The sequence below is a fragment of the Streptomyces sp. NPDC090798 genome (genome assembly GCF_044768965.1).
Classification (GTDB): Bacteria; Actinomycetota; Actinomycetes; order Streptomycetales; family Streptomycetaceae; genus Streptomyces.
The window spans coordinates 1-57,671 of the sequence record NZ_JBIVXA010000023.1 but is presented as its reverse complement, the minus strand read 5'-3'; the positions used below and the strand labels follow the sequence as shown (position 1 = coordinate 57,671).

At 70.4% G+C, this 57,671-nt stretch carries 40 protein-coding genes and 5 pseudogenes; 28 read left to right on the top strand and 17 right to left on the bottom strand.

The features are described from left to right. Nucleotides 1–408: 408 nt before the first annotated feature. Nucleotides 409–888, bottom strand: a complete 480-nt coding sequence (locus tag ACIQTP_RS36715; RefSeq protein WP_403408133.1) for a hypothetical protein — start codon at nt 886–888, stop codon at nt 409–411. Between the two features lie 225 nt (nt 889–1,113). Here ACIQTP_RS36715 and ACIQTP_RS36710 point away from each other — a divergent pair, with 225 nt between their 5' ends. Further along, the gene (locus ACIQTP_RS36710; protein WP_403408131.1) at nt 1,114–1,971 is read left to right on the top strand and encodes an endonuclease/exonuclease/phosphatase family protein; all 858 of its coding nucleotides are present in this window, start codon (nt 1,114–1,116) and stop codon (nt 1,969–1,971) included. Nucleotides 1,972–2,474: 503 nt separating this feature from the next. On the opposite strand, the gene ACIQTP_RS36705 is transcribed toward ACIQTP_RS36710, so the two are convergent. Further along, entirely contained in the window at nt 2,475–3,032 is a 558-nt protein-coding gene (locus ACIQTP_RS36705; protein WP_403408129.1) for a DinB family protein, read from the bottom strand. 224 nt (nt 3,033–3,256) lie between these two features. Here ACIQTP_RS36705 and ACIQTP_RS36700 point away from each other — a divergent pair, with 224 nt between their 5' ends. Next, a complete protein-coding gene (locus ACIQTP_RS36700) occupies nt 3,257–3,727 on the top strand; it encodes a hypothetical protein (RefSeq protein ID WP_403408127.1) in 471 nt (156 codons plus the stop codon). Between the two features lie 38 nt (nt 3,728–3,765). On the opposite strand, the gene ACIQTP_RS36695 is transcribed toward ACIQTP_RS36700, so the two are convergent. From ACIQTP_RS36695 to kstD, 3 genes are all read right to left on the bottom strand, one after another. Then, nucleotides 3,766–4,359 (bottom strand): DinB family protein, encoded by a 594-nt coding sequence (locus tag ACIQTP_RS36695; protein ID WP_403408125.1) that lies wholly within the window; start codon nt 4,357–4,359, stop codon nt 3,766–3,768. Nucleotides 4,360–4,464: 105 nt separating this feature from the next. Continuing rightward, nucleotides 4,465–6,135, bottom strand: a complete 1,671-nt coding sequence (locus tag ACIQTP_RS36690; protein WP_403408123.1) for an alkaline phosphatase family protein — start codon at nt 6,133–6,135, stop codon at nt 4,465–4,467. 155 nt (nt 6,136–6,290) lie between these two features. Beyond that, nucleotides 6,291–8,117 carry a 3-oxosteroid 1-dehydrogenase gene (kstD, locus tag ACIQTP_RS36685; protein WP_403408121.1) on the bottom strand — a complete coding sequence of 609 codons (1,827 nt, stop codon included), beginning with the start codon at nt 8,115–8,117 and terminating at the stop codon, nt 6,291–6,293. Between the two features lie 428 nt (nt 8,118–8,545). Between kstD and ACIQTP_RS36680 the strand changes: the two genes are divergently transcribed. The 5 genes and pseudogenes from ACIQTP_RS36680 to ACIQTP_RS36660 all read left to right on the top strand — a co-directional run bounded on the left by ACIQTP_RS36680 (nt 8,546) and on the right by ACIQTP_RS36660 (nt 12,573). After that, a complete protein-coding gene (locus ACIQTP_RS36680; protein ID WP_403408318.1) occupies nt 8,546–9,421 on the top strand; it encodes a carbohydrate kinase family protein in 876 nt (291 codons plus the stop codon). Then, nucleotides 9,418–9,693 (top strand): hypothetical protein, encoded by a 276-nt coding sequence (locus ACIQTP_RS36675; RefSeq protein ID WP_403408119.1) that lies wholly within the window; start codon nt 9,418–9,420, stop codon nt 9,691–9,693. The genes ACIQTP_RS36680 and ACIQTP_RS36675 overlap by 4 nt, the downstream gene beginning before the upstream one ends. Nucleotides 9,694–9,931: 238 nt before the next feature. After that, nucleotides 9,932–11,833 (top strand): AMP-dependent synthetase/ligase, encoded by a 1,902-nt coding sequence (locus tag ACIQTP_RS36670; RefSeq protein ID WP_403408117.1) that lies wholly within the window; start codon nt 9,932–9,934, stop codon nt 11,831–11,833. A gap of 64 nt (nt 11,834–11,897) precedes the next feature. Beyond that, nucleotides 11,898–12,158 (top strand): annotated as a pseudogene (locus ACIQTP_RS36665) (hypothetical protein); the annotation flags it as partial. 49 nt (nt 12,159–12,207) lie between these two features. Beyond that, the gene (locus tag ACIQTP_RS36660; RefSeq protein WP_403408321.1) at nt 12,208–12,573 is read left to right on the top strand and encodes a hypothetical protein; all 366 of its coding nucleotides are present in this window, start codon (nt 12,208–12,210) and stop codon (nt 12,571–12,573) included. 204 nt (nt 12,574–12,777) lie between these two features. Here ACIQTP_RS36660 and ACIQTP_RS36655 read toward each other — a convergent pair. Beyond that, a pseudogene (locus ACIQTP_RS36655) lies at nt 12,778–14,600 on the bottom strand (sensor histidine kinase). 41 nt (nt 14,601–14,641) lie between these two features. Continuing rightward, the gene (locus ACIQTP_RS36650; protein ID WP_403408115.1) at nt 14,642–15,334 is read right to left on the bottom strand and encodes a response regulator transcription factor; all 693 of its coding nucleotides are present in this window, start codon (nt 15,332–15,334) and stop codon (nt 14,642–14,644) included. A gap of 250 nt (nt 15,335–15,584) precedes the next feature. On the opposite strand from ACIQTP_RS36650, the gene ACIQTP_RS36645 reads away from it, so the two are divergent. From ACIQTP_RS36645 to ACIQTP_RS36610, 8 genes and pseudogenes are all read left to right on the top strand, one after another. Continuing rightward, on the top strand, nt 15,585–18,578 hold the full coding sequence (locus ACIQTP_RS36645) for a glycosyl hydrolase (RefSeq protein ID WP_403408114.1): 2,994 nt from the start codon (nt 15,585–15,587) through the stop codon (nt 18,576–18,578). Nucleotides 18,579–18,914: 336 nt separating this feature from the next. Then, nucleotides 18,915–19,220, top strand: a pseudogene (locus ACIQTP_RS36640) (CbrC family protein); the annotation flags it as partial. Between the two features lie 306 nt (nt 19,221–19,526). Next, complete coding sequence (locus ACIQTP_RS36635; protein WP_403408112.1) at nt 19,527–20,183, top strand: RNA polymerase sigma factor; 657 nt, start codon at nt 19,527–19,529, stop codon at nt 20,181–20,183. Continuing rightward, on the top strand, nt 20,176–21,117 hold the full coding sequence (locus ACIQTP_RS36630) for a CU044_5270 family protein (RefSeq protein ID WP_403408110.1): 942 nt from the start codon (nt 20,176–20,178) through the stop codon (nt 21,115–21,117). Before ACIQTP_RS36635 ends, ACIQTP_RS36630 begins: the two co-directional genes overlap by 8 nt. A 219-nt stretch (nt 21,118–21,336) precedes the next feature. Beyond that, nucleotides 21,337–22,185 (top strand): class I SAM-dependent methyltransferase, encoded by an 849-nt coding sequence (locus ACIQTP_RS36625; protein WP_403408316.1) that lies wholly within the window; start codon nt 21,337–21,339, stop codon nt 22,183–22,185. Between the two features lie 186 nt (nt 22,186–22,371). Further along, nucleotides 22,372–23,985: an FAD-dependent oxidoreductase gene (locus tag ACIQTP_RS36620; protein ID WP_403408108.1), complete on the top strand. Its 1,614-nt coding sequence runs from the start codon at nt 22,372–22,374 to the stop codon at nt 23,983–23,985. 55 nt (nt 23,986–24,040) lie between these two features. Further along, nucleotides 24,041–25,321: a cytochrome P450 gene (locus ACIQTP_RS36615; RefSeq protein ID WP_403408106.1), complete on the top strand. Its 1,281-nt coding sequence runs from the start codon at nt 24,041–24,043 to the stop codon at nt 25,319–25,321. A gap of 99 nt (nt 25,322–25,420) precedes the next feature. Then, on the top strand, nt 25,421–25,984 hold the full coding sequence (locus tag ACIQTP_RS36610; RefSeq protein WP_402032488.1) for a cysteine hydrolase family protein: 564 nt from the start codon (nt 25,421–25,423) through the stop codon (nt 25,982–25,984). A 265-nt stretch (nt 25,985–26,249) separates the two neighbouring features. On the opposite strand, the gene ACIQTP_RS36605 is transcribed toward ACIQTP_RS36610, so the two are convergent. Continuing rightward, a complete protein-coding gene (locus ACIQTP_RS36605) occupies nt 26,250–27,242 on the bottom strand; it encodes a LacI family DNA-binding transcriptional regulator (RefSeq protein ID WP_168501554.1) in 993 nt (330 codons plus the stop codon). A gap of 283 nt (nt 27,243–27,525) precedes the next feature. Between ACIQTP_RS36605 and ACIQTP_RS36600 the strand changes: the two genes are divergently transcribed. From ACIQTP_RS36600 to ACIQTP_RS36580, 5 genes are all read left to right on the top strand, one after another. Next, complete coding sequence (locus ACIQTP_RS36600; RefSeq protein ID WP_403408103.1) at nt 27,526–28,449, top strand: carbohydrate ABC transporter permease; 924 nt, start codon at nt 27,526–27,528, stop codon at nt 28,447–28,449. Nucleotides 28,450–28,453: 4 nt separating this feature from the next. Continuing rightward, entirely contained in the window at nt 28,454–29,407 is a 954-nt protein-coding gene (locus tag ACIQTP_RS36595) for a carbohydrate ABC transporter permease (protein WP_403408101.1), read from the top strand. A 100-nt stretch (nt 29,408–29,507) separates the two neighbouring features. Then, nucleotides 29,508–30,848: an ABC transporter substrate-binding protein gene (locus ACIQTP_RS36590; RefSeq protein WP_403408099.1), complete on the top strand. Its 1,341-nt coding sequence runs from the start codon at nt 29,508–29,510 to the stop codon at nt 30,846–30,848. Nucleotides 30,849–30,955: 107 nt separating this feature from the next. Continuing rightward, nucleotides 30,956–33,016 carry a beta-galactosidase gene (locus tag ACIQTP_RS36585; protein WP_403408097.1) on the top strand — a complete coding sequence of 687 codons (2,061 nt, stop codon included), beginning with the start codon at nt 30,956–30,958 and terminating at the stop codon, nt 33,014–33,016. 109 nt (nt 33,017–33,125) lie between these two features. Further along, nucleotides 33,126–35,192 carry an RICIN domain-containing protein gene (locus tag ACIQTP_RS36580; protein WP_403408095.1) on the top strand — a complete coding sequence of 689 codons (2,067 nt, stop codon included), beginning with the start codon at nt 33,126–33,128 and terminating at the stop codon, nt 35,190–35,192. Between the two features lie 211 nt (nt 35,193–35,403). On the opposite strand, the gene ACIQTP_RS36575 is transcribed toward ACIQTP_RS36580, so the two are convergent. The 3 genes from ACIQTP_RS36575 to ACIQTP_RS36565 all read right to left on the bottom strand — a co-directional run bounded on the left by ACIQTP_RS36575 (nt 35,404) and on the right by ACIQTP_RS36565 (nt 39,682). Beyond that, nucleotides 35,404–36,033, bottom strand: a complete 630-nt coding sequence (locus ACIQTP_RS36575; RefSeq protein WP_403408093.1) for a DUF6629 family protein — start codon at nt 36,031–36,033, stop codon at nt 35,404–35,406. 131 nt (nt 36,034–36,164) lie between these two features. Further along, nucleotides 36,165–38,555, bottom strand: coding sequence for an ATP-binding cassette domain-containing protein (locus tag ACIQTP_RS36570; RefSeq protein WP_403408091.1), 2,391 nt, complete (start codon nt 38,553–38,555; stop codon nt 36,165–36,167). Nucleotides 38,556–38,764: 209 nt separating this feature from the next. Next, entirely contained in the window at nt 38,765–39,682 is a 918-nt protein-coding gene (locus tag ACIQTP_RS36565) for a LysR family transcriptional regulator (protein ID WP_403408089.1), read from the bottom strand. A gap of 56 nt (nt 39,683–39,738) precedes the next feature. Here ACIQTP_RS36565 and ACIQTP_RS36560 point away from each other — a divergent pair, with 56 nt between their 5' ends. From ACIQTP_RS36560 to ACIQTP_RS36540, 5 genes and pseudogenes are all read left to right on the top strand, one after another. After that, nucleotides 39,739–40,689, top strand: coding sequence for a DMT family transporter (locus tag ACIQTP_RS36560; protein ID WP_403408087.1), 951 nt, complete (start codon nt 39,739–39,741; stop codon nt 40,687–40,689). Next, the gene (locus ACIQTP_RS36555; protein ID WP_403408085.1) at nt 40,659–41,156 is read left to right on the top strand and encodes a YbaK/EbsC family protein; all 498 of its coding nucleotides are present in this window, start codon (nt 40,659–40,661) and stop codon (nt 41,154–41,156) included. Before ACIQTP_RS36560 ends, ACIQTP_RS36555 begins: the two co-directional genes overlap by 31 nt. Before the next feature lie 146 nt (nt 41,157–41,302). Next, a pseudogene (locus tag ACIQTP_RS36550) lies at nt 41,303–42,412 on the top strand (long-chain fatty acid--CoA ligase); the annotation flags it as partial. Between the two features lie 98 nt (nt 42,413–42,510). Next, on the top strand, nt 42,511–46,044 hold the full coding sequence (locus ACIQTP_RS36545) for a type I polyketide synthase (protein WP_403408083.1): 3,534 nt from the start codon (nt 42,511–42,513) through the stop codon (nt 46,042–46,044). Nucleotides 46,045–46,154: 110 nt separating this feature from the next. After that, nucleotides 46,155–47,255: a M23 family metallopeptidase gene (locus ACIQTP_RS36540; RefSeq protein ID WP_403408314.1), complete on the top strand. Its 1,101-nt coding sequence runs from the start codon at nt 46,155–46,157 to the stop codon at nt 47,253–47,255. 60 nt (nt 47,256–47,315) lie between these two features. Here ACIQTP_RS36540 and ACIQTP_RS36535 read toward each other — a convergent pair whose 3' ends face one another. From ACIQTP_RS36535 to ACIQTP_RS36515, 5 genes are all read right to left on the bottom strand, one after another. Continuing rightward, nucleotides 47,316–48,713 carry an FAD-dependent oxidoreductase gene (locus tag ACIQTP_RS36535; protein WP_403408081.1) on the bottom strand — a complete coding sequence of 466 codons (1,398 nt, stop codon included), beginning with the start codon at nt 48,711–48,713 and terminating at the stop codon, nt 47,316–47,318. Nucleotides 48,714–48,749: 36 nt separating this feature from the next. Then, nucleotides 48,750–49,955: a DUF6545 domain-containing protein gene (locus ACIQTP_RS36530; RefSeq protein WP_403408079.1), complete on the bottom strand. Its 1,206-nt coding sequence runs from the start codon at nt 49,953–49,955 to the stop codon at nt 48,750–48,752. A gap of 124 nt (nt 49,956–50,079) precedes the next feature. Further along, nucleotides 50,080–51,273, bottom strand: a complete 1,194-nt coding sequence (locus ACIQTP_RS36525) for an MAB_1171c family putative transporter (protein ID WP_403408077.1) — start codon at nt 51,271–51,273, stop codon at nt 50,080–50,082. Between the two features lie 3 nt (nt 51,274–51,276). Next, entirely contained in the window at nt 51,277–51,831 is a 555-nt protein-coding gene (locus ACIQTP_RS36520; protein WP_403408075.1) for a toxin-antitoxin system, toxin component, read from the bottom strand. A 347-nt stretch (nt 51,832–52,178) separates the two neighbouring features. Next, entirely contained in the window at nt 52,179–52,907 is a 729-nt protein-coding gene (locus ACIQTP_RS36515) for a hypothetical protein (RefSeq protein ID WP_403408073.1), read from the bottom strand. A 500-nt stretch (nt 52,908–53,407) separates the two neighbouring features. Between ACIQTP_RS36515 and ACIQTP_RS36510 the strand changes: the two genes are divergently transcribed. Then, entirely contained in the window at nt 53,408–55,108 is a 1,701-nt protein-coding gene (locus ACIQTP_RS36510; RefSeq protein ID WP_403408071.1) for an ATP-binding cassette domain-containing protein, read from the top strand. A 97-nt stretch (nt 55,109–55,205) separates the two neighbouring features. On the opposite strand, the gene ACIQTP_RS36505 is transcribed toward ACIQTP_RS36510, so the two are convergent. Beyond that, a complete protein-coding gene (locus ACIQTP_RS36505) occupies nt 55,206–56,729 on the bottom strand; it encodes an aminotransferase class V-fold PLP-dependent enzyme (protein WP_403408069.1) in 1,524 nt (507 codons plus the stop codon). A gap of 164 nt (nt 56,730–56,893) precedes the next feature. On the opposite strand from ACIQTP_RS36505, the gene ACIQTP_RS36500 reads away from it, so the two are divergent. Then, nucleotides 56,894–57,109 (top strand): DUF4177 domain-containing protein, encoded by a 216-nt coding sequence (locus tag ACIQTP_RS36500; RefSeq protein WP_381949859.1) that lies wholly within the window; start codon nt 56,894–56,896, stop codon nt 57,107–57,109. A gap of 229 nt (nt 57,110–57,338) precedes the next feature. Further along, nucleotides 57,339–57,671, top strand: a pseudogene (locus tag ACIQTP_RS36495) (VOC family protein); the annotation flags it as partial.

Sequence of the window (57,671 nt, the reverse complement as noted above, 5' to 3'; positions counted from 1 at the left end):
ATCATCGACGTACAGAATCAGATGGCGCCCGGTTCGAACACGGTCACCACACACCGGGTAGCCGCCCTCATCGGCCGTTCCGCAAGCCGACCCCACAGTTTCGAGAATCTTACTCTACTATCCGAGAATGGCATTTCCGGCGCGAGTGCGATGACGTCGCCTCGTCACCGAGAGCGTCTTCCGCTGGAACGGGCGAGCGTAGTGGTGGTTGCTCACATGGTCGTAGATCCTGCGCAGCCACGGCCGGCGGACGGCGGGCAGCCGTGCCAGCGTGTCGAGGAACGCTCTCGCGTCAGGCCGGAACGGCCCCCATGGATGCATCGGCAGCGGATCGTCACGGAAGACACCATCGGGCATCCCGCCCGTCACGGGGACGGGCAACCGGTCGTGCTGGAAGGCCAGATTTCCTCACCGGTGGCCCCGGCGGCAGCAGCGCGTCGAGCGCGCGGCCGAACGTGTCGGCAAGGAGGCCGTGAGGGACGGCCACGGGCGTGCCCGCCGAGACCGCCAACAGGTGGGCCAGCGCAGCCCCGACCGCTCCGCCCACCTTGGGCTCCACACTCCGGGCGGCTCGACCGGTGGCGTGCCCTGCCGCTCCTCGGCCAACGTCTCCCAGTCGACCTTCCGGTGCACGCGGCCTTCGATGGGAATGCGGCGCACGGCCTGCGGGTCGAGCCACACCGCCTGCCAAAAGGAGCAGTCGTCGATGCCCGTTGCCACGCCCCGCCCGCGGTGCGCGCCGGCCAGGTTGGGGCCGTCCCTCCCGTCCAGCCCCATGCAGTAGCCGTCGCATCGCTCGGGGATCAGGACGGTGCCGCGGGTGTCACCCGGTGCGACGACGATCGCTCCCGGCGCACCGAAGGACAGGGCGTGAACCGGCGCGAACACGCCCCGGGCTTCCGCTTCGTCCGCCCCGATCCCGCTCCACGGCCGCCCTGGCTGCCCCGAGGGTTCCGGGTCCAGTCGAGAGCCAACACCTTTTGTCCACCGCCGCGATCACCGGTGGCGGTTGACCGCGGCTCACCTTTGGAGTCGCATCCCTCTCGGGAATTCCCAGTGCAGTACGGTCGGTCCCCGACACTCTCGGGGCGGGCTCAATGGGGGAGGTGCCGCATGGACGGCGGACCGGCGACGATCGGACTGACGTCGATGAATGTCTGCTGTGGGTTTTCGTCGACGTTGCCTCCGCCGAAGGATCGCGCGCTCGAGTTCTGCCGGAGAATCGAGGAATCGGGCGTCGACGTGGTCAACTTCCAGGAGGTCTGGACGGCCACGCTGTTCAGAACCATCCGCACGCACCTGCCCTCGTATCCCTTCGTCGCCCGCGTCACCGGAGTGGTCGGTCAGCCGGCCGGGGGGCTGGCCTCCTTTTCGCGGCTCCCGTTGCGGTCGGTGTCGTACGAGTCGTTCCGTGGTTCCCGGCCCGAGGAATCCAGCCCGCTGTTCCGCGGATCCAGGGCCCTGTGGGGACGTCTACAGGGCGTGCTGACCTTCGAGTTGGCGGAGCGCCGCACTCTGGTGGGAAACGTCCACCTGAGTGCGAACAAGGACGGCGACTGGTCGGTGGACAACCGCCACCACCGCTTTCAGCAGAGGCAGTTGGCCATGTTCCATCAGGCCCTTCGCAGAGCCCGCCGGAGCGATACCGAACTGGTGATCGTCGGCGGTGATCTCAACATCCCGGACAGCAGCCCCCTTTACCCATCGGTCGTGGACGCAGGAGCGTGGCGGGACCCGTTCCACGCGGTCGGTCGCCCCACGTTCCATACCGAGCTGCTGCCGCCGGACGCCTCGGCGCACCGCGTCGACTATCTCCTGGTCGCGGGCGATGCCGAACGCTACCCGGTGACCGAACCCCGCCTGCTGTTCACGGACCCGGTACAACTCGGCGGCGGGAAGCAGTCGTTCCTCTCCGACCATATGGCGCTGACGGCGCGCATCGCCCTGCCGACCGCATCGCCGGTGTCGTAGTCCGCGCGCGGGGACCCGTGCGGTCGAGCCGCGGCCCCGAATACGTGGTGGCATACGTGTTTTCACAGATGTGCCGGGTGCCTGGGTGCACCAAGGTCGTGGCGGCCCCGGTGCTTGCGCCGCATGTGTCCCGCCGGGCGTGGCAGGCAAGAGAGGCGCGTGGATGGCGAGGCGAGCGGTCAGCGAGCCAGTGGCGTGGACGGCAGCGTTCGGGACGTTCTCCACGCCGCTCGGACCTGCTGTCCCGCACCGGGCTGACGGCGGATCGAGCCGAGCTGGGAGCGGTCAGAGTGAGCGTTCCGGACGCGGTGGGAGCGCCGAGCGCCGCGGCAAGGAGCCGCGTGGACCCGCCTTCTCCGCACCCCCAGCGTGTGGTCCTGCTCGTCCACTCGCTCCACCATCTCTCCCGCGGCGGACGCGCTGTCACAGAACCCGCGCGGCTGACGACACGCACAGTTCAACGGCCGACTTGGTGTGGTGGCCCAAGCTCCGGGATCACCTCCTCAGACGCCGATCGCCCCATCGATACGTTCACGGAGGAGATCCGCGTGTCCGTTGTGACGGGCGTATTCCTCGATCATGTGGATCAGCACCCAGCGCAGCGACACCGTCCCACGCCATGCGTCCTGGCCCGCGATGTCGAGGTGGGGCGCGTCCCCGGTGAAGGCGTCGGCGAACGCGACCTCCCCGCGCCACGCCTGCCACGCTCCGGTCACGAGGTCGGGAGCGGAAACCGCGCCGTCGAAGTCGCCGTCGGGTTCCGCCGACGACGAGAAGCGTGGTGGCGCGTCCTGGCCGGCGAGAACCTGTCGGAACCATCGGCGCTCCACATCGGCAAGATGGCGTACGAGTCCGAGCAGCGAGAGCGTGGAGGGCTCGACGGAGCGTCGGTCCAACTTCCCTTCCACGCCCGCGCACTTCAGCTCCAGCGTCGTCCGCTGGGTCCTGAGAAATCCGGTGAGCATGGCTCGCTCTTCGCCGGTCGAGGGAGCACCGAGCCGGGGATCGTCGTCGCCGCCGACGAACATGGCGGCTCGTCTCCGTGGACTCGTCGTACTCATGCTGTCTCTCCTTCGGGGTTCGTCGGTGACGGCGGTGACAGCGGTGACGGCGGTGCGATGTGGACATCCGGCGCCTCGTCGCTGGGAGGGAGCACGCGTTACTCCGTGCGAGTGGTGCATCCTCCGGCAGCGTCGTAGCGTCAGTAATGGAGCCGACCGCCGCAAGAAGGGGCGCACCAGGCGCCTGGCCTGCTGGTCGAAAGCGATTGCGACTGGGAGCGAACATGCCAAAACGCACAGTGAGGGCAGCGGTCACGTTCTGTGCCGCTGTGTCGCTCGCAGCAATCACGGGAACGGCCTCCTCCGCCCCTGCCACGTCACCGCCGTCCACGCACGCCGTGAAGCACCAGGCGGCCGGGCAGCCCGCGATCGTCGACTGCTTCTGGCACGCGCAGGTGCGCCCCACCGACTTCATCCTCGCGTGCGGTGACGGCAACAGCCGCCTCACCTCGCTCCAGTGGTCGCATTGGCACCCGGACTCCGCGGTGGCCACGGGCTTCAACGTGGTGAACGACTGCAAGCCGTACTGCGCCGCGGGGAAATTCCACTCGTACGCGGTGATCGTGCGGCTCGAGGACCCACAGCCCTGGAAGAAGCACCCTGAGTTGTCGCACTACACCCAGATCAGTCTCGTCTACACCAAGGGGAAGCCGGACGGATTCGAGCGATGGGTCGACCTTCCCTTGTGGAACTGACTTCCGAGATCGAGGCGTTACGGCTCAGTGGAGCGGCGTCAGCCGCGGCCGGCTTCCCGCGCCACGCGCTCCAGTCGGCTTCGATGGCTGTCCCACCACGCTCGATCGCCCGAGGGCATGCTGTCGTTGCCTTCCCACATCCCGGTAGCCCCGTCGATGGACTCCCGGAGAATGTCGGCCTGGCCCGCGTGCCGGTGGGTGTCGGCGATCACGCGCACCAGGACGTGGTGCAGTGTCACCTCTCTTCGGTCCTCGGGCCACCACGCCACGCGACCGATCGTGTCGAGCGCGAAGGTCTCGATCGTGGTGTCCGAGTGCTTCCACGCCTGGCGGTAGAGTCCGACGATCTGTTCGCGCGACTCGTCCGTGTCGGCCCACATGTCCGCGTTGGGTTCGGCGTCGGCCGCGAACCAGAGCGGCGGCTCTTCGAAGAACGGCCGCCCGAAGGTGTCGCCGAAGTACCCCAGCTCCACGCCGGCGACGTGTTTGACCAGCCCCAACAGATTCGTTCCGGTCGGCGTCAGCGGACGGCGGATGTCGTACTCCGACAGCCCGTCGAGCTTCCACAGCAGGGCGTCGCGGGCGGCTTGCAGATAGCGGAGGAGATCCGCCTTCGCATTCGAATCGATCATGTCCAACAGTCTCGCAGCCACCACTGACAGTCCCATGGGCCCGCAACCCGGGTGACGGGACCGTCGTCGTGGCGACGGTCCCGTCTGTGGAGCGCCGGGTTGGGGTCAGCGCACCGGCAGGGTCGCGGTGTGCTCGACGCGTACGGCGTCCAGGGACCGGGGGTTGAGGCCGAGCAGTCGCAGGATCGTCGGGGCGATCTGCGTGGTCTCCACCGGGCCGCTGACGCGCACGCCGTGCGGGGTGGCGGCGCCCGAGACGACGAGCGGGACGTCGAGGTCGTCGGCGTGGGCGCCGCCGTGCTCGGCGATCTTGCTCTTGCCGCCGGTGTAGACGACGCCGTAGCGGGTGATGCCGAACAGGTCCGGCACGCGCGAGTCGGCCGCCTTGACGTGGAAGTACTTGGCGGCCGCCGCACCGGCGTACAGGGTCTTCAGGCCGCTCGCGGTGAAGGGCTTGGCCTTGCCGGCGATGTCGTTGCCGGTGCCGGACTGGGCGAGCAGGTACGCCTTGGCGAAGGCGGTGGCGGCCTGCGAGCGGTCGTTGAGCCACAGGAGCATGGCGTCGTCGTCCACGGAGTGGGCGACCAGGTCACCGGCGCCCGGGTGGGCCTTCTTCCACGCGGCGTTGAGGCCGTCGAGCAGGGGGCCGTCGTCAATACGGATCAGGGCCTTGGGGTCGGTCGGTGACTGGCCGTGCTTGGAGGAGAGGATGACGGTCGTGTTGCCGTCCAGGTGCTGCTTGCGCAGTTCGGTGAGGAACGCTCCGACCTCCTGGTCCACGAAGGCCAGGTTCTTGGCCAGCAGCGGACCGGGGACACCCTTCGCCGCGTAGCCGCCCGTCAGCCCCTCGGAGGCGGGCAGCTTCTGGGCGGTCGAGACGGACTGGAAGTTCATGCCGAAGACCGCCGGGGTGCCGGTCCTGTGGGTGCGGCCGTGGTCGTAGCCGTCGATCTCGTTGAGGACGGCCTTCACCTTGAAACCGTCGTACTGCTCCGTCGCCGCGTTGTCCTTCGTCCAGTCCGTGCCTGCCGGGTAGCCGATCGCCTGGCTGTTGATCTCGGGGGCGAAAAGGTCCTGGACGCCGTCGCCGGAGGGGCCGTTGAGGATCTCGTACGCGACGTGCTTGTCGGACCAGGCGGTCCGCAGTCCGGCCTTTCTGACCACGTTGAAGACCGTGTTCACCTTCAGATACGAGTGCGGGTACACGGGCTTGCAGGTCTTGGGGTCGACCGGCAGCTTCGACGGGTCGATGAGGCCGCGGGCGGCGCCGGTCATCCTGAGGATGCTGCCGGGCAGGCCGGCGAGGCCCTGGCCTGCGTCGATGGAGTCCTTGTTGCGGTCCAGGTCCTCGGTGAAGTCGACCTCGGCGCCGGGCTTGGCGCCCGCACAGTGGGTCGTTCCGGCCGGGAGGAGTGCCGAGCTGTATCCGTCGTCGTAGTAGAGGCCCGTGGTGCCCGGGTTCCCGCCGGTGAGCTGGCCCACCAGGCCGGGGAACGAGTCGGAGGGGTCGGTGGTCCTCGCGTGGGTGTACTCGACCCCACCGGTGGCGAGCCGCGCGAGAGCGGACTTCGGGTGACGCGCGACGTACCAGGCCAGGTCGGACTGGTGCAGACCGTCGATCGACAACAACAAAACATGGCGCGCGACGTGCGCGGGCGAGTGCGCGGAAGTGGATGTGGCAGCGGGTGTGGCGGCGGCCGCGGTGGCGGTGAGGCCGCCGACGGCTGCGAGCGCGGCGGCGGCCGCGGCGACGGGACGGACAGGACGTCGGAACACGGGTGGTTCTCCTCTGGCTGTGCGGAGCATGTGAAACCTGCGAACCATGCACCGACATAGGAGTCGCGCAACATGTACGGAAGCGGACTCGCGCGTCCCGTAATGCCCAAGAAACGCAACTGAGCACGCAAAGACTGCCTGGCACCCGAGTTCCTTCAGGCGCCCGCGCCGGCCGCGATGTCCAACGCCGCGATGTAGCCGAAGGTCATCGCCGGGCCGATCGTCGAACCCGCGCCCGCGTAGCTATGGCCCATGACGGCCGCGCTGGCGTTTCCGGCGGCGTACAGGCCCGGGATGACGGAACCGTCCGGACGCAGGACGCGCGCCCGGGCGTCTGTGCGCAGGCCGCCCTTCGTGCCCAGATCACCCGGGACGATCTTGAAGGCGTAGAAGGGGGCGAGCCACAGGGGCGCCAGGCAGGAGTTGGGGAGGATCGCGGGGTCGGTGTAGTAGTGGTCGTAGGCGCTGTCGCCGCGGTGGAAGTCGGGGTCGTTGCCGTTGCGGGCCAGGGTGTTGAAGCGGTTGACGGTGGTGCGGAGGGCGGCGGCGGGCATGCCGATCTGTGCCGCGAGGGCGTCGAGGGTCCAGGCCTTGTGGGCGGCGCCCGACGTGTACCACGCGTCGGGGAACGTGAAGGTCGGCAGCACGTCCTTGAAGAGGTAGCGGTCGCGGTAGTTCTGGTCGACGATGAGCCACGCCGGGATGTCGGGCGCGCTGCTGTCACGGTCGTACATGATGTGCACGACGTCGCTGTAGGGGGCCGCTTCGTTGACGAAGCGCGCGCCGGCGGCGTTGACGAGGAGCCCGCCGGGCAGGGTGCGTTCGGCGAGGCAGAAGTACGGCTGGTCGGGCAGCGGGATCGCCGGGCCCCACCAGGCGTCGTCCATCAGGTCGAGCGCCGCGCCGGCCCGCTGACCCGCCTGGATGCCGTCGCCGGTGTTCTCCTTGGCGCCGACCGTCCACTCGGTGCCGATGGGCTGTCGCTGGTACTGCTCGCGCATGGCCGCGTTGTGCTCGAAGCCGCCGGAGCCGACGATCACCCCGTGCCGGGCTCTGATCAGGCCCGGGGTGCCGTTCCTGGTGACCACGGCTCCCGTGGCGGTTCCGTTCTCCAGGTACAGGTCGCGGAGCGGCGTGTTCAGCCACACCGGAACCTCGGCCGCGAGCAGTCCGGCGCGCAGACCGGCCGCCAGCGACTGGCCCATGGTGAGGGGCTTCTGACCGAGGAGGGCCGCCTGGGTGCCGCGGGCCAGACAGGTGGTGGCGACGGCGGCGCCCTTCGCGCTGACCGCGGCGAGCGTGAGCCACTTGTAGTCGGAGCTGAAGACGACCATGCCGGTCGGTACGGTCATGTACGACGGGTTCAGATGGGCGAGTTCGGCACCGAGGATGTTGCCGTCGAGCTGGTCGGGCTCGATGGAGCGGCCGCCGGGCAGCCCGCCGGGGAGTTCGGGGTAGTAGTCGCTGTACCCCTCCATCCAGCGGAAACGGAGCGGGCTGTTCGCCATGACGAAGGAGATCATGGCGGGGCCGCTGCCGAGGAAGGCCTGCCGGCGTGCGGCGGAGACGTCGGGGCCGACCACCGCGGCGAGGTAGGCGGCGGCCTTCGCCGGGGTGTCCGGCACCCCCGCGGCGAGGATCACCGGGTTGTTGGGGATCCAGACGCCCGCCCCGGAACGCGCCGCCGATCCCCCGAACGTGGGCGCCTTCTCGACGACGACGCAGCTCAGCCCCTGTTTCGCGGCCGTCAGCGCGGCGGTCATCCCCGCCGCTCCGGAGCCGATCACCACCACGTCGTACGTGCCGAGCAGAGGCAGGTCGGCCGCGTCCGCGGCACCTGGCAGACCCGCCGCGAGCGCGAGTCCGGTTCCCGTCGCCGCGCCCAGCACCTGGCGACGCGACGGGCCAGGTCCGGAGGTGGAAGCGGTGGAGTACGCGGGGGAGGCTTCGGTACGTCTCGCAGGGTCCGCGATTGTGGACATGGCAGGGCGCTCCAGCCGGGCGAAGGAATGGGCGAGGGTGCTGGGCCCCGGGAAGCAACAGGCCTTCGGCATCCCGGTTCTGATGCGGAGTCAGGAATGTCGCGCGGTGGTCTTGTGAAGTCAAGGGCTACGCCGGTCGGTACGGGGGCGGCACTTTGATGCTGCCCCCACACACCAGAACCCGCTTGCGGTCGTCGAAGGGCAGCCGACGGTCCGCGCCTCGCCGACCATGTGCACGCGCTCGGCGACAGACTCCGGCAGAAGTGAACCGCCCCACTGTCCGCCACGTTGCGGGGCCGCCCGCCATACTGGGAACGGCGGGGAAGGAGAGGGCAGATGGATCTGTGATCCCACAGCACGCGGAAAACAGTCAAAACGGCGACCACGATCGGTACAGCGCATACGACCAGCACGGGAAATACGACGTCCTGGTGATCGGCGGCAGCGGCGTGGACACCATCGTCCGCGTCGACACCCTGCCGGTCCCGCTCGCCGACTCCTTCCATGTCGGCCCGATCGAGGAGTGGCCCGGTCACACCGGAGGGAACGTCGCCCTCGGCACCCGGGCGCTGGGCCTCAAGGTCGGGTTGCTCGACTGCATCGGTGACGACTGGATCGGCGCACAGGTGCGCGAGCGGATGGCCAAGGGCGGTGTCGAGTTCCTCCCGCTGATCTCTCCCGCGGGAACGCGGCGCGCGGTCAACCTGGTGGACGCGTCCGGCCGTCGGATGTCCTTCTACGACGGCCGCGACCCGGCGGATCTGCGGATGCCACGGGACTTCTACCTGCCGCGGCTACGGCGCGCCCGCCACGTCCACCTCTCCATCATGAACTTCGGGCGCTTCCTCTACGACGACATCGAGGACCTCGGCGTCCCCGTCTCCACCGATCTGCACGACTGGGACGGCCTCGCCGACCACCATCGGGAGTTCGCCCTCCGCTCCGATCTCGTCTTCTTCAGCGCGGCGGGCGTGGGCGACGAAACCCCCGCGCTGATGCGGAAGATCCTGCGCGCCGGGCGGGCCCGCACGGTGGTCGCCACGGCGGGCGCGGACGGCTCCTGGGTCCTCACCAAAGACGGCGGCCCCGATCCGCGGCACATTCCGGCGGCTGTCCCGTCCGCTCCGGTGGTGGACTCCAACGGCGCGGGTGACGCGTACGTCTGCGGCTTCCTGTACGGCAGGCTCGCCGGCCGGGACGTGCGGGAGTGCGCCCGGCTCGGGGCGATCGCGGGCGCCCACGCCTGTACGGCACCGGGCTCGACCGCCCTCATCTCCCGGGAGGCGCTCCTGAGCCGCGCATGACCGGAAGCCTTCCCTACTCGATGTCAGCGGCGACCGAGCAGGCGTCGACAGAAGGCGGAAGCAAAGCTGTTGGGGTTGACAGTGGCCTCGGTCGCGGCCGTCGCCATGACCCGAACGGGCGGATCACCACGCCCGCCCGGGACTTCGCGGAGCAGCAGCGCCCGCACCTCGTGGACCGCCGGTTGCTCGCCTCCTGGGCGGCCGGATCGCAGCCGCTGTGGAAGCTGCTGCGGGCGTTGCCGCCGCCCCGCAGACCGTCCGCTCCGTCCTGACCGTCCCGACCGGGGCCGGCCGCGTGCCACCGCGCGGCCACCCCCCGCCCGGCCGCGCACGGAGCTCAGCCATGCCCGACTCCCGAGCGTGGGAGGTCCCTGATCAGACCGTAACCTCATCGGTAGACGAACTGCTGCCTGAATCCGGCACAGTCGTGGTCGGACTGGGCTAGATTCGTGAATCCTCGGCACCGGAGCCCCTCGGTGAGGTCATGTCGGGGAGAATTCTGGAGCGGCGATGCACGCGTTCGAAAATCCTTCACCGGCTGCGACAGTGATGCAGGGTGGACTCGCCGACAGTCTCTTCGAAACGGCTCGCCGTGAGCCGGAGCTGCCACAGATCGCACGCCGTCTCGACGACGATCCCGGCATCTGGACGACGGTGACCGCGGTCGAGCTGTGGGACGAAGTGGTCGATCTGGCCCGGGGGTTGGTGGTGTCCGGCCTGCGTCCGGGGAACCGGGTGGCCGTCATGGTGCGTACGCGCTACGAGTGGACCGTGCTCAGCTACGCGCTGTGGGCGGTGGGCGCCGAGGTCGTGCCGATCTACCCGACCTCGTCGCACGAGCAGGTCGCGTGGATCCTCCAGGACGCGGGCTGTGTCGCCGTGGTCGTCGAGGACGAGCAGGGCGTCATGACGGTCGGCTCGGCGTGCGCGTCGCTCCCGGCGCTGCGCCACGTCTGGCAGTTGGACACCGGGGCCCTGGCAAAGCTGGTCGAGCGGGGCCGGGCGATCCCGACGACGACGGTGGACTCGTTGCGCCGCATCGTGCTGCCCGACTCGACTGCGGTCATCGCCTACACCTCCGGTACGACGGGGCACCCCAAGGGCTGTGCCCTCACCCACCGCAACCTCGCCAGCCCCTGCGACACCCTCCTCGCGGGCTGGAGACACACGACTGCTCCCCCTGGTGAGCAGCCCGCCATCCTGGCCTTCCTGCCCTTCTCGCACGTGTACGGCATCATGGTCCAGGGGCTCTGTCTGCGGGGCGGCATCCTGCTGGGGCACGAGCCCGATCTCAGTGAGGAGACGCTCTCCGCGGCGCTCCTCTCCTTCCGCCCGACCTATCTCTACGCCGTTCCGTTCGTCTTCGAGAAGATCTACAAGAACTTCCTGCGTACCGCGCAACGGACGGGCCGCGGAGTCCTGTTCGAGCGTGCCGTCCAGACAGCGAAGGACTTCGCCGCGGCCACCGAACGCCAGCGACTGGGCACCGGCCCCGGCCCCGGCTTCGACCTGCGCCTGCAGCACACGCTCTACGAGAAGACCGTCTACCGGAAGCTGCGGGCCTCCCTGGGGGGACGAGTGTGCGGCGCGGTGTCGGGCGGCTCCCCGCTCAACCGTGAACTCGCCCTCTTCTACGCGGGCATCGGGATCTTCGTCCACGACGGGTACGGGCTCACCGAGACGAGCGGCGGCGTCACGGCCCACCCCGTGGGCCGCGAGAAGTTCGGAACGGTCGGCCGCGCCCTGCCCGGTACCGACATCCGGGTGGCCGAGGACGGGGAGATCCTGGTGTGGGGGCCCTCGGTGTTCCAGGGCTACGTCAACGATCCCCCGTCGACGTACGCCGCGTTCCAGGACGGCTGGCTGGCGACGGGCGACCTCGGGCACCTCGACGCCGAGGGGTATCTGGCCATCACCGGCCGCAAGAAGGACATCATCATCACGAGCGGCGGCAAGAGCGTGGCTCCGGCGGCCCTCGAGGAGCGGTTGCGCGTCCACCCGTTGATCCATCAGGCGGTCGTCGTGGGCGACAACCGGCCGTGTGTGGGCGCCCTCATCACCCTTGACCCAGACTTCCTCGCGCACTGGCGCGGGGCCTGGTCCAAGGGGGGCACTTCGGCACGGGACGCACGGGAGGAGAACGAGCTGCGGGAGGAGGTCAGACGCGCCGTCGCCGCGGCCAACAGCACGGTGTCCCGCTCCGAGTCCATCCGGGTGTTCCGTGTTCTCTCCGAACCCTTCGACCAGACCAACGGCCTGCTGACCCCGTCGATGAAGCTGCGCCGGGACGCCGTCTCACGGCGTTTCGCCGCCGAGATCGACGCGATGTACCAGACCTCGTCGAGGGTGCCGCGGGAGTACACGCCGAGCGAGCCCTCGATCTGGGACGATTCCGACAACGTATTCCGCTGAGGAACTCCGCGTCGGCCACTTCCCACGGTCGGGAAGTGGCCGTGTCGCCTCCGTCCGGCGGCACGTGTCCGCCGTCGCGACCGTACGGACCACCCAGGCCGCCGTAGCGGCTGCGACGGTGAGGAGAGCCGACGACGGGGTCGGGGCCTTCTCCCGCGTGCGCTACAGCAGCAACTACGCCAACGCGTTCTGGGACGGACTGGACGACGGGCGTCCGCTCACCGAACTCGGCATCTCCGCGCACGAGATGACACACGGCGCCAGGTCCGCCACGGCGAACCTGGCGCACTCCAGTGAGTCCGGCGGTCTGAACGAGGCCACCGGCGACGTCATGGGCACGGCCGTGGAGTTCTTCGCCGACAGCCCCCGACGATGTGCCCGACCACCGGATCGGCGAGCTCGCCGAGGGCAGCGGGCAGCGGGCCATCAACGGCGTCGACTACGACAGCCCCACCTACGACGGTCCGCCCGGCCCCGGTCTGGGCCTGCGCAGCGCCACCCACGCCTGCCCACCGGTCTGTCGACCGACCCGGCCACCGGGGCCGATCTCCGGCACGCCGACGACGGCCGGTGCCTTCACACCGGCCGTCTCCCTCAAGAACTCCGCGGCCAAGACGCCGACGCCTCGGCACTCCCCGCCGACGGCGCCTGGAGGCACCGCGTCACGGACGACACCCGGCGTCTTCACCGTCGACCCCGGCCGCCTGGACAGCTGGAGCCTGACTTTCCGACCCTCGTGACCTCTCCGCGCCTCTTCCACTTCTTCCGCGGCGCGGGACATAGGTGCGTCCCGCGAGCGACCGCAGGGGCGTGACACGGATTCTGGCCCCCGGCATCCTGGTGGTGTTCATGTGACCACAGTGCTCCCAGGACGTCGGGGCAACCAGATCCCTCCTGTGAGGGGGAACGCGGATCCTGGTACCGCCACCACCACCCTGCGCAGGTCAGGGGTTCTCCTCCGCGTCAACCGGAGCATCGGTGCCGGGCAGCCTCAGGGTGAAGACCGAACCGGCGCCGAGTTCACTCGCCACGGCGACGGTACCGCCGTGGGCGGCCACGAGCTGGCGGACGATGGACAGGCCGAGCCCACTGCCGCCGGTACGCCGGCTGCGGGACTTCTCGGCCCGCCAGAACCGGTCGAAGACGCTGGGCAGATCCTCCGCGGCGATACCGCTGCCGGTGTCGGCCACCTCGAGGACGACCTGGCCCTGCTCCTCCCGGGCGCAGAGGGTGATCGTGCCGCCGTCCGGTGTGTGCCGGATCGCGTTGGACACCAGATTGCCGAGCGCCTGCCGCATCCGCACCGGATCCGCGTCGAGCCACGGAGTCCCGCTCCCCGCCGGCGCGGACGTCCCGTCCGTCCCCGTGCGCAGCCCGATGCCCGCCGCCTCCGCGCCCACCCGGTGCGCCGCGGCGACCTGTGCGAGCAGTTCGTCGGCGCGGACGGCCTCGGGGTGCAGCGTGAGGGTACCCGCGTCGGCCGCGGCGAGGTCCTGGAGATCGTCGATGACCCTTTGGAGGAGCACCGCCTCCTCGTGCAAGGAGGCGAGCAGTTCCGGATCGGGGTCGACGATGCCGTCGCGGGTCACCTCCAGCCAGCCACGGATGTTGGTGAGCGGGGTGCGCAGTTCATGCGCGATGTCGCTGACCATAGCCTTGCGCTGGGCCTCCATCCGTTGCCGGCGCTCGGTCAGCTCGTTGAACGCGACCGCCAGGATGCCCGTCTCGTCGCGGGTGGTGACGGGCACCCGTACATGCTGTTCCAACGGCTGCTGGGCGGCCAGCGTGAGCGCCCGCAAGGGGCGTACGAGTCGGGTGGCGACCAGCGCGGTCACGGCCACGGTGAGGGCCAGGACGAGACCGGTGACTCCGACCACCTTGGCCTTGTTGGCGTCCGACATGTCGAAGTGCGGGACGGCGCTGTCCCCCGTGCCCAGGAACAGCTCGGCGACGGGCGCGACATCGGGATCGAGCTGCTCGCGGCGCGCTTCGGCGATGCATTCGTTCCCCTTCGCCTCGAACGCCGTGGGATGTCCGCCCAAGCTCCTTCCCTCCAGGACGAACTGCGGCTGCGGGGCCTGGCTGGAGAACTCCAGCGAGATGAACCCCTTCGCGGGCAGAGCGAGGTCCACGCGCCGCAGGCATGCCTCGGCGAGGCTCGTCAGCGTGGTCAGCGCCGTCTCCTCGGTGTGGGTCAGGGTGTTGAGCTGGCCGTCCGCGCACACCTCGGGCACGGTCGAGTTCGGAAGGATCCCGTTCTCGTCCGACAGGACGGGCCGACCACTCGGCGTCCAGGTGATCGTGGTGTCGACGCCGTTGCGCGCCGCGCACTTCTGCCGCAGAGTCGCCAGCTTGCCCAGCCGTGCCCGCTCCAGGGGCGTCAGCCGGTAAGGACCGACCGCGCGCGGATCGACGCCGCTGAGCTGGGCCCCGGGCTCCGAGTAGGTGTCGGTGTGCAGGGGGTCGACAGTGGCGGCGGCCCCGGGCGGCAGGGCGGTGCGGGACTTGGCGGAGTCGGCGATCGGCGTACGGTCCGCCGTCGTCAGCGCGATCCGTCGCCCCGTGGCGGCCGACAGCCGGTGCAGGTGGCCTGGACGCCCGACCAGCTCGGGTGGGTGGCGGCGTATCCGCTGAGTTGCCGGAGGATGTCCGTGTCGTCGGCGAGGGCCTGCCCCTGCTCCTCCTGGATGGCGCGGGTCGTCGTCTGCACCGCGAGCCACGCCGTCGCTGCCACCGAGCACAGGGCGATGAGCACCGAGGTGATCATCAGCCGTACGAGCAGCCTCTTGCGCAGCGGTATGCCGGAGCTCACCCGCGCCCGCCGCTGAGCTTGTACCCGACGCCGAACACGGTGAGCAGCCGCACCGGTCTGCGGGGATCGGGCTCGATCTTCTTGCGCAGGTTCATGATGTGCACGTCGATGGCCCGTTCGGTGGAGGCCCGGTCGATACCGCGGGTGCACTGGAGCAACTGCCGCCGGGAGAAGACCCGCTCGGGCTCCGCGGTCATGGCGCGCAGGATCTCGTACTCGCCGGGGGTGCACTCCACGCGCGCGCCGTCGCAGTGCACCTCGTGCCGGACCGGGTCGACGGTGATTCCGGCGACCCGTACGGCCCGGTCCTGCTCGTCGGCCGGGCGCCCGCTGCGCCGCAGGACCGTGCGGATACGGGCCATCAGCTCGCGCGGGCTGTACGGCTTGGTCATGTAGTCGTCGGCGCCGAGCTCCAGGCCGAGCAGGACGTCTTCCTCGGCGGAGCGGGCGGTGAGCATGAGGACGGGAATGTCGTCATCCCGGCGCAGCACCCGGCACACCCCGAAGCCGTCGATCACCGGCAGCATCAGGTCGAGGACGACGAGGTCGGGCTTGTGCCTCCGTACCTCGTCGAGCGCGGCCCCGCCGTCGTGGACCACGGTCGCGGTGTGTCCCTCCTGGAGCAGTGAGCGGCGTATCAGTTCCGCCTGTTTCTCGTCATCCTCAGCGACCAGCACATGTGCGCACACGCGGCCGATAGTAAGCGCCTGCAACCCGGAAAAGGGGAGGCGAGAGGGTCTTCCCACACCCTGACAACTTCCTCATGTCCGCCTGCGAAGCTCGGGCACGCCACCAGACGCGACTGTGGTCGACGGTGTGCACGGATCTTGACGCTCTCCGATCCGGGGCCGTAGCTTCCCGGAGGATTTAAACGATTCAAAGACATGGGCCCCGAAGGGGTCCTGTCTGTGCTGCCCTCCGAGAGAGTGGACGAGATCCATGAGCAACGTCACCCCGGCCCGCCGCTCGGGGCTTCCCCGCCGCGCTCTCCTCACAGCCGCCGTCGCCACGGCCGCGGCCGGTGCGTTCGACTGGAGCCTGCCCGCGGTGGCGGGTGCCTCGACCGCCGTCGGTCCGCCCTTCGCGACGCCCGGGCGCGCCGTACGGCCGAAGTTCCGCTGGTGGTGGCCCGACGGCCTCGTGCGGCCCGACGAGATCAGACGGGAGATCGACCAGATCGCCGACGCCGGTTTCGGCGGGGCCGAGATAGCCGCGGTCCATCACAGCGTCACCGACTCCTCGGTCCTGGACACCGCGCGGCACGGCTGGGGCAGCGCCGCGTGGGTGGCGGGAGTGGAGGCGGCACTGGGCCAGGCGGCCCGGCGCGGCCTCACCGTCGATCTGACCATCGGCCCCAGCTGGCCGGCGGCGGTCCCCGGCATCACACCGGACAGCGAGGCCGCGGTCAAGGAACTCGCCTACGGAACCGCCACGTTGACGGCGGGAGCCGCCTACTCCGGTCCGGTGCCGTCCCCGGTCTACGCCGCCGCCTCGGGCGTGACCCGGCAGCAGTTGCTCCTGGTCCAGGCCGCCCGGGTGAACACCGCGAACTCCACCCGCAAGGAGACGGGGCTCGACCTGGACTCGGTCCGGGACCTCACCGGAGCCGTCACCGACGGCACGCTCACCTGGACCGCGCCCGACGACGGCAGCTGGGCGATCATCTCCTACTGGGTACGCGGTTCCGGGCAGACTCCGGAGGGCGGCCCGCACACCGCCCCGGCCGCGTACGTGGTCGACCACTTCAGCGAGGCCGGCACACGCGCGGTGACCGACTTCTGGGAGGCGCACCTCCTCTCCCCCAGCGTCCGGCGCCTGCTCAAGGTCTCCGGCGGGGCGCTGTTCGAGGACTCCATCGAGCTGGAGACCGACGGGCTCCAGTGGACGCCCGGCCTCCCGGACGCGTTCCTCGCCCACACCGGCCGCTCCCTGCTGCCGCTGCTGCCCGCCGTGATTCTCAACCACGGCAGCCAGGTCTTCGCGTTCGAAGCCGCCGTCACCCGGCAGATCCGGCACGACTTCTGGGAGACGGTGTCCGTCCTCTTCAACCGGCACCATGTGACGGCCCTGCGCACCTGGGCCCACTCCCTCGGCCTCGAACTGCGTTCCCAGCCCTACGGTCTGCAGACCGACGCGATCGCCTCGGCCGCGCTCCTGGACATCCCCGAGGGCGAGTCCCTCGGCTTCAAGAACCTGGACGACTACCGCTGTCTGGCGGGCGGCCGAGACATGGCGGGGCACACCGTGTTGTCCTGCGAGGCAGGCGCCTACGCGGGCGGCGCGTACAACACCACCTGGCAGAAGTTCCTGCGCACCATGGGCGGCGCCTACGCCGCGGGAGTCAACCAGACGGTCGTCCACGGCTTCTCCTACGCCGAGCTGCCGGGCGCGAACTGGCCCGGATACGCCGCCTTCACCCCGTACAAGGGGACGGTCGGCTATGGAGAGTCCTGGGGCCCGCGGCATCCGACCTGGCGACACGTCGCGGACGTGTCGGGGTATCTGGGCCGGGTTCACCACGTGTTGCAGACCGGCCGTCCGCGCGTCGACGTCGCGGTGTTCCGGCAGACCGGGTACACCGCCACCGGCATCGGCGCCTCCTGGTTCACCGCGACGGGCATCCCCCTGGGCTGGACCCACCAGTTCCTCAGCGGCCCGCTGCTCGACCTGCCCGCCGCCATCGTGCGCCACGGGCGCCTCGCACCCGAAGGCCCGGCGTACAAGGCCCTGTTCGTCGAAGGCGACTTCTTCTACGGCTCCACGGTCACCCTGGCCCTGGCCGACGCCCGCGCCCTGCTGCGCCTCGCCCACGCCGGACTGCCCGTCGTGCTGCTCGGCGCCTGGGACGCCGTCGTGCCGCCCGGCGTCCCCGACAGCGGCGAGAGCGACGAACTGCGTTCCGTGGTGACCGAGTTGCTGGCCCAGCCGCTGGTCCGCCAGGTCGCCGACAAGTCGGCCGTCCCCACCGCTCTCGCCGACCTCGGGGTGGTGCCGGACGTCCGCTACTCGACCTCCTCCACCCTGCTCAACGCCCATCGCGTGGCCGACGGCGTCGACTACTACTACCTGTGCAACGGCAAGCACGCCGAGACCGTCAAACCGCCGGTGGCCTCGATCGACCACGAGGTCACCCTGCGCCGCACGACCGCGGGCGCCGTGCCCTACCTCCTCGACCCGTGGACCGGAAAGGCCGAGCGCCTCGCCCGCTACACCGAGGACGGCGACACCGTCACCGCTCGCGTCGTCCTCCAGCCCGGCGAGACCCTGATGCTGGCCCTCGGCCGCCCGGGGCTCTTCGGCGACCGCACCGGCAGCCGTCCACACGCGGTCGACAGCGAGGCGGACGAGGTGCGCTTCACCGACGCCGGACTCACCGTCCGGTCGACCACGGCAGGCACGTACAGCACCGTCCTCTCCTGCGGCCGCACCGTGCGGACGACGGTCAAGAGGGTCCCCGCGCCGATGGATCTCGCCTCCTGGCAGCTGCACGTGCAGGACTGGCGGCCCGGCGACACGGCCTGCCGCACCACCGTCGTCGAGCACGACCTCACCCTCGACACGCTGCTGCCCTGGTCGCAGATCACCGAGCTCGCGGACGTCTCCGGAATCGGCCGCTACCGCACCACGGTCACCCTCGACGACGGCTGGACCGGCGGCCACGGCGCCCACCTTGAACTGGGCACCGTCACCGACACCTGCCGGGTCACCGTGAACGGTCGCCGCCTCGACCCCGTGGACCAGATCCATCCGGTGGTGGACCTGGGCGACCTGCTCAAGCGCGGGGTCAATGTCATCGAGGTGGAGGTCGCCACCCCGCTCTCCAACCGGCTGCGGGTCAGCGACCCCGCGGTCTACGGCGGTACGGCGCGTCAGGCGTACGGGCTGCTCGGGCCGGTGCGGCTGGTGCCGTACGGCGAGGCACGGATCGGCTGACGGCACCGCGGCCCCGTCACCCGGGGCGTCCTCGATGCCGGTGAAGCCGAGGACACGGAGTTGTTCCGAGCTGGTGAGCGGCCGCATCGGCGCCGTACTCGGCGTCACCGAACCCGAACCCCTCCCCGCCGGCACCCTCGGTGCGGCGGGCGGACCTGGTCAAGAACGCCGGAGCGGTTCGACCGTGGAGCATGAGGTGCTTGACCGCCGTCAGCTTGGCGATGGTCGGCGGCAGGGTGACGATCTGTCGCCGTTCCCGGGGGCTGAGTTCGACGAGCGGACGGAACAGCTGCCGGCCGCCACGAGGCCGGTTTTACGGGAGGCGCTGTCGGCGACGACGTACCGATCGAGGTATTCGTGGCGGTGGACAGCCGTACGCCGGGATTTCCCGCATGGCAGGACCCTCAGTGGTATTTCCACTGCGATGACGGCGCGGCGTTCCTCGGCGCGGTCGGGGCCGCCGAACTCGCCGCCCATCCCGACGCGATCGAGACGCTCCGAAAGGAGGCCGTCGGTTGGGGGTGGCCTCCGGACGAAGTGGAGCACCACCTCAGCACTTTGGACAAGGACGGCCGGCCCACCGCCTACCTCTTCCGATGCCGCGTCTGCGCAACTCACCTCGCGTACTCGGACTTTACGTAGGCATTCACGCCGTCCGCGTCCGGGCAGACCACGGGGCTCCGCCAACGGCTCAGTGCCACCCCCACGACGGGAGTTGGTGGCGACTTGCGCGACGCCGATTGTGATGCGCGGGGCGCCACGCCGTGCGCGATCACCGCGAGGTGCTCGACGCGATCGGCCGGCCCCGGGGCGAGCCGACCACACAGAGCCATCTCGCATGTGGCTCACGTCACATCGCGGATGTGGAACTCGTGCGAGGTCATCGGCGAACCACTGGTGTCCATGCGAACGACTTCAAGGGAAGTACATGAACCGAAGGGGCAACTGGTGACGCTGTCGCCGGGCATCGGCGCCTGGCACGGCACCCGGGACGACAACGAGCCTGCCTCCGACGCCTTGGTCGTCAAGGAGTCCTGGGAGACGCCGGACGTCTTCGCCGTACTGTTCGACCGCCACGCCGGCGACATCCACCGTTATGTGGCCAGGCGGCTGGGTGTCGATGCGGCCGATGATCTGATGGCCGAGACGTTTGTGATCGCGTTCCAGCAGCGCCGTCGCTACGACCTCTCTCAGGCCCAAGCACGTCCATGGCTGTACGGCATCGCGACCAACCTCGTCGGACGCCACCGGCGAGCCGAGGCACGGCGCTTGCGTGCCATGTCACGTGCGGCCTCCCTGGCATCCAGCGAGGAGAGCGAAGAAGGCGAGCCCATGGAGGACCGAGTCGCCGAGAGAGTCAGCGCCGAACGCTCCTCGGCAGCGCTGGCGGGCGCGCTCGCGAGGTTGCCCGCCCGTCACCGTGACGTGCTGCTCCTCGTCGCCTGGGGCGACCTCGACTACGCGGAGACCGCGGAGTCCTTGGGCATCCCCATCGGCACCGTGCGCTCACGCCTGCACCGGGCACGTGCGCAACTACGCAAGACAGCGGGCGCCCAGGATGCCCCCTCCGCGGCTGCACTCCAAAAGGAGCACGATCATGGATGACCTCACTGAGCTGCGGGAGTGGGAAGCCGACAACCTCCAGCTCACTCCGCAGGCACGCGCTGCGGCTCGGGCCCGCCTGCTCGGCGCCATCGACCATGAAACGCGTCGGAGCACGAGAAGCCGACTCTCCCGACGCCTCGTTCTGCGGGGCGCGTTCGTCGGCGCTGCCGCCACAGCCGTGGCTGGTATCGCCGTCGCGGTCACGAGAGACGGCGACCATGAGGGCACGCCGAACCTCACCATGCTCAGCGCAGCCCAGATCCTCCAGAAGGCCGCGGACGCCTCAAGAGCCGACCGCAGCCGGCTGCCCATCCCGCGCGACGACCAGTACTTCTACACCAGGACCTACATCGCACGGACACCCCGGAAGGGCGGCAGGACACGCACCTGGACGGACGAGAGCTGGATGTCGGTCGACGGCTCCAAGCCCTCTCTCCGGCACGAGTACGGAAAGGTCCACCACGACCCGCCGCTCACCAAGCATGAAGTGCGGTGGCCGCCCACCGTCTACGCCAAACTCAAGAAGTTGCCCACAGACCCTGACAAGCTCCTCGAAACGCTCCGCCACGGACAGAAGAGCACTCCGCAGACGGACCGAGACGCGTTCTTCGACGCGTGTCTGCTCATGCAGGGACCGCGGGTGATGCCGCCAGGGCTTCAGGCCGCCGCGTTCGGGGCACTCGCCGGCATCCCGCGGGTGCGCGTCGACCGCGACGAGGTGGACATCCTCGGCCGCCGGGGAGTTGGGGTGTCCTACCCGGGCATCGACTTCACTTTCCTCTTCGACCGCGACACCTACGTATATCTGGGCATGCGGCTAAAAGGCAGCACAGTCAAGCTGGTGCACGGTCATTGGCAGGAGACCAACCCGTATTTCGAAACGAAGGGCCTCCAGCAAATCGCTGTGGTCGACCGCATCGGCCAACGCCCGTAGGAGCTGCCTGGCCGATCACGGTTCACAGCGTGCACGTCCGGGGTTGATTGTCAGTGCAGTCCCATAGTCTGCGCTGACGACCACCGCTGGGTCGGGAGCTGTCGGAGTCGCAAGGTTCCCCGGCCGCTTCCGGATCAGCGGGGGCAGTCCGCGCGTTCGCTATCTTGACCGGTGCGGCGACCGCCGTCGGGCAATCCTGTGTCTCTGTGAAGGGTGGCGGTGGTGGCCGGCTGGGAGTGGGACGACACGTTGTTCTCGGGGACGGCCCCCTACTACCAGCGGGGAAGGCTCCCGTTCGCACCCGGTCTCGCGGATGTGCTCGCCGAGGTTCTGCGACTCGACGGTCGAGGGCGCCTGATCGATGTGGGATGCGGACCGGGCACCCTGGCACTGAGTCTGGCGCACCTGTTCGGTGAGATCGTCGGTGTGGACCCGGACAGCGGGATGCTCTCCGAAGCGGAGCGCGGAGCCGCCGAGGCGGGGGTGAGCGGAAAGTCGCGGTGGGTGCGGGTCCGGGCCGAGGACCTGCCCGCAAGGCTTGGGACGTTCACCGTGGCGACCTTCGGCCAGTCCTTCCACTGGATGGATCAGGATCTGGTGGCGGCGACCATCAGGGACATGCTCCTGCCCGGCGGGGCGTTCGTGCACATCTCGGATCTGAAGACGGAGCGTCGATCAGACGACGGCCTTTCATATCCCGTGGTGCCCTTTCCCGCGATGGACGAGTTGGTCAGGCACTATCTCGGACCGGTACGACGAGCCGGGCGCGGGGTGCTGCCGCAGGGCACGCCCGGCGGCGAGGCGGCGGTGCTCACGCGCGCGGGATTCTCCGGTCCTCAGCGTCATGTCGTTCCCGGCGGGCAGGCACTTGAGCGCACGTGCGATGACGTCGTCGCGGGGGTGTTCTCGATGTCGTTCTCGGCTCCGCACCTGTTCGGCGCGCGCCGTGACGATTTCGAGTCGGACCTGCGTCGCCTGCTGCGGGAGGTGTCCCCGTCGGGCCGATTCTCCGAACGCCTTCCGGGCACCGAGGTCTTCGTCTGGGGAAAGAACCCCGCCGGGCCGTGATCAGGGAGCCGCCGGCACGAGCCCACGGCGCCGGCCCGGGCCCCATGGTCTCGGTCAGTTCCCTCAGGGACTCCTGCGCGTGCGGCCCCGGGCGTGCCGTGATCCACTGAAAGAGCAGACGTGACGGCGTCCGTACGCGGGCGTGGGACGAAACGCCGATCCGCAGGGCTCGGAAGGGGCGTCCACATGAAGGTTGTCGTGGATCTCACTCGGTGCCAGGGATACGCACAGTGCGCTTTCGCCGCGCCGGATGTGTTCGTCATGCAGGGGGACGAGGCGCTGCTGTACGACACCGATCCGGACGACGCCCAGCGGGAGAAGATCGTGCGGGCCGCGGCGGCCTGCCCGGTCCAGGCCATCTTCCTCGACCGTGACGACACCCGGATCCGGGAGCCCACGCCCGAGACGCACGTGGCCGCCCCCGGCCCCGGGGAAGCGTTCAGGCGTACGGGGCGCATCGTCATAGTCGGGGCGTCCCTGGCCGGACTGCGGGCTGCTCGGACGCTGCGCCAGGAGGGCTTCACCGGCTCGCTGACCGTGATCGGGGACGAGCGTCACGCACCCTACGACCGGCCACCGTTGTCGAAGCAGGTCCTCATGGGCCAGGTTCCGGCGCGGCGGACCGGACTGCCCCGCCACCAGGAGCTCGACGTGCACTGGCGGTTCGGGGTCGCGGCCACGGGCCTCGACCTGAGCGGCAAACAGGTGCTGCTGGCCGATGGCGCGAAGGTGGGATTCGACCGGCTGCTCATCGCCACCGGAGTGCGGGCGCGCCCGTGGCCGAACGAGGCGGAGGCCGCGCTCGACGGGCTGTTCGCGCTGCACACCCCGGAAGACGCGGAAGGGTTGCGGCAACGGCTGGCGGCCGGACCCAGTCGGGTACTGGTCATCGGTGCCGGGTTCACCGGCTGTGAGGTCGCCTCCGCCTGCCGCGAGTTGGATCTGCCGGTGACCGTCCTCGAGCGCGGGCCGGCCCCGCTGGCCGGGGCGCTGGGCGCGGTGATCGGCGGGATCGCGGCGCAGATGCAGCGCGACAACGGCGTCGACCTGCGGTGCGGCGTCAGAGTCGAATCGCTGGAAGGCGATGACAGTGGGAGGCTGCGGCGCGCCCGTCTGTCCGACGGCAGCACTCTGGACGTCGACGTGGCGGTGGCCGCTCTCGGCAGCATCCGCAACGTCGAATGGCTGGAAGGCTCGGGGCTGGCGGCAGGGGGCTGGGGCGTGGCGTGCGATGCGGGGTGCCGCGCTGTCGACGTCAACGGTCTCGTGACCGACGACGTGTTCGTCGCAGGCGACGTGGCCCGCTGCCCCCACCCCGTCTACGACTACCAGTACCTCGCCCTGGAGCACTGGGGCAACGCCGTCGCCCAGGCGGGGATCGCCGCGCACAACATGATCAGCACCCAGAGTGAGCGCTGGCCGCACCTGGCGCTGCCGGAGTTCTGGTCCACCCAGTTCGGCACCGAGATCAAGTCCGTCGGCGTCCCCACCCACGCCGATCACGTCGTCATCGCCCAGGGATCGGTGGCCGAGCGCCGCTTCGTCGCCGTCTACGGCTACCGCGGGCGGATCACCGCGGCGGTCGCCTTCAACCAGGCCAAGTGGCTGGAGTTCTATGCGGGATTGATCGACCGGGCGGCGCCGTTCCCGCCGTCCTTCCGCACCGTCGACCAGCCCGCCGACGGGCGCCCGGTCGCGGCCGGGGTTCCGGAACGGCCCACCCCTCAGGCCACGGTCGTGGTGACCGGTCACGGACCCAGCGAACGGCGGGCCACATTGGTCCGCAGAACGTACCTGTGACCCCCGCCCAGCCCACCGCACGTCTCTGATCCCCGAGTTGCGGGAGATGCCCTCCATGACCCGGACCAGCACCTGGCAGCAGATCCTCGATCCCTCCCACCGCGCCGACCCTTACCCGCTCTACACCGAGCTGCGCAAGACGCCCGTGGTACGGGTGGAGGACGGGACCTACGTCGTGAGCACCTACCGGGAGATCGTCTCCCTGCTCCACGACCCACGGCTCAGCTCGGATGCGCGCAACCTCCCCGAGGTCGGCGCCGATGCCGCGGCGCACGCGGACGAAGAGGGTTTTCCCGGGCTGCCGCCCAACTTCATCCGGATCGACCCGCCCGAGCACGACCGCATCCGGCGCCTGCTGACGCGGGACTTCGGCCCACCCCACCGCCCGGGACGTATCGACGGCATGATGCCCGACCTGCTCAGGATCGTGACGAGCCTGATCGACGACTTCACAGCCAAGGACGGGTCCGGCACGGACGGGTCCGGCACGGTCCGGGTCGACATCGTCGACGACTTCGCCTATCCGTTCCCGGTCGCGGTGATCTGCGAGCTGCTGGGCGTACCCCGCGAGGACGAACCGCGATTCCAGGTGATGTCCGGCGCGGTCATCGAAACCGCCGACCCGACCACCGGCGGGCTCGCGGAGCGGCAGCGCCGACGCGCGAAGGCCGTCGCCGACCTCGGCCAGTACTTCGCCCAGCTCCTGGACGCCCGGCATGGCCGACGGGGCGACGACCTGCTCTCCGGACTCCTCAGCGGTGACAGCGACGAGGCGCCGATGTCACACGAGGAGATACTGAGCAACGCGGCCCTGCTGCTCGTCGCCGGCCACGAGACGACCGTCAACCTCGTCACCAACGGCATGCTCACGCTCCTGCGCCACCCCGAGGTACTCGACCGGCTGCGTCTCGGCGACGAACCCGATCTGGCCGCCCGGGTGGTCGAGGAGCTCCTGCGTTACGAACCACCGGTGCAGTTTCTGTCCAGCGGCCGGAACACCCTCGACGACATCGAGATCGCCGGCACCACCATCCCCAGGGGCTCACCGGTCGCCCTCGTACTCGCCTCCGGCAGCCGCGACCCCGACTTCGTCCCGGACCCCGACCGCTTCGATCCCGATCGCGATCACAACGAGCACCTCGGCTTCGGCGGCGGCGTCCACTACTGCTTCGGTGCCCCGTTGGCCCGCCCCGAGACACAGATCGCTCTCACCCAGCTGGCACACCGGCTGAAGAACCCCCGCCTCGTCGCCGACCCACCGCCCTACCGCGCGAGCCCCAGTCTGCGCGGCCCCCGCCATCTTCTGGTCGAGATCGACGGCGTCGACCCCGCCTGACCGTGCACCGCACCCGATGAGGATCTCCGCAATTCCCCACCGCGGCTCGGTCGATCCCCCAGACTTGCTGTTGTTTCCCGCGCCGAAGGGACGGCAGGTATGGCGAACAGCGCGCTCCTCGTGATGGACGTCCAACGGGACATCGTGGGCATCGCCGACGACGGCTCCGGATATCTGCCGCGCCTGCGCAGGGCGATCGACGGGGCCCGCGCGGCGGGCATCCCCGTGATCTACGTGGTCATCGGGTTACGGCCGGGCAATCCGGAGGTCAGCCCCCGCAACAGGGTGCTCACCGCCGCAGTGCGGGCCGGCCTGTTCACCGAGGGCGACCCCGGCACCGAGATCCACCACGACATCGCGCCCCAGCGGGGCGACGTCGTGGTCACCAAGAGGCGAGGGAGCGCGTTCTCGGGCAGCGACTTCGACCTGGTACTCAGGGCTCGTGACATCGACAGCCTTGTTCTCAGCGGCATCGCCACCAGCGGTGTGGTGCTGTCCACTCTGTGCCACGCCATCGATCTGGACTTCGACCTCACCGTCCTGGGGGATGCCTGCCTCGACACCGACCCCGAGGTGCACCGGATCCTCACCGAAAAGCTGTTCCCGCAGTGGGCGGATGTCGTCGCCGTCGAGGACTGGCTCAAAGCCATCGCACCGCGGTAGCCGGAGGCCGCCCGGAGGCGCCATCGAAAATCCGTGATCAGCCCAAGGCGGCCTCGCCCTCCTCGCCCAGGTCGGCGCGAGGGCGACCTGGGCGAGGCCGAAGCGGTCACTGAAACCCGCCACTCGGTGTCACTCGGTCTCGCTCGGCTCTCGGCACGGCTGTCATGAAGGCGATCGCGATCATTCCATGCGGCCTTTGCCCACCGGCAGACGGTTCGAGCGCCGATCGGCACCGTCAACCGCCCCCACGACCCGGCAGGGAACCTCACGCATCCCCGGACGGCGGAGCCGTACTCCCCCGCACCACCAGCTTCGTGGGGACGAGCGTGGTGCCGTGTTCCGGCCCGCCATGGCGCATCCGCCGCAGGACACCCTCGACGCACAGGCGTCCCACCTCGGCGAAGTCCTGGTGGACCGTGGTCAGCGGCGGCAGGAAGGAACCGGCCTCGGGGATGTCGTCGAAGCCGATGACGCTGACGTCGTCGGGGATCTTCCGGCCGCGTTCATGCAGCGCCCGCAGGAGGCCCAGTGCCATCTGGTCATTGGCGGCGAACACCGCCGTACAGTCGCGCTCGTCGGCGAGCCGCAGGCCCGCGCGGTAGCCGGACTCCGCCGACCAGTCGCCGCGTACCAGGGGCGGCGGGACGCGGCCCGCCTCGGTCAGGGCCGCGTGCCAGGCGTCGGTGCGGCGCTGTGCCGCGAAGGACTCCTCGGGCCCGGCCAGATGCCAGACCGTACTGTGGCCGAGGTCCAGAAGGTGGCGCACGGCGGCCCGCGCTCCCCCGGCCTGGTCGGTGTCGACCACCGCGTAGCGGTCGCCCGCATCCGAGTCGGCGACGACCACCTGCACGTGCGGGGGCAGCGAGATGGTCGCCGCGTCGAGCAGATGCACCTCCATGATGGCGATGACGGCGTCGACGGCGAGTTCCCCGAGCCGGGAGAAGGCGCCGCGCACCTCGTCCTGGGTGGGCACGGCGACCGGCAGCAGCGTGACGGCGTAGCCCTCCTGCGCCGCGGAGGTGGCGATCGCCTCCAGGGTGCGCATGTTGCCCGTGGTGGAGAGGTTGAAGGTGATGACGCCGATGGTGCGGAACTCACCGCGCTTGAGGGCCCGGGCGGCGCTGTTGGGCCGGTAGCCCAGTTCCTTCATCGCCGCCAGCACCTGTTCACGGGTCTCCTCGTTCACACCCGCGTAACCGTTGGACACGCGGGAGACCGTCTGCGAGGAGACCCCGGCCAGGCGTGCGACATCCGCCATGGACGCGGTCTGTGTGCGACCCACCGCCCGTTTTCCCTTGCGCCCGCGGGACCGTTCCATTCCCGTCGAGGCGCTGTCCGCAGTGTCCACCCGTCTCCTTTGTTGCCCGGGTCGCCGTTTCGTCAGACGACCCTTGACCACCGACATTGGCGCAGTGTAGACATGCCGCCATCAGATGTTTACGTAAACATAACAGCCCTCGACGCCGAGGGGGACGGCATGTTTACGTAAACATCGCGACGGCGTGAGACGCCGGTTCCGAGATGGACGAGCGAGGAACTACATGACGACGCTTCAACCCCCTGCGGGCGTGGCAAGGCGCCCGGACCGGCCTCCGACAAGGGACCGCCGCTCCTGGACAGGATGGGGGTTCATCGGCCCCTTCGCGGTGGTCTTCGCCTTCGTCTTCCTGGCTCCGATCGCCTATTCGATCTACCTCAGCCTCTTCCGGGACAAGCTCATCGGGGGAACGTCCTTCGTCGGCCTGGACAACTACAAGCAGGCTCTCCAGGACGACCAGTTCTGGTCCTCCTTGGAGCGGGTCTCACTGTTCCTGCTGATCCAGGTGCCGATCATGCTGGGGATCGCCCTGCTCGTCGCACTCGCACTGGACAGCGGCCGTCTGTACGGCAGGAACTTCTTCCGGATCTCGATCTTCCTGCCGTACGCGGTGCCCGCCGTGGTCGCCACCTTGATGTGGGGCTTCATGTACGGCACCCGGTTCGGTCTGGTGGGTGACATCAACAGCGCCTTCGACGTCACCCTGCCCGACCCGCTCTCCGCGAACCTGGTCCTGGCGTCGATCGGCAACATCGTCACCTGGGAGTTCGTGGGCTACAACATGCTGATCTTCTACTCCGCGCTGCGGGTCATCCCGAACTCGCTGTACGAGGCCGCGGAGATCGACGGCGCCGGGCAGGTCCGCATCATCTCGGCCATCAAACTCCCCGCCATCCGCGGCGCCCTGGTCATCGCGACGATCTTCTCGATCATCGGCAGCTTCCAGCTCTTCAACGAGCCGAGCATCCTGCGGCCGCTGGCGCGCAACGCCATCACAACGGACTACACCCCGAACTACTACACGTACTCACTGTCCTTCAACGGACAGCAGCACAACTACTCCGCGGCGGTCGCCATCATCATGGGGCTGATCACCATGGTCATCGCCTATGTCGTGCAGCTTCGCGGCATGCGCAAGGGAGCGTGACCCGATGAGCAGCACGAGCAGCCCCGTCACCACCGCCTCCCAGCCCCCCTCCGCTCAGTCCGGCGGTTCCACGCACACGCCCCGACTGCGCACGCGGCGCAAGCACACCCCAGGGCGCCCCAAGCGCAGCGTTCTGCTGACCGTGCTCACCGGCCTGATCATGCTCTACACCGTGGTGCCCCTGGTGTGGCTGGTCATCAGCGCCACCAAGACCCAGGAAGGGCTCGCCGACTCGTCCGGCCTGTGGTTCAGCCACAAGTTCGCCCTCTGGGAAAACATCCACGACACGTTCACGTACCACGACGGCATCTTCGTCCGCTGGCTGCTGAACACCCTGCTGTACGTCGTGCTCGGCGCCGGCGGTGCGACCCTCCTGGCGATCCTGGGCGGCTACGCGCTGGCGAAGTTCAGCTTCCCCGGGAAGCGCGCCGTCTTCGCCGTGGTCATCGGTGCCGTCGCCGTCCCCGGCACCGCCCTGGCGGTGCCCACCTTCCTGATGTTCAGCAAGATGGGGCTGACGGACACACCGTGGGCGGTAATCATCCCCTCGCTCGTCTCGCCCTTCGGCCTGTATCTGATGTGGGTCTTCGCCACCGAGGCCATCCCCACCGAACTGATGGAGGCCGCCCGCATCGACGGAGCGGGCGAGATCCGCACCTTCTTCCAGGTCGCCATGCCGCTGCTCGCTCCTGGCACCGTGACCGTCCTGCTGTTCACCACAGTCGCGACCTGGAACAACTACTTCCTGCCGCTGATCATGCTCAAGGACCCGAACTGGTACCCCCTGACCCTGGGCCTGGACGCCTGGAACTCCCAGGCCCAGACGATCGGCGGCGACGTGATCTTCAACCTGGTGATCACCGGTTCGCTGCTCACCATCGTGCCGCTGATCGCCGCGTTCCTGCTGCTGCAGAAGTACTGGCAGTCCGGGCTCGCCGCCGGAAGCGTCAAGGAATAGCCCGCCCTCAGGCCCCCACCCCCCGCAGCCTCACCTCTTTCACCCTCACTCGGTCCCACCCATGAAGAAGTCCCGCCCACGAAGAAGTGGAAGCACCTCCATGCGCAGAACCACCGGCCGCCTGCTGCGCGGCTTCGCTCTCCTGTCCGTCCTCGCCCTGGGGGCGACCGCCTGCGGCGGCTCCGACGACGGCGGCTCCGGCCAGAAGGCGGTCTCCGCCGCGGACATCCAGGCGGCCCTCAAGAAGGGCGGCACGGTCAACGTCTGGGCCTGGGAGCCCACGCTGAAGACGGTCGCCGCCGACTTCCAGAAGAAGTACCCCAAGGTCAAGATCAACCTCGTCAGCGAGCGGTCCGGCGACAAGCACTACACCGCCCTGTCGAACGCCATCTCGGCCGGGAAGGGCGTCCCCGACGTCGCACAGGTCGAGTACTTCGCGCTGAGCCAGTACTCCCTCACCAAGGGCCTCAGCGACCTGGCCCCCTACGGCGCCGACAAGCTCGCCGCCAAGTACACCCCGGGGCCGTGGAACGCCGTGAGTGAGGGTGACAAGGTCTACGGCCTGCCCATGGACTCCGGCCCCATGGCGATGTTCTACAACAAGAAGGTCTTCGACAAGTACAAGATCGCGGTCCCGACCACCTGGGACGAGTACGTCGACGCGGCCCGCAAGCTGCACAAGGCCGACCCCAAGGTCTACATCGCCAACGACGCCGGCGACGCGGGCTTCACCACCAGCATGCTGTGGCAGGCCGGTTCGCGCCCCTACAAGGTCGACGGCACCAAGGTGACGGTCAACTTCGAGGACGCGGGCGCCAAGAAGTACACCGACACCTGGCAGAAGCTCATCGACGAGAAGCTCGTCTCGCCCATCAACGGCTGGACCGACGACTGGTACAAGGGCCTGGGCGACGGCACCATCGCCACCCTGACCACCGGCGCCTGGATGCCCGCCAACTTCGTCTCCGGCGTGCCGAACGCCTCCGGTGACTGGCGAGCGGCCCCGATGCCGCAGTGGGCCAAGGGCGACAAGGCCAGCGCGGAGAACGGCGGCAGCTCCCTCGCCCTGCCCGCGCTGGGCAAGAACAAGGAACTCGCCTACGCGTTCGTCGAGTACGCCAACTCCGGTGACGGCGTGCAGACCCGTATCAAGCAGGGCGCCTTCCCGGCGACCAAGGCGGAGCTCCAGTCCACCGAGTTCCAGAACACCAAGTTCGACTACTTCGGCGGCCAGGAAGCCAACAAGATCTTCGCCGAGTCCGCCGCCAACGTCGCCAGCGACTGGTCGTACCTGCCCTTCCAGCAGTACGCCAACTCGATCTTCAACGACACCGTCGGCAAGGCTTACATCTCCGGCACCAAGCTGGCCGACGGCCTGAAGAGCTGGCAGGACGCCTCCATCAAGTACGGCAACGAGCAGGGCTTCACCGTCTCGAAGTGACCGGCATTCCCCTCGGGAGCCGCCGCTGAGCAGCAGGCGCTCAGCGGCGGCTCCCGGAAGCAACCACGCACCTCGCGCCACCCCGTGCAGTAACCGGAAGGACCACCATGATCTCCACCCTCCTGTCCCAGTTGCGGCACGGGCCGGACGGTGATCCCACCCCCCGCCTCGCCTACGGCGCCGACTACAACCCGGAGCAGTGGCCACGCGAGGTGTGGGAGGAGGACATCCGGCTCATGCGGGAGGCGGGCGTCAACATCGTCTCCGTGGCGATCTTCTCCTGGGCCCGCATCCAGCCCGCCGAGAACGAGTGGGACTTCGGCTGGCTCGACGAGGTCATGGACCTGCTGCACGCGGGGGGCATCGGGGTCGACCTGGCCACCGCCACCGCCTCCCCGCCGCCCTGGCTCAGCACGGCGTACCCGGAGATCCTTCCGGTCACCGCCTCCGGCGAGACGCTGTGGCCCGGGGCGCGCCAGCACTGGCGTCCCACCTCGCCCGTCTTCCGCGAGCACGCGCTGCGCCTGGTGCGCAAGATGGCCGAGCGTTACGCGAACCATCCCGCGCTGGTCGCCTGGCACGTCTCCAACGAGCTGGGCTGCCACAACGTCTACGACTACTCCGACGACGCCGCCCGCGCCTTCCGCGACTGGCTGCGCGCCCGCTACACGACGCTCGACGCCCTCAACCACGCCTGGGGCACGGCGTTCTGGTCCCAGCGCTACAGCGACTGGGAGCAGATCCTGCCGCCCCGGCTGGCCGCCTCCCACCCGAACCCCACCCAGCAGCTGGACTTCAAGCGTTTCTCCTCCGACGTGCTGAAGGACCATCTGCGCGCGGAGCGGGACGTGCTGCGCGAGCTCACGCCCGGTGTTCCGGTCACCACCAACTTCATGGTGATGGGCAACACCAAGGGAATGAACTACGCGGACTGGGCCGCCGAGATCGACTTCGTCTCCAACGACCACTACGTGGTGCCCGGCCCGCAGGACCGCGACGAGCTGTCCTTCTCCGCCAACCTCGTCAGCGGCATCGCCGGTGGCCGCCCGTGGTTCCTCATGGAGCACTCCACCAGCGCCGTCAACTGGCAGCCGATCAACGTGGCCAAGCGGCCGGGCGACCTCGCCCGTGACTCGCTGGTGCACGTCGCCCACGGCGCCGACGCGGTGTGCTTCTTCCAGTGGCGTCAGTCGGCGGCGGGCGCCGAGAAGTACCACTCGGCGATGGTGCCGCACGCCGGAGCAGACAGCGAGCTCTTCCGCGCGGTGGCCGGCCTCGGACAGACCCTCAAGACCCTCGCTCCGGTCGCCGGGAGCGAACGTGAGCCGGCCCGGGTCGGGATCGTCTTCGACTGGGACTCGTGGTGGGCGAGCGAGCAGGACTCCCACCCCACCGCCCAGCTCAGCTACCGGCAGGAGGCGCTGGACTGGTACTCCGCGCTCCTCACCCTCGGCATCCGGGCCGACGTCGTCACCACGCGGACCGAACTCGACCGCTACCAGGTTCTGATCACGCCGGTGCTGCATGTCATGCCGGCCCCGCTCGCCAAGGAGCTCACCCGGTACGCCGAGAACGGCGGCCACCTGATCACCACGTACTTCTCCGGTGTCGTCGACGAGAACGACCACATCTGGCTCGGCGGCTACCCGGGCGCCCTGCGCGAGCTGCTCGGCATCCGCATCGAGGAGTTCGGCCCGCTGCTCGACGGCGAGACGGCCGACGTCGACCTGGACGGCGTGGACGGCGCCGCCACGGGCACCTTGTGGACCGACCGGATCAGCGTCACCGACCCGGCGGTGGAGGTGCTGGCGCACTACCGCGACGGCACGTACGCCGACCGCCCCGCCGTCACCCGGCGCCCGACGGGCGAGGGCTCGGCCGCGTACGTCTCCACCCGGCTCGGCACGGACGGTCTCACCGCGCTGCTGCCGAAGCTGCTCGCGCCTGCCGGTGTGCACAGTGAACTGCCGGACGGCGCGCGGGGAAGTGTCGAGCTGATCGTGCGCCGGAGCGCGGACAGCCGCTATCTGTTCCTGGTCAACCGGACCGACGAGACCGTGCCGCTGACCGGAGTATCCGGAGACCTGCTGGTCGGCCGGACGGACGACGACGGCACCGTCGTCCTCGCCCCCCGGGACGTCGCCGTACTGCGGCAGCCCGCCCTCTGACAGCCCTCGGACAGCGAGCACGGCCCCCGTTCGAGGGTGACGCCGGCGTGCCCCCACCCGGGGGCACGCCGGTCCATCGCAGCGACCACCTACGAGTTGGGAGCACACGTTGGCACGCCGCACCCGCACAAGACGGCTTCTGGGAACCATCGCAGGCACCGCACTGGCCACCGGGGCAGCCCTGGTCACGGCCCCGCCGACGAGCGCGGAGACCGCGCCGGCAGCGGCCGCGTCCGTGACCGTCCGGCCGGATCCCTCGTACGAGGAGCAGAGCTTCGAGGGCTGGGGCACCAGCCTGGTCTGGTTCGCCAACGCCACCGGCGACTACCCGGCGCCGATCCGCGAGAAGCTCGCCAAGCTCCTGTTCGGCGACGACGGCCTCAACCTCAACATCGCCCGCTACAACATCGGCGGCGGCAACGCCCCCGACGTCAAGAACTACCTCCGGGCCGGCGGCGCGGTCGAGGGCTGGTGGAAGGCCCCGGCCGGCACCACCCGTACGGACACCGACTGGTGGAGCGCCGACGACGCGGCCGACTGGAACCCGAACGCCGACGCCACCCAGCGCTGGTGGGTGGACCGGATCAAGAAGGACATCACCCACTGGGAGACGTTCAGCAACTCGCCGCCCTGGTTCATGACCACCAGCGGCTATGTCTCCGGCGGCTTCAACTCCTCCGCCGACCAGCTCAAGGCCGACTCCGTCGACGACTTCGCCGCCTATCTGGCAGGAGCGACCAAGCGACTGGAGAAGGCGCACGGCATCAAGGTCGACACCCTCGACCCGTTCAACGAGCCGAACACGAACTACTGGGGTACGCGCCTGGGCGCCGACGGGCAGCCGGTCGGCGGCCGCCAGGAGGGGGCGCACATCGGCCCCGGGCTCCAGCAGCAGGTGATCCGCGCGCTGGCCCCCGCCCTCAGGAAGGCGAAGACCGGCACGAAGATCTCCGCGATGGACGAGACCAACCCCAACATCTTCACGCAGAACTGGAACTCCTACCCCCAGGACGTGCGGGACCTCGTCGGCCGGCTGAACGTCCACACCTACGGCACCGGCGGCCGTACCAGTGTGCGCGACCTGGCCAAGGCGGCCGACAAGCCGCTGTGGATGAGCGAGGTCGAGGGCGACTGGGGCGACGGCCAGAGCTTCACGGACATGCGGCCGGGCCTGGGCCTGGCCCAGCAGATGGTCGACGACCTGCGCGAACTCGAGCCCAAGGCCTGGGTGTTCTGGCAGCCGGTCGAGGACTACGACAACATGAAGCCGGGCGGTGAGTCCGCCAAGGGCGGCAACTGGGGCAGCATCCAACTCCCGTTCAGCTGTACCTCCGCGGACACCCTCGCGACCTGCCCCATCCACACGAACACGAAGTTCGACACAGCCCGCAACTTCACCCACTACATCAAGCCGGGCGACCGGCTGATCAAGACCGACGACACGTCCAGCGCCGCCGCGGTCTCCAAGAACGGCAACGGGGCGACCGTCGTCCACGTCAACAGCACCACCAGCGCGCGTACGGTCACCATCGACCTGTCCAGGTTCGGCCACATCGCGCGGGGCGCGACGGTGACTCCCGTGGTGACCAGTGCCGACGGCAAGTTGGCACGCCAGACCCCCGTCGCGGTCACCGACCGCCGGGCCACCTTCACCGTGCCCGCCCAGTCCGTGACCTCCTTCGTCGTCAAGGGCGTGTCGGGCGTGGCCAAGGACGCCGCTCTGCTGAAGAAGGGCCACACCTACTCCCTGACCGGCGTCCAGAGCGGCAAGGCGCTCACCGTCGCGGACGACGGCGGCAAGCTCGTCATCACGACGGCGAGGACGGACTCGGCCACGGTCACCGGCCAGCGGTGGCGGCTGCGACAGATCAGCGGCCGGACCGGCAACCGGCAGCGGTACGTGTTCACCAACCCGGTGGAGGGCAAGCGGCTGGCCGTACGCGACGGTGCCCCGGTCCTGGAGGCGGACACCGGCCCTCGTGACGCGGCCACGCAGTGGATCATGTCGACGACCGGTGACGACACCTGGACTCTCGTCAACGCCGCCACCGGAAGGCTCCTGGAGGTGGGCGGCCAGGCCACCGCCGACGGATCCGCCGTCACGATCTGGACGCCGAACTCCGGCTCCAACCAACGGTGGACGGTGTCCGACGAGACCGCCGGGACCGGTTCCTAGCCCTACGGCGCCACCCCTCTCCGCGCCCGCCCGAAGCTGGTCCGCGCGGGTGCGGAGAGGATGCCTCGTCCACGTCAAACACCTTGTGTGTCAGGTGAGTTCGAGCAGTCCCCCACCGAGGCGCGGATCCTGGTGCCCCGGCCGGGTGCGCCGCTGACGTCGAGGTCGCCCCCGCACTCACGCGGGCGCGCCCGAGCGGCCGGGAGGCCCGTCAGCGCCGCGCGTCCGGCCCGACCGGGCGCCGACGCACCCAGCCGAACAGCGCCACCGAACCCACCGCCGCGAACGCGCACCAGGTCGACACGAACTCCAGCTCCCACAGCACCCAGCAGATCAGCGCGCCCGCGCCCATCAGCACCCCGAGCAGCAGAAGCCCGCGGTCACCGGAGAGCAGGAGGGAGCCGACGGTGGCCAGGAGATAGCCGGCGACGAGCAGTTCAGGATGGTTCAGATGCACGAAGTAGCCGAGGGTGTGGCCGCGGACCTCCGCCCGCACGGGACGGGTCACGAGGGCGTACGCGAGTGCGGCGGCGGTCGCGACGCCGATCGCCAGCGGCACCGTCAGCCTGCCCCGGGCGTGCGGGGGCGCCGCGCACATCACACCGGCCGGAACCCACACCGCGAGCAGAGGCAGCGCGATGACGGCCCAGGCGACGGTGGCGGGACCCGTACCCCCGCCGGAGTCCCAGACCACGGACTCCACGATCTGATGCGCCCCGAGGATCAACGGCAGCGCGGCCAGCGGCAGATCACCGACCCGCCGCACCCGTGCCACACAGGCCACCCCGACCGCGCCGATCCCGACACCGGCGGCCAGGTCGGCCGTCGCACTCCAACACATCGCGTCACCAAGGGGTCGGCCAGCATGTGATTACAGCCTTACGACGACCACGGTAGTGCCCCGTCGGACGAACTCACGGAGGCCACCCGCCCATACGGGGTCGAGCGAAACCGGTCGGGCGAGGGTCTGCGTCAGGTGCCGACGTAGGTCGCGAGGTGTTCGCCGGTGAGGGTGGAGCGGGCTGCGACGAGGTCGGCGGGGGTGCCCTCGAAGACGAGTCGGCCGCCGTCGTGGCCGGCGCCGGGGCCGAGGTCGATGATCCAGTCGGCGTGCGCCATGACCGCCTGGTGGTGCTCGACGACGATGACCGACTTGCCGGCGTCGACGAGCCGGTCGAGCAGACCGAGCAGCTGCTCGACGTCGGCGAGGTGGAGACCGGCGGTCGGCTCGTCGAGGACGTAGACGCCGCCCTTGTCCGCCATGTGGGTGGCCAGCTTGAGCCGCTGCCGCTCGCCGCCGGACAGCGTGGTGAGCGGCTGGCCGAGGCTCAGGTAGCCGAGGCCGACGTCGGAGAGCCGGGTGAGGACGCGATGAGCGGCCGGCGTGTGCGCCTCGCCGGCGCCGAAGAACTCCTCGGCCTCGGTCACCGACATCGCGAGCACCTCGCTGATGTCGCGGCCGCCGAGGTGATAGTCGAGCACCGAAGCCTGGAACCGCTTCCCCTCGCACTCCTCGCAGGTGGTGGCGACACCGGCCATCATCGCCAGGTCGGTGTAGATGACGCCGGCGCCGTTGCAGGTGGGGCAGGCACCCTCGGAGTTGGCGCTGAACAGGGCCGGCTTCACGCCGTTGGCCTTGGCGAACGCCTTGCGGATCGGGTCGAGCAGGCCGGTGTACGTCGCCGGGTTGCTCCGCCTGGAGCCGCGGATCGCGCCCTGGTCGACCGACACCACACCCTCCCCGGCCGGGATCGACCCGTGCACGAGCGAGCTCTTGCCGGAGCCGGCGACGCCGGTGACGACGGTGAGCACCCCGAGCGGGATGTCGACGTCGACGCCCCGCAGGTTGTGCGTCCTCGCGCCGCGGATCTCCAGCGTGCCGGTGGGCTTGCGCACCGTCTCCTTGACTGCGGCCCGGTCGTCGAAATGGCGGCCGGTGATGGTGCCGCCGGTCCGCAGCCCCTCGACGGTGCCTTCGAAGCAGACCGTGCCGCCCGCCGTACCGGCGCCGGGGCCGAGGTCGACGACATGGTCGGCGATCGCGATCGTCTCCGGCTTGTGCTCCACGACGAGCACCGTGTTGCCCTTGTCCCGCAGCCGCAGCAGCAGGTCGTTCATCCGCTGGATGTCATGGGGGTGCAGGCCGATGGTGGGCTCGTCGAAGACGTAGGTGACGTCAGTGAGCGAGGAGCCGAGGTGGCGGATCATCTTGACGCGCTGTGCCTCGCCGCCGGACAGCGTGCCCGCCGGCCGGTCGAGCGAGAGATAGCCGAGCCCGATCTCCACGAACGAGTCGAGGGTCTGCTGCAGAGCGGTGAGCAGCGGCGCCACCGACGGCTCGTCGAGAGCGCGGACCCACTCGGCCAGGTCGCTGATCTGCATCGCGCAGGCGTCGGCGATGCTGATCCGCTCGATCTTCGACGACCGGGCCCCTTCGTTGAGCCGGGTGCCGTCGCACTCGGGGCAGGTGGTGAAGGTGACCGCCCGGTCGACGAACTCCCGGATGTGCGGCTGCATGCCCTCCCGGTCCTTGGCGAGCATCGACTTCTGGATCCGCGGGACCAGCCCCTCGTACGTCATGTTGATGCCCGCGATCTTCATCCGGGTCGGCTCGCGATGGAGGAAGTCGTGCAGTTCCCTCTTGGTGAACTTGCGGATCGGCTTGTCCGGGTCGAAGAAGCCCGACTCGCTGTAGAGCCGTGAGTTCCAGCCGCCGCCCGTGTAGCCGGGGACGGTGATCGCGCCCTCGGAGAGTGACTTGGAGTCGTCGTAGAGCTGGGTGAGGTCGAGGTCGGAGACCGAGCCACGGCCCTCGCAGCGCGGGCACATGCCGCCGGTGATGCTGAAGCTGCGGCGCTCCTTCACGGTCTGTCCGCCGCGCTCCATGGTGACCGCGCCGGCTCCGCTGATCGAGGCGACGTTGAAGGAGAACGCCTTGGGCGAGCCGATGTGCGGCTTGCCGAGCCGGCTGAAGAGGATGCGCAGCATCGCGTTGGCGTCGGTGGCGGTGCCGACCGTGGAGCGGGGGTCGGCGCCCAGCCGCTGCTGGTCGACGGTGATCACGGTGGTCAGCCCGTCGAGGACGTCGACCTCGGGCCGCGCCAGCGTCGGCATGAAGCCCTGCACGAAGGCGCTGTACGTCTCGTTGATCAGCCGCTGCGACTCCGCCGCGATCGTGTTGAACACCAGCGAGCTCTTGCCCGAGCCGGACACGCCGGTGAACACCGTCAGCCGGCGCTTCGGGATCTCGATGCTGACGTCCTTGAGATTGTTCTCACGCGCGCCGTGCACGCGGATCAGATCGTGACTGTCGGCAACGTGCGGCGCAGGCGACTGCGTGTCCGTCCTCGGGGCCATGCTCATCGTGTCTCCCTCTGTCGAGTGGGCCGCCTTCGCGGACTCCGTCGGCGTCGCCTGGCTGGATCCGACCAGCCCCGAGGGTAACGTCAGGTCTTCCTGTGTCGGGGCGTGGATCGCGAGGTCCGTGGCCGTCACGGTAGCCGCGGCTCACCGAGCGGCGCTTCTCGAATCCTGACCGGTCTGGTCACCTGCTTCGACGCACACGACGGCGTTCACGCAACCGCGCCGCCGTCCCGCCGCTGGATCGTCGCCGCTGCCCGGTGGAGTTCGGTGAGCACCGTTCGTACGGCTCTTCGTGCGGCGCGTTCGGGGCGATGGAGCACATCGATGTGGCGTCGGGTGTGCACGCCGCTGAGAGGCCTGAGGACGAGTGCGGGGTGTGGGCGCGTGGTCCAGCGGGGCATGAGGGCCAGGCCGCCTCCGGCGGCGACGGCTTCGGCGACCACCGCGAACTCGTTGATGCGATGGACGATGTCGAGCCGTCGGTTCGCGGCGCTCGCGATGGCGTCGATGGTGGCCATGAGCGGAAACCCGTCGTGCACGGTGATCCAGGGCTGGTCCGCGACGTCGCGCGGGGTCAGACGTCGTTTGGCGGTCAGGGGGTGGTCGGCCGGCAGGGCGACGTCCAGCGGCTCACGCAGCAGCGTGTCGGCGGTGACCGTGGCCGGCCAGGGCGGCGCCTGGTCGAGACGGTGGGCGAGTACGAGGTCGTAGTCCCGGGTCAGTCCGGGGAAGTGGTCCTGCGCGACGTCCTCGTCGGCGAGCGAGAGCCGCGGGCGTCCAGGTCCTGCCTGGGCGAGCAGCAGGAGCGGGAAGAACGCGGAGGCCGCGCTGTGGAAGGCCGCCACCGACACGCCCGCGTCCGGCTGGTCGACGAAGTCGTCGATCGCGTGCCGTGCCGTGGCCATCGCGGTCTCCACCTCGATCGCGGCCCGGGCCAGGGCTTGCCCGGCATCGGTGAGTACCAGCCGCCGGCCGTCGCGTTCGGTGAGGGGGACGGGGATCGAGCGTTGCAGCAGCCGCAGCTGTTGGGAGATCGCCGAGGGTGTCATCAACAACGCCTCGGCGGTGGCGGTGACGCTTCCCGACTCGCCGAGCTCCCGCAAGATCTGCAACTGCCGCTCGTTCACCTGCTCAGTGTAGTGATGCTTCAGAGATACTGAAGAACATCGTTCTTGGCTTCAGCATGGGAACAGTGCAGCGTAGGGGCGTGTTCCACACCCGCCGCACTGACGCAGTGCTTCTCCTTGTCGCCATCGTCTGGGGTTCCAGCTACCTGGCCGCGAAGACGGCCACCCATGCCCTGCCGGTCCTGGTGGTGCTGTTCGCGCGGTACGCGATCTCCGCGCTCGCCTGCCTCGCCCTCGTCGCCACCCGCCGCCGGAAGGAGCGCTGCACGCGGGACGAAGTGCGTGTCGGGTCGGTGCTGGGGGTCACTCAGGCCGCTGTCCTGGTTCTGGAGACGTACGGTGTCGCGCACACCAGCGCGGCCAACGCCGGCCTGATCATCAGCCTCACCATCGTGCTCACCCCGCTACTGGACCGCACGACGGACAACGGACGGCTGCCTCCGCGCTTCTTCGCCGCCACGGGTGTGTGTCTGGTGGCCGTCGCACTGCTCATGTCCGGCAGCGGCTTCCACACTCCCGGGATCGGCGACCTGCTGATGCTCGCCGCCGCGGTGGTGCGCGCGGCACATGTCGCGCTCGTGGGGCGGCTCACGAAGGGCCGCGTTGTGCGGCCGTTGCAGCTCACGGCCGTCCAGACGGGTGTCGGCTCGGCGCTGTTCGCCGTGCCCGCCGCGAGCGCCCTGCCGACACTGACCCGGGTCGATACCGCGGTCTGGGGCCAGCTCGTGTATCTCGCCCTGTTCTGCAGCGTGTTCGCCTTCCTCGCCCAGACCTGGGCGGTGCAGAACAGCTCTGCCAGCCGGGCCAGTCTGCTGCTGGGCACCGAACCGGTCTGGGCGGTCGTGGTCGGCGTCTGCCTCGGCGGCGAAGGGTTCACCGTCCTCACCGGCCTCGGCGCGGCGCTCATGGTCACCGGGACGTACTGGGGACAGCACATCGAACGCACCCACCGCACCACCCATATGGAGGAGTCCCCATGCCGGACAACGGCACCTATGGGCGTCTGATCAGCCTGCTCGACAGCACCGCGACCGCGTACGAACTCATCGACCACGAACCGCAAGGCACCACCGAGACGGTCAGCGCACTGCGCGGGCACCCGGTGTCCGAAGCCGCGAAGTGCCTCGTCCTGATGGTCAAGATCGACCGGCGGGTCACTCGCCACGTGCTCGCGGTCGTCCCCGGGGACCGGCGTGTGGACCTCAACGCCATCCGCACGCTGTTCGCGGCCCGCTACGTCGGATTCAGCGACGCGGCCACCGCGGAGCGACTGGCCCATGCCGTCCCCGGCACCGTTCTGCCCTTCAGCTTCGACCCCGCACTCGAACTCGTCGCGGATCCGGACGTCGTCGCGCGACCGTGCCTCTACTTCAACGCCGCTCGCCTTGATCGCTCGCTGGCCATGTCCGGGGCGGACTACGCCAGGCTCGCCGAGCCGCGTGTCGCGCGCATTGCCGGTCCGGGCTCGGACTGAGCGACAACCCCCGGCTCCGGAACATCGGAGGCAGGCTCGTGTGGAGCGGCGGCCGACGCGCCGCGGGGTTGTGGCGCCGCTGAACGGGCGTTCGGCTGACGTACGGTTACGGCACGTGGTCTGCGGTCGAAGTCGTAGGGGTGGGAATGGCCGAGTTCCAGGGCGAGTTGGTGCGTGCGTTGCCCACCACTTTGAGGGAACACTCGGCTCGGCGGGGAGGCAGGACCGCCTACGTGGACGGCCGCCGTGCCGTCACCTACCGGGAGTTGGAGGAGCGCACCGGTCGGCTGGCGGGGCATCTGGCGCGGCTCGGGGTGCGGCGCGGGGAGCGGGTCGCGATCCATCTGGGCAATCGGGTGGAGCTCGTGGAGAGCTGTCTCGGGGTGCTGCGGGCCGGGGCCATCGGCGTACTGCTGAACCCCGGTGCGTCGGACGAAGAGCTGGGGTACTTCCTTGACGACAGCGGCGCGGTCCTGGTGATCACCGAGGAGTCGCTCGCCACCCGGGTCGCCCGACTGGCGGCGAAGCGCCCCGAGTTACGGGTGGCCGTCGTCGGCCCCGGCGACGTGCACGCCGACGCGCTCGCTTTCGAGGACCTGGCCGCCGATGTGTTCCTCTTCGAGGACCTGGCCGGGACGGATCCTGGCGCGGCGCCCCGGGACGACCTCGGTCTCGACGATCCGGCGTGGATTCTCTACACCTCGGGCACGACCGGGGAGAGCAAGGGCGTGGTCTCCACCCAGCGTGCCGCCCTGTGGTCGGTGGCGGCGGCCTATGTGCCGGCGCACGGACTGCGGGAGGGGGACCGGCTGCTGTGGCCCCTGCCCATGTTCCACGCCTTCGCGCACTCGCTGTGCCTGATGGGAGTGATCGCGGTCGGTGCGAGCGCACGCCTCCTCGCCCCGGGTGCGAGCGTCGCCCAGGCGCTGGCCGCCGAGCCGTTCACCATCCTGGCCGGGGTGCCCGCCACCTATCGCCTCCTGCTGGAGTCGCCGCGGGAGACGGCAGCCCCGGTGTCTGCGTCACTGCGGCTGTGTGTCACCGGCGGCGCGCCCTGTCCCCCCGAGCCGAAGGCGGAGGTCGGCCGTGTGCTCGGCGCTCCCCTGCTCGACGGCTACGGCTCCACGGAGACCTGCGGGAAGATCGCGGTCCAGCGGCTCGACGGACCCCGTGACGACGCCTCCAGCGGGCCTCCGCTGCCGGGGCTCTCGGTGCGGCTGACCGATCCGTCCACCGGTGCCGAGGTCACCGACGGGGCCGACGGGGCCGACGGGGAGATCTGGGTCCGCGGCCCCGGACTGATGACGGGCTATCACAACCGTCCGGACGCCACCGCGAAGGCGTTCTCCGGCGGTTGGTACCGCACCGGGGACCTGGGCCGGCTCGGCGCGAACGGCCATCTCCAGGTCACCGGCCGGGTCAAGGAACTCATCCCTTCCAGCGGCAGCGCTACTGGCTGTCCGAGCCCGCCACCGACGCGGCAGCCGGTTTGGGCCATCCGCTGCTCACTCAGGCGGTCACCGTGCCGGGCACCGAGCGTGTGCTGTGCGGTGGCCTGCTGTCCGGCGCGGCCCAGCCGTGGCTGCGCGACCATGTCGTGGGCGGCCACGCCTTGGTGCCCGGGGCCGCGTTCGCCGACCTGGTGCTCCATGCCGGCGACGCGTGCGGACTCGCCGTACTGGAGGATCTCGCCCTTCTCACCCCGCTGTTCCTCCCCGCCGGCGACGACGAGCGGATCCAGGTCCAGGTGGCCCTGGGCGAGCCGGACGGCGCCGGGCGGCGCACGGCGGACGTGTACGCGCGGCCGGAGGAGTCCGGTGCGCTCGGCGCCTGGACGCACCATGCGACCGGTCGGCTCGGACCGGCGGTTCCGGGTGTCCTGGAGCGCCCTGCCTCGCTCGGCGCGTGGCCGCCGCCGGATGCCACACCCGTGGATCTCACCGACGCCTACGAACGGCTGGCCGCCACCGGTCTCGCGTACGGGCCGGCGTTCCGGGGGGTCAGGGCCCTGTGGCGGCGCGGCGAGGAGTTGTTCGCCGAAGTCGGCCCGGTGTCGCTCCCGGACGCCCGGCGTCACGCGCTCCACCCGGCACTGCTGGACGCGGCCCTGCATGCGGGACTGCTTGCCGAGCCGCCCTCCGGACCGGCCCGGCTTCCGTTCGCCTGGCAGGGCCTCACGCTGCACGCGACCGGGGCCACGGCGCTGCGCGTACGCATCAGGAACACCGGCCCGGACACGGTCGGCGTCGATCTCGCCACGCCCTCCGGCGCGCCCGTGGCCAGGCTGGAGTCGATGACGACCCGAGCGGTGCCGAAGTCGGGTGTCCCCCCGGTCGGAGAGCTGTACAGGCTGCGGTGGACCGGCGTTCCGGCTGTCGGCGAAGGACCCGCCGTCGCGGTGGAGGAACCCGACGACCTGGGGCTGGCCGCGTTCCTGCCGCAACGGGACACGGCGGCCGGGTCCGCGGACGCTCCGGAGGTGGTCGTGGTGTCCTTGTCCGCCCGCGCCGACGACGGGACCGACCCCGCCGCCGCGGCCCACGCGCTGACCGTACGGGCACTGGATCCGCTGCGGGCGCGGCTCGCCGGTTCCGGGCGGCTGGCCGTGGTCACACGTGGCGCCGCCGACGCGGCGCCGGACCTGCCCGCCGCGACACTCTGGGGGTTGCTGCGGGCCGCGCAGGCCGAGTACCCCGGGCGCCTCACGCTCGTGGATGTGGACGGCCGGCCCGAGTCGCCACGGCTGCTGCCTGCCGCCCTCGGCACGGGCGAACCCCAACTGGCCATCCGGGACGGCTTGCTGAGTGTCCCTCGGCTTGCGGCCACAACCGGGGCGGTGGCGGACGGCTCCCTCGGCCGGGGCACCGTCCTGATCACCGGCGGCACCGGCTCCCTGGGGGCGCTGCTGGCCCGGCATCTGGTCGAACGGCACGGCGTACGGCATCTCGTGCTCGTCAGCCGACGGGGTGAGCGGGCTCCGGGGGCGCAGGCGCTGCGCTCCGAGCTCGAAGGAGCGGGGGCGCGGGTGGACCTGGTGGCCTGCGACATCGCCGAGCGAGATCAACTGGCCTCTCTCATCAAGGAGTTCGGGCTCGACCTCACCGCCGTGGTGCACACGGCCGGCGTCCTGGACGACGGCGTGCTGGAGGCGATGACCCCCGAGCGGCTGACGGCCGTACTGCGGCCGAAGGCCGACGCGGCCTGGCAGCTGCACGAACTGACGAAGGATCTGCCGCTGTCGCGGTTCGTCCTGTTCTCCTCGGCCGCCGGGCTGCTGGGCAATCCCGGCCAGGCCAACTACGCGGCTGCGAACTCCTTCCTGGACGCGCTCGCCCGTCACCGCACCGCCCACGGCCTCCCCGCGCTGTCCCTGGCCTGGGGTCCTTGGGCCGACGACGACGGGATGGCGGCGCGCGCGGGCCGGGTGCACGGCGGGGCGGTGCGCGCGGTCTCCCCGGAACAGGCGCTGGCACTGTTCGACGCCGCGCTGGGCGGCGGTGAGCCGGTCCTCGCACCGCTGCCGCTGGACCGCTCGCCGGGAGCGCTGCCCGCCGGGGCACCCGTTCCACCGCCGCTGCGCGGGCTGCTGCGCCCAGCCCGGCCGACGGCCTCGCCCTCGGCGGCGAACGGGGTGGCGAGCGGGGTGACGGAGCCGGAGGGTGTCGCCGGGGCCTGGCGGGACCGTCTCGCGGCCCTGCCGCCGTCCGAGCGGGCACCCGCCCTGGTGGAACTGGTCCGCGCCGAGGTCGCCGCGGTGCTCGGTCATACGCGGACCGAGGCCGTCGACCGGGACTTCCCGCAGCTGGGTCTCGACTCGCTGATGAGCGTCCTGCTGCGCAACCGGCTGAGCCTGCTGGCCGGAATCCCGCTGGCGGCCACCGTCGCGTACGACTGGCCGAATGCGGAGCGGCTCGCGGATCACGTGTACGCCGAGCTGAGCGGCGTCCTGGCCGACAAGGCCACTGCGGCCGGGCCGCCGGAGGGCGATCGGCGTCATGAACCGACCCGCCCCGCCGTCCCGACGGTTGAGCGCCGGCGCGGGACCGGCATGTCGCTGCCGACCCTCTATCGGCAGGTCTGCGCAACGGGCGATGTCGTCTCCGCGATGTATCTCCTCGTCAGCGCCTCCCTCGCCGCACCCACCTTCGGCCACGACGAAGGTGCCCGGCACGCGATACCGCCGCTGCGACTGGCCTCGGGGGCGAACGGTCCGGCACTCGTCTGCGTTCCCGGCTTCGCCACCAACCTCGGTCGGCCCTGGTACGAGGGGCTCGCCCGCCCCTTCGACGGCGAGCGGGACGTCTTCGAACTGCGCCACCCCGGCGTCGACTCCGGAGTCGCCGTGGCGCGGGACCTGGAGACACTGGCCGAACTGCACGCCAAGACCGTCCGCCGGCACCTCGGCGATCGCCCCTACGTCGTCGTGGGCCACTCCATGGGCGGTTCGGCCGCCCACGCGGTCACCGCCCGTCTGGCAGCCGACGGCACGCCCCCGGCCGGACTCGTGCTGGTGGACTCGTACCACGTCACCCCCGACCGGGAAGCCGAGCCCTGGCTGCTGGCGATGCCCGCCCGGATCCCCGTGGCCGCCGGCGAGCGGTTCGACAGCGCGGTGGACGATCTGACGTTGCTGTCGTTGGGCGCGTACACCCGCATGTTCCGCGGCTGGGACCCTCGACCCATCCAGGTTCCCACCCTGTTGGTGCGCGCCTGCGAGCCACTGCCGGACATGCCGGAACGGTGGCGGTCGTCCTGGCCGCTCCCCCACGACACGGTGGACGCTCCCGGCAGCCATCTCGGTGTGCTGGAGGAGAACGCCCCCACGACGGCCCGGGCCGTCCGCGAGTGGATCGACGCGCTCGCTCCGGGCCGAGGAAGGACCGCATGAGCGCCGCGAGGGGTTTCTTCGCCCGCCACGGTGTGCCCGAACGGGCACGTGACCTTGCCTCTGCTCCTCCTGAAGTCCGGCGGACGAAACGCTAGCGTCCCCTGGTGAGTATCAGGACCCCCGAGTCGCCACCCGAGCCCGGGGTTGCGCGCACCCGGCGCAGAAGCCGCCCCGGACCGTTCACGCTGCTGGTCCTGCCGGGGCTGACCGCCGTGCTGGGGTTCGCCGGGTTCATGACGGCGACGGGCCGGTTGACCACTCTTCTGTCGCCGGCCCCGAGTACGAACAGCGCGGTCGTCGCGGACGGCGCGGTCGCCGAGCACGTCGAGGACGCCTACGTCCCTTGGCTGCGTGCGGCGGCCAAGTCGTGCACGGTCCTGAAGCCGTCCGTCCTCGCGGCCCAGATCGAACAGCGTTCCAGCTGGGACACCGACTTCGCCACGCTCTCGGGTGAGACGGGGATCGCCGGGTTCACCGACGCGCAGTGGCGGACCTGGGGCAAGGACGAGGACGGCAACAAACGGTCCTCGCCCCGCGACCCGGTGGACGCCATCATGGCGCTCGCCCATGAGGACTGTGCTCTCGCCGAGAAGGCCACCCGTCTCAAAACCCGTGGAACGGTCACCGGAGAGCTCCTCGACCTCACCCTCGCCGCCTACACGGTGGGCACGGACGCGGTGACCCGGGCGGGGCACGTCCCCACGAAGGCACGGACCTACGTCACCGAGGTCAAGGCACTCCTCCCGCGCTACAAGACGTACGACCGGGCGGAACCCGGGAGTTCCGGCGGCGGGACGGCGAACGCGGTGCTGGCACCGCCGCTCACCTCTCTCGTGGTCACCTCACCCTTCGGCACGCGCCAGCACCCGCTCACCGGCGTGACCAAGCTGCACACGGGCGTCGACTTCGCCGCGCCACAGGGGGCTGCGATATCCGCCGCACGGCAGGGGCAGGTCGTGTTCGCGGGAATGACCAAGGCCTACGGCAACCGCATCGTGATCGATCACGGCACCATCGGCGGAAGACGGGTGGAGACGACGTACAACCACCTGTCGGCCCTTCACGTCACCTCGGGCCAGAGCGTCGACGCCGGAACGGTGATCGGTTTCGTCGGCTCGACCGGCCTGTCGACCGGACCACACCTCCACTTCGAGGTACTCGTCGACGGCACGTACACCGACCCGATGCCGTGGCTCGCCGCCGGCTCCTGAGGGCGCCTTGAGCCGGTCGTCGCCTGCGCGGGCAAACCCGCGCGGGAATCGGCTCACACATCACGAGGTGGCTTCGCGCTCGTGCTTCGTCAGGGGCGGGCCTTCCAGGGGCGGCGTCTTTCGGCCGAGACAGACCAGCGCGAGCATGTCGGGCATGAGCAGCCGGGAGGGCGGTTTTTCCATGCTCATCACGTCCAGGAGGATGCGCAGGGCGTAGGGGTTGCGTGAGCCGGCGTCGACGGCTTTGTCGACGAAGGCGGCGAGGGTCCGTTCGAGCCGGGTGGGCGGCTGGTCACTGGCGTCCGGGTAGAACACGTCCTGCCCCACGGCCAGGCTCCAGGCGTTCTCGACCGGCCGCGCCGCGGCCTTCTGGACGCGCCGGGCGGTACCGGGTGCGCCGAGGTCCTGTTGCCGCAGGACGCGGCGCAGGGCGATCACGCTCTGTGCGGCGGCGCTCAGCCCGTGGCCGTAGACGGGGTTGTAGCCGGCGACGGCGTCGCCGAGCACGGCGAAGCCGTCGGGCCAGCGGGCGGCCTTCTCGTAGTACCGCCGCTTGTTGGCGGTACTACGGGTGGTGATGACGTCGGTCTCGGGTTTGGCGTTCGCCAGCAGTTCGCCGATGACGGGGTGCGGCAGACTCAGGGCGAAGGGCATGAACTCGTCGTTGTCGCTGCTGGGCTGCCCGCCGCGGGATCCGCAGAGCGTCACGAGCCATCGGCCGCCCTCTATGGGGGCGATGACGCCGCCGCGGCCGGGGATCCGGCGGGGGTCGGCCTGTACGTTGACGATGGGAAAGCCGTCCGCGGCGCTGCCGGGTGCGCGGTAGATCCGGCTGGCGTAGCCGATACCGGCGTCGACCGTGCGCTCCTGGACCGGGGGAAGTCCGAGTTCCCGCAGCCAGACGGGGGCGCGGCTGGCGCGTCCGCTCGCGTCGATCACCAGGTCGGCCGAGAGGGACGTCTCGGACTGTTCCGCGCGGATACGGACGCCGGTCACCCGGTCCCCGTCGCCCAGCAGGGCGACCAGTTCGGTCTGCTCGTGGAGGGTGATGCGGGGGTCCCGCAGGACCCTGGTGCGGATCACCGCGTCGAGGAGGTCACGGCTGCACAGAAGGTTCGTGTGGCGGGTGTGGGTGAACCTGCGGAACCACTGCCCCGAGGGGGCCTTGGAGACCAGGTCGGTCATGATGCGCGGGGTGTGGGCGCCTTGGTCGACGAGTTGGTCGATGATGCCGGGCAGGAGGTCATCGAGGGCTTTCACGCCGCCGGACCACAGCACGTGGGCATGGCGGGCCTGCGGCAGCCCCTTGCGGGGGTGGGGGCCGTCGGGCAGCACATCGCGTTCGATGATCCGCACGTCTGCGAAGTCGGCGAGCACGGCCGCGGCGAGCATGCCCGTCATACCCCCTCCGATGACCACCGCGGTACGGCGGGAGGCGGTGCTGGCAGACGACGACATAGGGTGCACTCTTTTCTGTTGCGGGGAGCGGGAGTCTCAGTCACGGCCGGCGGCCGTACGGGCGGCGGCCTGCCGTCGTGCTTGGGCGACGATGGGGGACGAGGACAGCGCGCGCGACAGAAGCACCATCAGCTGCGGCTGGGAAGTGGACTCCAGGGTTCCCGCTCTCGTCGGCACCTCCGCGCCGCCATCGCGGGAGACCTGTACACGGGCCGCGGCCAGCATGGCCGCTTCGGCCACCACCGTGGCCTGGTGCGGTGACCGGACACCGCGGGTGCCATCGGCGGCGAGTGAGGCCACGGCCTCGGCGTACGCGGTCGCGCGCACCTGGTCATCGAGATAGGGCGAGCAGGCCAGAACCCCGTCCCAGATGGCGATCTCCTGGCGTGCCAGACGCACGACCGGCGGATCCCACCAGCGGATGATCCCCTCGGTCGGCGCGCGCAGCGTCCGCAGCTCCGCCCAGAGGGGCTTCAGCAGCCGGTAGCGCCTCCACGCGCGCAGATTGTCGACCGCCGGCGGCCCGACCCGGGGGACGGCGAAGCCTGCGGCGGTGGTGACGCCGGCGAGCATGACGAGTGGTGGGGACACGTTGGTGGAGAGGACATCCCAGTCCACGCCGTTCCAGCGGGCGGCCATGGCCGTGTACTTGGCGATCTGGTAACCCGCGTCGAACGTCAGGCCGACGATGAGCAGGATCAGACCGACGCGGGTCACGCCGCGCACCTCTCGCAGCCAGCTCACGCTCATGACCGCGAGAGCGACGGTGGCGGCCGTGTGCGCGACCATGTACAGCACGATCATTTCACGCATGCAGGGCGTGTTGGCGTAGTACGTGTCCAGGTCCTGGGTCCGTTCCACGGGGACCTCGGCCAGGCCGAACAGGGTCCAGATTCCGGCGATGACCATTGCGTAGACGCCCAATACGAGCCGGGCGGCGCGCTGTTGCGTCTCAGGGGGCCCGCCCTTCCACCGGATCATGAGGACGAGGTAGCTCGCACTGAGCGCCGTCATGCCGGCGTACACCAGCGGGGCACTGAAGTTGGCGACGCCGGTCGCGTCATTGACGTACCGGATCGTGGGCGGGGCGGACAGGACGCACACCGCGGAGCCGACCAGCAGGATCGCGTTGCTCGGAGCGACCAGGGAATCCCGCCAGAGGCCCGTACCCGCCGACAGCTTCAGTCCCGCGGCGACCAAAAGAAGAGTGCCGGGTATGTAGAAGACGATGCCGCTGTCCACTAGGCCTGCCCGCCTTCCGGGGATGTACGTGGGGTCGGTCCGTCGGACGGCGGAAAGGGCGCCGTGGCCCATCGGGGCGTGTGCGGTGGAGGGACGGGCCGGTGCGGGGGCACGTCGTGCGGGCTCATGACGGGGTTCTTTCGTCAGCGGGGGCCGCGGCGGCCACAGCGGCCGCGCGGGCCGCCGCGACAATGGGGGACGTACGCAAGGCATCCGCCACGCCCATCAAGGTGGCGCGCGCCGTGAGGCCCGCGGAGTGGTCGAGTACGGCGGTCTCGGCGCCCGCGCCGCCGGGGTGGACCCGGACGGCGGCGGCGATCATCGCGGCGAGGCCGATGCGGGAGGCGTCCTCGTCGCCGTGTCCCGCGGACCGAGCCGCTGCCTGCGCCCGGGCACGGACCCGGTCGTCGAGACGCGGGCGAAGGAGGTTCAGCCCGTCCTGAATGCCCGCCTCACGCCGGGTGAGCCGCACGGCGTACGACGAAGACCAGGGGATCGGAGCGGCGAGCGGATTCCCTGGGGAGGCGCCGCTGAGTTCGCGCCACAGCGGGCCGAGCCGCCTCCAGGTCACCACGGTGTGCCAGAGCACGCCCAGCCGCGGCCCGAACAGCGGCACCGTGAAGCCGACGGTGGCGACGGTGGCGGCCAGGCTCACCATGCCGGGCGCCAGGCTCGTGCTCAGCACGTCCCAGTCCCCGCCGGCCCACCGCGCCGCCACCGCGGTCAGCTTCAGGGTGCTGAAGGACAGGTTCAGCAGCCATCCGGCCACCAGGAGCCAGAGCCCGGCCCGCAGCCATCCGCGCACCTCCAGCGCCCACCGCCGGCACAGCGCCGTGGTGGCCACCGCCGCGGTGATGTGACCGAGCAGGTACAGCGCGATCATCTGCCCGATCCAGGGCGTGGTGGCGTAGTAGGTGTCGAGATCCGTACGGCGCTCGACCGGGGCGTCCCCCGCCACGAAGAGAACGATGATCAAGGTGATCAGCACGCTGTAGCCGATCTGCCAGCGTCGGGCGAGACGGCGTACATGGTCGGCCGGCCCGCCGCGCCAGTGAAGGATCAGCAGCAGGCAGGCGGCGCTGTAGGCGCTGACGATGACGTAGTCGAGCGGGGCGGCGAGATTCGGGACGCCGCTCGCTCTGTTCACGGCGGCGACGGTGGGCGGGGCGGCGAAGAGGAATCCGGCGCCCCCGAGGAAGATCACCCAGCAGACCGAACGGACCAGTGGGTCACGCCAGGTTCGGATCAGATCCGGCAGTTTCACTCCGAGGCCGGCCCACAGGGCCAGCGCGGGTATGTAGTAGCGCGAGGCGTTCACGGCTCAGACCTGGGACCGGCGGTGTCCCAGTGAGGCGCCGATCCGGCCGGCGATCTGGGACCGGTCCGTGGCGAGGCTGCCGGGTTCCCCTTCCAGCCAGATCCGCAGATGCGTCACCGCCCGCAGGGCGAAGGTCTCGGCTTCCTGCTCCGATCGTTCGTGGAACTCGGTACGCGCGGCCACGGCCCTCACCGTCTGCCGCACATCGGCCCGGTCGCTCAGCACGCGTGCGGCGACGGGGATCCCGGCGGCGTGGTGGCCGCAGTCGCCCTTGATCATGTGCCAGATCTCGTGGCAGAGGATGGCCAGTTGGTGGACGGGCGCCGCGCGCTTGTCGACGAGGACGATGTCGTGGTCCGGCATGTCGAGCCACAGTCCCGTGGCGGTGCGGTGCGGGAACTCCTCTTTGAGGAGGACGACCTCGCGCCCCCTGATGTCGGCGACCACGGCGATGAGCGCGTCGAACAGCGCGTCAGGAGCGGCGGGTACGGGCAGGCTCACTCCGTCGGCCAACTGGCCGATCAGGTTCCGCATCTCCTTGGCTCTGCCTGTGCGCACCGCTCTCCCCCGCGAACTTCAGCATGGGGCACCGCCGCACGGCGCCCGTCGATCCCACCCTGCCTGCACCCACCCGGCCGAAGGTACGCCCAACTCGGCCTGTCAATATGCCAAACAAGGTGCCTTGTCGGCCACGCCAGGCTCTGCGGTGTGCAGCAAGCTGAGGGGGATCAAATACCGATCAAATGGGATACGCGCGCATCCGGGCCTGGCGCATCCGAGGCGTTCCGGACCCACTCCGGCCCGCGCGCGGGACGTCTGCCGGTGGCTGCGCCCGGCGGACGGCGCGGCGTGAGCTTCCCGCCTCGGGCGGCGACACGCCTGCGTACGACCAAATGCCCCCATGATCAGTGCCCTTCGGTGTGCGAACTGTCCGATCCCGGACCCTGCGCCCGCTGAGCGTTTCTGCGCTGCAGGATGGTGTCGATCCAGTCAGTCACCAACTGAAGCTCCTCTTCGGCCAATTGCGGGGCGCGTGCGGCCAACTCCCGCAGTCCGTGCGTACTGCGCAGCCGAGCCATCGGATCGGTCGCCCGACCCTCCAGGCCGCGCAGGATGGGCTGGAGGGCGTTGTTGAGCGAGGCCTGCGGTTCGGCGGAGAGCCAGCCGTTGGGCTGGCCGAAGAAGAACGTCTCGATGCCGGCCTGGGTGGATGCCAGCGGGCCACCGGAGCGGGCCGGTCGCCGCTCCACCGTCTGCTGCGAGGACGCCTGCCGCGAAGGCGTCTGCGTCGAGGGCGTCTGCGTCGAGGGCGTCTTCCGCCGGCTGTTCACGAGGTTCGACAGCGATGCCCGGGAGGCGCCGTAGGAGGCGGCGATCTCGTCGTAGGAGTGCCGCGTCCCGTCGGGGCGCAGGCGCGTCTCGCGCAGGTGGGCGATGCGGCGGACGATCCGGTCGGTGACGTCCTCGGCGGGGGGCTCCTCGCCGTCCAGGAGCATCCTGATGACGTCTCGCGGGACGCCGCTCTCGTTCGAGAGCCGTTCCACGTCGAGCACGTCGTCGCGGCTGCGCCCGTCCGCGATCAGGGAGCCGATACGGCCTAGGGTCTCGGCGAGCGCTCGGCGCGTTTCTCTCACCGGCAGGTCTCCTGATGTCGGACGGGGGGCGCGAACTGCACGTTGACTTCCGAGACTTTAGCCGCTGCGGGACCCTGCCAGCCAGAGCGGAAGATACTCCAATAGCCGTACTCGACTAGAGCAGTTGACATGAATGGCCGGGGATTGTCAGGATCACCACACGACGTGCGGACCGGTCGTCGCGCAGCGGGGACGGGGGAGCCCGTGTGCGCTCCGACGCGGATCCCACGGAGTGTTCCGTGCTGCGGCGGCACACCATCACGGGGTGTGCGGTCGCGGCCCGGGCCAATTCCCCCGATGTCAGGCCGCATGACGCGGAGGAGCCGCATGGCGCGATGCCCACATCGCGCGGAGGCGGCATCGACAGTCCATCGCCCGGAGCCGGCCCGGTCGCCGGGGTTCGCGACGCCGGGGTAGCCCGCGCGGCACGCCGCGTCCTCCGAGGAGCCCGCACGTACGGTTGGGCCGCGCGGTGCGCCGGCCCCTGGCATGCTGCACCCATGCAGACGCCCATGCAGCCGTCCTCGTCCGCCGAAGCCTCCGCCACCTCGGTCAACGGCCTGCGCCTACAGGCCCGTTCGGTGGGGCAGCGCATGCCCGGCGCGGGGAACGTCCTGCACGACGTGTCCCTCGACGTCGCGCCGGGGCGGCTCACCGTGATCGCCGGGAGCAGCGGGGCGGGCAAGACGATCCTGTTGCAGACGCTCGCCGGACTGCGCGCGCCGACGGACGGGTCGGTCCTGCACGACGGGGCGCGACCCGGCCCTCCGGGGCCGGAGTTCGGGTTCGTTCCGCAGGAGGACATCATCCACCGCGAGCTGCCGCTGCGCCGGACGCTGGTGTACGCGGCGGGTCTGCGCATGCCGCCGGGCACGACGCCCGAGTCGGTGGCCGCGGGCGTGGACCGGGTCCTGAAGGCTCTCGGTCTCTCCTCCCGGGCGGCGACGCCCGTGCGCGCGCTGAGCGGCGGGGAGCGCAAACGGGCCAGTATCGCCGCCGAGTTGCTCACCCGCCCTCGCGTGCTCTTTCTCGACGAGCCCACCTCCGGGCTCGACCCGGTGACCGGTGCCGCCCTGCTGCGGACCCTGCGCGCGCTGGCCGAGGACGGCACCACCGTCGTCCTCACCACCCACACGCTCGCCGATCTGCTCCGCGGCGACCAGGTGGTGTTCCTCTCCCCCGACGGCGAGGTCGCCTACGCCGGTGAACCGGGCCCGCTGTGCGGGGCGTTCGGGGTGGGCACCGTCGAGGAGGTGTACGAGGCGGTGGCCCAGGGCGTACGCGTCGAGCGCGCCGCGCCGCCGGACGTGCTCGACTCCGACGCCCCGCCGCCGGCTCCTGTCCGGCGTGTTGGTGCGGTACGGCAATGGGCACTGCTCACCCGTCGCGGTACCGCCCTGCTCCTGCACAACCGGCTCTCGGTCGCCGTCCTTGCCGGTTCGCCGGTGATGATCGTGGCGATGTTCGCGGTGCTCTTCCGGGCGGGTGCTTTCGATCGCGCGGCGCCCGACCCCGGATCGACCGCGATGATCATGTTCTGGATCGCGTTCGGCGCGTTCTTCTTCGGCCTGACGTACGGGCTGCTGCAGATCTGCACGGAGCTGCCCGTGCTGCGCCGGGAATGGCTGGCCGGGCTGCGGATCGGTCCCTACGTCGCGTCGAAGCTGACCACCATGCTGCCGGTGCTCGCGGTCGCCGACGTACTGCTGCTGGTGGTGCTGCGGGCGCTGGACCGGCTGCCCGCGGCCGGGTGGGGCACGTACGGTTCGCTGTTCGTGTCGAGCGTGCTGGCCTCGGCGGCGGCCCTCGCGCTGGGTCTGCTGGCCTCGGCCGCGGTGACGGAGCCGGGCCAGGCGACGCTGATGCTGCCGCTGCTGTGTTTCCCTCAGGTGCTGTTCTCGGGGGCGTTCGTGCCGGTGCCGCGGATGACCGGTGCCGGGGAGGCGATCAGCTGGGCGATGACCAACCGGTGGGCGTTCGAGGCACTGGGCAGCGGGGTCGGCCTGGAGTCGCTGTGGCGCACGGGCGCGTCGCCCCTGGGACCGCCGCTGCTGGACTCGTACGGGGACTCGTTCGGTCATCCGGCGAGCCGCGGCTGGTTGGTCCTCGCGGGGTTCGCGGTGCTGTTCCTCGCGGTGACGTGGGCGGTCCTGGTGCGCAAGTGCCGGGAGGGCGCGGTGCGGAGCCGGGCGGGACGCTGAGGGCCGGGCCCGGCGGCCACGGGCGGCTTCGGCGACCCGGTGGGCCGGTCCGCCGGGCGCGTCCAGGTCCACGACCGCTGTCACCCCCGCCAGGCCCTCAGCACCCCACCCGAGCCGCCAGCCCCGTCACCCCCGGCACCCGGTCGCGGTAGGTCTGGGTCACGAACGTCAGGAACGTCTCGATGTCCCTCGGCTGGGACGACACGCCCAGGGAGATGCGGACGGCACCCGCCGAAGGCAACTGCAGCAGGTCCAAGTACTCCTCCATCGAACCGAGTTGCCTGCCCGCGGCCGAGCGCAGCCGGCGCAGCGGGAGGGCGAACGCCGCCTCGCCGGCACCCGGGTTGCAGAAGCAGCCGGTCCGCAGCGAGATACCGCGCGCGGCGCTGTCACGGGTGACGACGCGCTCGTCGACGACCCGGCCGTCCGCTCCCAACAGGTTCAGCGCGACCGTGCCGCCACGGGCCGCCCCGGCGTCCAGGGGGCCGTACACGCGGGCCATCGGGGAACCGTCGCTGTGGCGCAACGCCCCCAGGCCGGTGAGCAGTTGGCCGGTGAGGGCGGTGACGTGGGCGTGCACCCGGTCCATGCCGAGGCGGTCGATCCACTCCAGCCCGGCGGTGACGTCCGGGACGGACAGGAAGTTCACCGTGCCGTCCTCGAAGGCCGCCTCGTCGGCCGCGAGGACGTGCCACTGCGCCTGCGCGCTGACCGCGTAGATCGTGCCACCGGAGAACCAGGGCCGGCGCAGCTTGGCGAGGGCCTCCCGGCGGGCTATCAGACTCCCGATGCCGGTGGGGTGGCCGAAGACCTTGTACCAGCTGACGACGGTGAAGTCCGGGTGGAACCGGCCGAGGTCGAGCGGGTTCGTCGGCACGAAGGCGGCCGCGTCGAGCAGGACGTCGTAGCCCTGCTCCTGCGCCCGTGCGATCCATTCCAGCGGATGCTGGACGCCGGTGAAGTTGCTCTGGGCCGGGTAGGCCAGCAGCCCGCGCGGCTCCACGCGACCGCGCCGCCCGAGGCGCCCCAGGCGACTCAGGCCGCTCAGGTGACGCCCGGGACCGCGTCCGTGCGCGGTGAGCGCCTCCCCCAGCCGTTCCTCGTCGATCCGCAGGCCGTGCCCGCTCACGGGGACGTACGCCGTCTCGGCTCCCCCGGCCCGCGCGTACTCGCGCAGACCGTTGACCGAGTTGTGGTTGTCCAGCGACATCACCAGCCTGCTGCCGCGCGCGAACGGATACGCCTCGCCGACCAGCCGCAGCGCGCCCGTGGCGTTGGCCGTGAAGATCACGGCGTACTCGGCGGGGTCCGCGCCGAAGTGCCGGAGCACCGCGCGGCGGGCCTCGGCGAGCAGCAGTCCCGAGGCGCGGGAGGCCGGGCTCTCGGAGTGCGGGTTGCCGAATAACCCGCCGGTGATCCGTTCGGCACTCCCCGTGACGAGCGAGCGTGGCGGAAGCCCGGCGCCCGTGTGGTCGAGATAGGTGTGGCCGCCCTCGTCGAGGTAGCCGAAGTCGCGCGCCCGCAGCCCGGCGAAGCCGTCCACGCCCCCCTCGCCCGCGGCGGCGCCTCCGGAAGTCCCCTCGGTCGCGCGTATGCGGCCACTGCCCGGTGCTTTGTCCATGAGTTCCCTCCGCCCGGCCGGTCCTTCCCCACGCCCCGGACCGACCCTCCATGAAGCTTCACCAAAGGTATCCGTACGGACGGCCCCTCCCCTGTGCCACGGCATCGAACAGTGATTGGGTGGGCCCGGCCATACCGTTCGAACCGCAGGAGAACCCCGCAGTCATGAGCAGCGCTTACACGTACGAGTACAAGGTCGTCACCTTCCGGGAGTCGCTCATCGGCGACGCGCTGGACAGCGACAAGCTGGAGAAGGTTCTGAACAAGCACGCCGGGGACGGCTGGGCGCTCAAGGCGATCACGTCCGCCGATGTCAAGGGCCGCATAGGTCCCGGCGCGGTGGAGGGGCTGCTTCTGACCTTCGAGCGACCCCTAGGATAAATCCGTTTATGCCCGTTTCTGCCCTTGTGTGGTGCGTGGGAGGCCGAGGCGCGGGATGCTGGAGTTGATGAGACAGCGGATCCGCGGGTACTCCTGAGCCGTCGGAGGCCTTCCGGTGCGGAAGGCCTCCCCGGGCTGGGCGGATGTCGGTCGCGTGCCGTACGGCTCCGACATCCCGGAGTACTCGTGTCCAGCCGCTGCCGGCCAGTGAGGTCAGGACGGTACAGCGATGAAGAGCGACGGAACACTCGACCGTGCGGTTGTCTCCAGCCACTCGGTGTTCGGAGCGCCCTGCTGGGTCAGCCTGGCCACCCGCGATCTGCGGGCCGCGCAGGACTTCTACCACGCCGTACTGGGCTGGGAGTGGCACGCGGGCAAGCTGGGCAGGGAGTACCGGTTCGCACGGGTCAAGGGGGTGCCGGTCGCCGGCGTCTCGGCGATGTCCGGCTTCGGAGCGAGGATGGCCACGTGGACTCCGTATTTCGCGGTGGCGAGTGCGGACGAGACGGTGGCCCGAAGTCAGGAGCGCGGGGGTACGACCGCGGTGGGACCGCTCTCTTTC

Coding starts and splice junctions, on each gene's coding strand:
- ACIQTP_RS36710 (WP_403408131.1), top strand. CDS start 1,114: ATGGACGGCGGACCGGCGACGATCGGACTGACGTCGATGAATGTCTGC.
- ACIQTP_RS36705 (WP_403408129.1), bottom strand. CDS start 3,032: ATGAGTACGACGAGTCCACGGAGACGAGCCGCCATGTTCGTCGGCGGC.
- ACIQTP_RS36700 (WP_403408127.1), top strand. CDS start 3,257: ATGCCAAAACGCACAGTGAGGGCAGCGGTCACGTTCTGTGCCGCTGTG.
- ACIQTP_RS36695 (WP_403408125.1), bottom strand. CDS start 4,359: ATGATCGATTCGAATGCGAAGGCGGATCTCCTCCGCTATCTGCAAGCC.
- kstD (WP_403408121.1), bottom strand. CDS start 8,117: ATGTCCACAATCGCGGACCCTGCGAGACGTACCGAAGCCTCCCCCGCG.
- ACIQTP_RS36675 (WP_403408119.1), top strand. CDS start 9,418: ATGACCGGAAGCCTTCCCTACTCGATGTCAGCGGCGACCGAGCAGGCG.
- ACIQTP_RS36670 (WP_403408117.1), top strand. CDS start 9,932: ATGCACGCGTTCGAAAATCCTTCACCGGCTGCGACAGTGATGCAGGGT.
- ACIQTP_RS36645 (WP_403408114.1), top strand. CDS start 15,585: ATGAGCAACGTCACCCCGGCCCGCCGCTCGGGGCTTCCCCGCCGCGCT.
- ACIQTP_RS36630 (WP_403408110.1), top strand. CDS start 20,176: ATGGATGACCTCACTGAGCTGCGGGAGTGGGAAGCCGACAACCTCCAG.
- ACIQTP_RS36620 (WP_403408108.1), top strand. CDS start 22,372: ATGAAGGTTGTCGTGGATCTCACTCGGTGCCAGGGATACGCACAGTGC.
- ACIQTP_RS36615 (WP_403408106.1), top strand. CDS start 24,041: ATGACCCGGACCAGCACCTGGCAGCAGATCCTCGATCCCTCCCACCGC.
- ACIQTP_RS36610 (WP_402032488.1), top strand. CDS start 25,421: ATGGCGAACAGCGCGCTCCTCGTGATGGACGTCCAACGGGACATCGTG.
- ACIQTP_RS36605 (WP_168501554.1), bottom strand. CDS start 27,242: ATGGCGGATGTCGCACGCCTGGCCGGGGTCTCCTCGCAGACGGTCTCC.
- ACIQTP_RS36600 (WP_403408103.1), top strand. CDS start 27,526: ATGACGACGCTTCAACCCCCTGCGGGCGTGGCAAGGCGCCCGGACCGG.
- ACIQTP_RS36595 (WP_403408101.1), top strand. CDS start 28,454: ATGAGCAGCACGAGCAGCCCCGTCACCACCGCCTCCCAGCCCCCCTCC.
- ACIQTP_RS36590 (WP_403408099.1), top strand. CDS start 29,508: ATGCGCAGAACCACCGGCCGCCTGCTGCGCGGCTTCGCTCTCCTGTCC.
- ACIQTP_RS36585 (WP_403408097.1), top strand. CDS start 30,956: ATGATCTCCACCCTCCTGTCCCAGTTGCGGCACGGGCCGGACGGTGAT.
- ACIQTP_RS36575 (WP_403408093.1), bottom strand. CDS start 36,033: ATGTGTTGGAGTGCGACGGCCGACCTGGCCGCCGGTGTCGGGATCGGC.
- ACIQTP_RS36570 (WP_403408091.1), bottom strand. CDS start 38,555: ATGAGCATGGCCCCGAGGACGGACACGCAGTCGCCTGCGCCGCACGTT.
- ACIQTP_RS36560 (WP_403408087.1), top strand. CDS start 39,739: ATGGGAACAGTGCAGCGTAGGGGCGTGTTCCACACCCGCCGCACTGAC.
- ACIQTP_RS36555 (WP_403408085.1), top strand. CDS start 40,659: ATGCCGGACAACGGCACCTATGGGCGTCTGATCAGCCTGCTCGACAGC.
- ACIQTP_RS36535 (WP_403408081.1), bottom strand. CDS start 48,713: ATGTCGTCGTCTGCCAGCACCGCCTCCCGCCGTACCGCGGTGGTCATC.
- ACIQTP_RS36510 (WP_403408071.1), top strand. CDS start 53,408: ATGCAGACGCCCATGCAGCCGTCCTCGTCCGCCGAAGCCTCCGCCACC.
- ACIQTP_RS36505 (WP_403408069.1), bottom strand. CDS start 56,729: ATGGACAAAGCACCGGGCAGTGGCCGCATACGCGCGACCGAGGGGACT.
- ACIQTP_RS36500 (WP_381949859.1), top strand. CDS start 56,894: ATGAGCAGCGCTTACACGTACGAGTACAAGGTCGTCACCTTCCGGGAG.